Source organism: Limnohabitans sp., from assembly GCF_034680285.1.
Lineage (GTDB): Bacteria > Pseudomonadota > Gammaproteobacteria > Burkholderiales > Burkholderiaceae_C > Limnohabitans_A.
Window position 1 is genome coordinate 57,672 of sequence record NZ_JAXITC010000011.1, and the last position, 56,472, is coordinate 114,143.

At 57.9% G+C, this 56,472-nt stretch carries 60 protein-coding genes (2 of these 60 running past the window's edge); 47 read left to right on the plus strand and 13 right to left on the minus strand.

Annotation, left to right across the window (positions count from 1 at the left end; genetic code table 11):
• On the minus strand, window positions 1-720 hold the 5' portion of the coding sequence (locus tag SWE17_RS10365) for an FRG domain-containing protein (RefSeq protein WP_322993023.1). It extends 588 nt beyond the left edge of the window; 720 of the gene's 1,308 nt are visible here — the first part of the coding sequence; it begins with the start codon at window positions 718-720; its stop codon lies beyond the left edge, outside the window.
• A gap of 300 nt (window positions 721-1,020) precedes the next feature.
• On the opposite strand from SWE17_RS10365, the gene SWE17_RS10370 reads away from it, so the two are divergent.
• Window positions 1,021-1,944 carry a DUF2971 domain-containing protein gene (locus SWE17_RS10370; RefSeq protein ID WP_322993024.1) on the plus strand — a complete coding sequence of 308 codons (924 nt, stop codon included), beginning with the start codon at window positions 1,021-1,023 and terminating at the stop codon, window positions 1,942-1,944.
• Window positions 1,945-1,983: 39 nt separating this feature from the next.
• Here the strand turns inward: SWE17_RS10370 and SWE17_RS10375 are convergent, their stop codons facing one another.
• From SWE17_RS10375 to SWE17_RS10390, 4 genes are read right to left on the minus strand one after another with little or no spacing between them, the layout of a single operon-like run.
• Complete coding sequence (locus SWE17_RS10375) at window positions 1,984-2,424, minus strand: hypothetical protein (RefSeq protein WP_322993025.1); 441 nt, start codon at window positions 2,422-2,424, stop codon at window positions 1,984-1,986.
• Window positions 2,421-3,770 (minus strand): recombinase family protein, encoded by a 1,350-nt coding sequence (locus SWE17_RS10380; protein WP_322993026.1) that lies wholly within the window; start codon window positions 3,768-3,770, stop codon window positions 2,421-2,423. Before SWE17_RS10380 ends, SWE17_RS10375 begins: the two co-directional genes overlap by 4 nt.
• Complete coding sequence (locus SWE17_RS10385; RefSeq protein ID WP_322993088.1) at window positions 3,767-4,204, minus strand: DUF2924 domain-containing protein; 438 nt, start codon at window positions 4,202-4,204, stop codon at window positions 3,767-3,769. The genes SWE17_RS10380 and SWE17_RS10385 overlap by 4 nt, the downstream gene beginning before the upstream one ends.
• 29 nt (window positions 4,205-4,233) lie before the next feature.
• Complete coding sequence (locus SWE17_RS10390; protein ID WP_322993027.1) at window positions 4,234-4,473, minus strand: hypothetical protein; 240 nt, start codon at window positions 4,471-4,473, stop codon at window positions 4,234-4,236.
• Window positions 4,474-4,762: 289 nt separating this feature from the next.
• On the opposite strand from SWE17_RS10390, the gene SWE17_RS10395 reads away from it, so the two are divergent.
• Complete coding sequence (locus SWE17_RS10395) at window positions 4,763-6,004, plus strand: hypothetical protein (protein WP_322993028.1); 1,242 nt, start codon at window positions 4,763-4,765, stop codon at window positions 6,002-6,004.
• 7 nt (window positions 6,005-6,011) lie between these two features.
• Window positions 6,012-6,980 (plus strand): hypothetical protein, encoded by a 969-nt coding sequence (locus SWE17_RS10400; protein WP_322993029.1) that lies wholly within the window; start codon window positions 6,012-6,014, stop codon window positions 6,978-6,980.
• Between the two features lie 103 nt (window positions 6,981-7,083).
• Here SWE17_RS10400 and SWE17_RS10405 read toward each other — a convergent pair whose 3' ends face one another.
• Window positions 7,084-8,376, minus strand: a complete 1,293-nt coding sequence (locus tag SWE17_RS10405; RefSeq protein ID WP_322993030.1) for a HipA domain-containing protein — start codon at window positions 8,374-8,376, stop codon at window positions 7,084-7,086.
• A complete protein-coding gene (locus SWE17_RS10410; protein WP_283224950.1) occupies window positions 8,376-8,711 on the minus strand; it encodes a helix-turn-helix domain-containing protein in 336 nt (111 codons plus the stop codon). The genes SWE17_RS10405 and SWE17_RS10410 overlap by 1 nt, the downstream gene beginning before the upstream one ends.
• 268 nt (window positions 8,712-8,979) lie before the next feature.
• On the opposite strand from SWE17_RS10410, the gene SWE17_RS10415 reads away from it, so the two are divergent.
• The 11 genes from SWE17_RS10415 (at window position 8,980) to SWE17_RS10465 (ending at window position 16,814) form a co-directional block, all read left to right on the plus strand.
• On the plus strand, window positions 8,980-9,249 hold the full coding sequence (locus SWE17_RS10415) for a helix-turn-helix domain-containing protein (RefSeq protein WP_322993031.1): 270 nt from the start codon (window positions 8,980-8,982) through the stop codon (window positions 9,247-9,249).
• 11 nt (window positions 9,250-9,260) lie between these two features.
• On the plus strand, window positions 9,261-9,746 hold the full coding sequence (locus SWE17_RS10420; RefSeq protein WP_322993032.1) for a hypothetical protein: 486 nt from the start codon (window positions 9,261-9,263) through the stop codon (window positions 9,744-9,746).
• 54 nt (window positions 9,747-9,800) lie between these two features.
• A complete protein-coding gene (locus SWE17_RS10425) occupies window positions 9,801-10,478 on the plus strand; it encodes a hypothetical protein (RefSeq protein WP_322993033.1) in 678 nt (225 codons plus the stop codon).
• A gap of 12 nt (window positions 10,479-10,490) precedes the next feature.
• Window positions 10,491-10,919, plus strand: a complete 429-nt coding sequence (locus SWE17_RS10430) for a DUF6511 domain-containing protein (RefSeq protein WP_322993034.1) — start codon at window positions 10,491-10,493, stop codon at window positions 10,917-10,919.
• A 74-nt stretch (window positions 10,920-10,993) separates the two neighbouring features.
• Window positions 10,994-11,281, plus strand: a complete 288-nt coding sequence (locus SWE17_RS10435) for a hypothetical protein (RefSeq protein ID WP_322993035.1) — start codon at window positions 10,994-10,996, stop codon at window positions 11,279-11,281.
• Complete coding sequence (locus tag SWE17_RS10440) at window positions 11,274-13,592, plus strand: phage/plasmid primase, P4 family (RefSeq protein WP_322993036.1); 2,319 nt, start codon at window positions 11,274-11,276, stop codon at window positions 13,590-13,592. The genes SWE17_RS10435 and SWE17_RS10440 overlap by 8 nt, the downstream gene beginning before the upstream one ends.
• 12 nt (window positions 13,593-13,604) lie before the next feature.
• Complete coding sequence (locus tag SWE17_RS10445; RefSeq protein WP_298596264.1) at window positions 13,605-13,805, plus strand: hypothetical protein; 201 nt, start codon at window positions 13,605-13,607, stop codon at window positions 13,803-13,805.
• A complete protein-coding gene (locus tag SWE17_RS10450; RefSeq protein ID WP_322993037.1) occupies window positions 13,802-14,041 on the plus strand; it encodes a hypothetical protein in 240 nt (79 codons plus the stop codon). The genes SWE17_RS10445 and SWE17_RS10450 overlap by 4 nt, the downstream gene beginning before the upstream one ends.
• Entirely contained in the window at window positions 14,034-14,429 is a 396-nt protein-coding gene (locus SWE17_RS10455) for a DUF6362 family protein (RefSeq protein WP_322993038.1), read from the plus strand. Before SWE17_RS10450 ends, SWE17_RS10455 begins: the two co-directional genes overlap by 8 nt.
• Before the next feature lie 547 nt (window positions 14,430-14,976).
• A complete protein-coding gene (locus SWE17_RS10460; protein ID WP_322993039.1) occupies window positions 14,977-16,236 on the plus strand; it encodes a site-specific DNA-methyltransferase in 1,260 nt (419 codons plus the stop codon).
• An 80-nt stretch (window positions 16,237-16,316) separates the two neighbouring features.
• Window positions 16,317-16,814 (plus strand): DUF6933 domain-containing protein, encoded by a 498-nt coding sequence (locus tag SWE17_RS10465; RefSeq protein ID WP_416235007.1) that lies wholly within the window; start codon window positions 16,317-16,319, stop codon window positions 16,812-16,814.
• A 26-nt stretch (window positions 16,815-16,840) separates the two neighbouring features.
• Here SWE17_RS10465 and SWE17_RS10470 read toward each other — a convergent pair whose 3' ends face one another.
• Genes SWE17_RS10470 through SWE17_RS10480 form a run of 3 tightly spaced genes read right to left on the minus strand, consistent with a single transcriptional unit; the run spans window position 16,841 to window position 17,866 of the window.
• On the minus strand, window positions 16,841-17,200 hold the full coding sequence (locus SWE17_RS10470; RefSeq protein ID WP_322993041.1) for a hypothetical protein: 360 nt from the start codon (window positions 17,198-17,200) through the stop codon (window positions 16,841-16,843).
• Between the two features lie 7 nt (window positions 17,201-17,207).
• On the minus strand, window positions 17,208-17,651 hold the full coding sequence (locus tag SWE17_RS10475) for a DUF3489 domain-containing protein (RefSeq protein WP_322993042.1): 444 nt from the start codon (window positions 17,649-17,651) through the stop codon (window positions 17,208-17,210).
• Window positions 17,648-17,866, minus strand: a complete 219-nt coding sequence (locus SWE17_RS10480) for a DUF6900 domain-containing protein (protein WP_322993043.1) — start codon at window positions 17,864-17,866, stop codon at window positions 17,648-17,650. Before SWE17_RS10480 ends, SWE17_RS10475 begins: the two co-directional genes overlap by 4 nt.
• A gap of 154 nt (window positions 17,867-18,020) precedes the next feature.
• On the opposite strand from SWE17_RS10480, the gene SWE17_RS10485 reads away from it, so the two are divergent.
• From SWE17_RS10485 to SWE17_RS10625, 29 genes are all read left to right on the plus strand, one after another.
• Window positions 18,021-18,353, plus strand: a complete 333-nt coding sequence (locus SWE17_RS10485; RefSeq protein WP_322993044.1) for an HNH endonuclease — start codon at window positions 18,021-18,023, stop codon at window positions 18,351-18,353.
• 380 nt (window positions 18,354-18,733) lie between these two features.
• Entirely contained in the window at window positions 18,734-19,195 is a 462-nt protein-coding gene (locus SWE17_RS10490) for a phage terminase small subunit P27 family (RefSeq protein WP_322993045.1), read from the plus strand.
• Between the two features lie 5 nt (window positions 19,196-19,200).
• Complete coding sequence (locus SWE17_RS10495) at window positions 19,201-20,907, plus strand: terminase large subunit (RefSeq protein ID WP_322993046.1); 1,707 nt, start codon at window positions 19,201-19,203, stop codon at window positions 20,905-20,907.
• Between the two features lie 32 nt (window positions 20,908-20,939).
• Complete coding sequence (locus SWE17_RS10500; protein WP_322993047.1) at window positions 20,940-22,424, plus strand: phage portal protein; 1,485 nt, start codon at window positions 20,940-20,942, stop codon at window positions 22,422-22,424.
• On the plus strand, window positions 22,421-23,359 hold the full coding sequence (gene sppA, locus SWE17_RS10505; RefSeq protein WP_322993048.1) for a signal peptide peptidase SppA: 939 nt from the start codon (window positions 22,421-22,423) through the stop codon (window positions 23,357-23,359). The genes SWE17_RS10500 and sppA overlap by 4 nt, the downstream gene beginning before the upstream one ends.
• 138 nt (window positions 23,360-23,497) lie before the next feature.
• On the plus strand, window positions 23,498-24,829 hold the full coding sequence (locus tag SWE17_RS10510; protein WP_322993049.1) for a phage major capsid protein: 1,332 nt from the start codon (window positions 23,498-23,500) through the stop codon (window positions 24,827-24,829).
• A 29-nt stretch (window positions 24,830-24,858) separates the two neighbouring features.
• Window positions 24,859-25,308 (plus strand): hypothetical protein, encoded by a 450-nt coding sequence (locus tag SWE17_RS10515; protein ID WP_322993050.1) that lies wholly within the window; start codon window positions 24,859-24,861, stop codon window positions 25,306-25,308.
• A 20-nt stretch (window positions 25,309-25,328) separates the two neighbouring features.
• Entirely contained in the window at window positions 25,329-25,952 is a 624-nt protein-coding gene (locus SWE17_RS10520) for a head-tail connector protein (RefSeq protein WP_322993051.1), read from the plus strand.
• A gap of 7 nt (window positions 25,953-25,959) precedes the next feature.
• Window positions 25,960-26,310, plus strand: a complete 351-nt coding sequence (locus SWE17_RS10525) for a phage head closure protein (protein WP_322993052.1) — start codon at window positions 25,960-25,962, stop codon at window positions 26,308-26,310.
• Entirely contained in the window at window positions 26,303-26,821 is a 519-nt protein-coding gene (locus SWE17_RS10530; protein WP_322993053.1) for an HK97-gp10 family putative phage morphogenesis protein, read from the plus strand. Before SWE17_RS10525 ends, SWE17_RS10530 begins: the two co-directional genes overlap by 8 nt.
• Window positions 26,805-27,149: a tail completion protein gp17 gene (gene gp17 / locus SWE17_RS10535; protein WP_322993054.1), complete on the plus strand. Its 345-nt coding sequence runs from the start codon at window positions 26,805-26,807 to the stop codon at window positions 27,147-27,149. Before SWE17_RS10530 ends, gp17 begins: the two co-directional genes overlap by 17 nt.
• A 47-nt stretch (window positions 27,150-27,196) precedes the next feature.
• Window positions 27,197-27,607 carry a phage tail tube protein gene (locus SWE17_RS10540; protein WP_322993055.1) on the plus strand — a complete coding sequence of 137 codons (411 nt, stop codon included), beginning with the start codon at window positions 27,197-27,199 and terminating at the stop codon, window positions 27,605-27,607.
• A 4-nt stretch (window positions 27,608-27,611) separates the two neighbouring features.
• The gene (locus SWE17_RS10545; RefSeq protein ID WP_108311740.1) at window positions 27,612-27,977 is read left to right on the plus strand and encodes a hypothetical protein; all 366 of its coding nucleotides are present in this window, start codon (window positions 27,612-27,614) and stop codon (window positions 27,975-27,977) included.
• Between the two features lie 44 nt (window positions 27,978-28,021).
• Window positions 28,022-28,345 carry a DUF4035 domain-containing protein gene (locus SWE17_RS10550; protein ID WP_322993056.1) on the plus strand — a complete coding sequence of 108 codons (324 nt, stop codon included), beginning with the start codon at window positions 28,022-28,024 and terminating at the stop codon, window positions 28,343-28,345.
• A 10-nt stretch (window positions 28,346-28,355) separates the two neighbouring features.
• Complete coding sequence (locus SWE17_RS10555) at window positions 28,356-30,830, plus strand: phage tail tape measure C-terminal domain-containing protein (RefSeq protein WP_322993057.1); 2,475 nt, start codon at window positions 28,356-28,358, stop codon at window positions 30,828-30,830.
• Entirely contained in the window at window positions 30,831-31,166 is a 336-nt protein-coding gene (locus SWE17_RS10560; RefSeq protein WP_322993058.1) for a phage tail protein, read from the plus strand.
• Window positions 31,166-31,885, plus strand: coding sequence for a phage minor tail protein L (locus SWE17_RS10565; RefSeq protein WP_322993059.1), 720 nt, complete (start codon window positions 31,166-31,168; stop codon window positions 31,883-31,885). The genes SWE17_RS10560 and SWE17_RS10565 overlap by 1 nt, the downstream gene beginning before the upstream one ends.
• 33 nt (window positions 31,886-31,918) lie before the next feature.
• Complete coding sequence (locus SWE17_RS10570) at window positions 31,919-32,644, plus strand: C40 family peptidase (protein WP_322993060.1); 726 nt, start codon at window positions 31,919-31,921, stop codon at window positions 32,642-32,644.
• Window positions 32,645-32,688: 44 nt separating this feature from the next.
• Window positions 32,689-33,285 carry a tail assembly protein gene (locus SWE17_RS10575; protein ID WP_322993061.1) on the plus strand — a complete coding sequence of 199 codons (597 nt, stop codon included), beginning with the start codon at window positions 32,689-32,691 and terminating at the stop codon, window positions 33,283-33,285.
• A gap of 23 nt (window positions 33,286-33,308) precedes the next feature.
• Window positions 33,309-36,854 carry a host specificity protein J gene (locus tag SWE17_RS10580; RefSeq protein WP_322993062.1) on the plus strand — a complete coding sequence of 1,182 codons (3,546 nt, stop codon included), beginning with the start codon at window positions 33,309-33,311 and terminating at the stop codon, window positions 36,852-36,854.
• Window positions 36,855-36,896: 42 nt separating this feature from the next.
• Window positions 36,897-37,343: a hypothetical protein gene (locus SWE17_RS10585; RefSeq protein ID WP_283225070.1), complete on the plus strand. Its 447-nt coding sequence runs from the start codon at window positions 36,897-36,899 to the stop codon at window positions 37,341-37,343.
• A gap of 5 nt (window positions 37,344-37,348) precedes the next feature.
• Window positions 37,349-38,701 (plus strand): hypothetical protein, encoded by a 1,353-nt coding sequence (locus SWE17_RS10590; RefSeq protein WP_322993063.1) that lies wholly within the window; start codon window positions 37,349-37,351, stop codon window positions 38,699-38,701.
• A 53-nt stretch (window positions 38,702-38,754) separates the two neighbouring features.
• The gene (locus SWE17_RS10595) at window positions 38,755-39,735 is read left to right on the plus strand and encodes a hypothetical protein (RefSeq protein WP_322993064.1); all 981 of its coding nucleotides are present in this window, start codon (window positions 38,755-38,757) and stop codon (window positions 39,733-39,735) included.
• Window positions 39,736-39,744: 9 nt separating this feature from the next.
• Window positions 39,745-40,668 (plus strand): hypothetical protein, encoded by a 924-nt coding sequence (locus SWE17_RS10600; RefSeq protein WP_322993065.1) that lies wholly within the window; start codon window positions 39,745-39,747, stop codon window positions 40,666-40,668.
• Window positions 40,665-41,351: a putative 2OG-Fe(II) oxygenase gene (locus SWE17_RS10605; protein ID WP_322993066.1), complete on the plus strand. Its 687-nt coding sequence runs from the start codon at window positions 40,665-40,667 to the stop codon at window positions 41,349-41,351. Before SWE17_RS10600 ends, SWE17_RS10605 begins: the two co-directional genes overlap by 4 nt.
• A gap of 5 nt (window positions 41,352-41,356) precedes the next feature.
• Window positions 41,357-42,712 carry a radical SAM/SPASM domain-containing protein gene (locus tag SWE17_RS10610; protein ID WP_322993067.1) on the plus strand — a complete coding sequence of 452 codons (1,356 nt, stop codon included), beginning with the start codon at window positions 41,357-41,359 and terminating at the stop codon, window positions 42,710-42,712.
• Between the two features lie 109 nt (window positions 42,713-42,821).
• On the plus strand, window positions 42,822-43,205 hold the full coding sequence (locus tag SWE17_RS10615) for a hypothetical protein (RefSeq protein ID WP_322993068.1): 384 nt from the start codon (window positions 42,822-42,824) through the stop codon (window positions 43,203-43,205).
• Window positions 43,202-43,672 carry a glycoside hydrolase family 73 protein gene (locus SWE17_RS10620; protein WP_322993069.1) on the plus strand — a complete coding sequence of 157 codons (471 nt, stop codon included), beginning with the start codon at window positions 43,202-43,204 and terminating at the stop codon, window positions 43,670-43,672. Before SWE17_RS10615 ends, SWE17_RS10620 begins: the two co-directional genes overlap by 4 nt.
• Window positions 43,669-44,247 (plus strand): hypothetical protein, encoded by a 579-nt coding sequence (locus tag SWE17_RS10625; RefSeq protein WP_322993070.1) that lies wholly within the window; start codon window positions 43,669-43,671, stop codon window positions 44,245-44,247. The genes SWE17_RS10620 and SWE17_RS10625 overlap by 4 nt, the downstream gene beginning before the upstream one ends.
• A 91-nt stretch (window positions 44,248-44,338) precedes the next feature.
• Here the strand turns inward: SWE17_RS10625 and SWE17_RS10630 are convergent, their stop codons facing one another.
• The 3 genes from SWE17_RS10630 to SWE17_RS10640 form a co-directional block, all read right to left on the minus strand.
• Complete coding sequence (locus tag SWE17_RS10630) at window positions 44,339-45,457, minus strand: FAD-dependent monooxygenase (protein ID WP_322993071.1); 1,119 nt, start codon at window positions 45,455-45,457, stop codon at window positions 44,339-44,341.
• Between the two features lie 6 nt (window positions 45,458-45,463).
• Entirely contained in the window at window positions 45,464-48,406 is a 2,943-nt protein-coding gene (locus tag SWE17_RS10635; protein WP_322993072.1) for a LodA/GoxA family CTQ-dependent oxidase, read from the minus strand.
• A gap of 123 nt (window positions 48,407-48,529) precedes the next feature.
• On the minus strand, window positions 48,530-48,949 hold the full coding sequence (locus tag SWE17_RS10640) for a hypothetical protein (RefSeq protein WP_322993073.1): 420 nt from the start codon (window positions 48,947-48,949) through the stop codon (window positions 48,530-48,532).
• Between the two features lie 717 nt (window positions 48,950-49,666).
• Here SWE17_RS10640 and SWE17_RS10645 point away from each other — a divergent pair.
• From SWE17_RS10645 to SWE17_RS10660, 4 genes are all read left to right on the plus strand, one after another.
• Window positions 49,667-50,944, plus strand: coding sequence for a dsDNA nuclease domain-containing protein (locus tag SWE17_RS10645; protein ID WP_322993074.1), 1,278 nt, complete (start codon window positions 49,667-49,669; stop codon window positions 50,942-50,944).
• Window positions 50,941-52,737, plus strand: coding sequence for a hypothetical protein (locus SWE17_RS10650; protein ID WP_322993075.1), 1,797 nt, complete (start codon window positions 50,941-50,943; stop codon window positions 52,735-52,737). Before SWE17_RS10645 ends, SWE17_RS10650 begins: the two co-directional genes overlap by 4 nt.
• A 346-nt stretch (window positions 52,738-53,083) precedes the next feature.
• Window positions 53,084-54,064, plus strand: coding sequence for a phage exclusion protein Lit family protein (locus SWE17_RS10655; protein ID WP_322993076.1), 981 nt, complete (start codon window positions 53,084-53,086; stop codon window positions 54,062-54,064).
• A 756-nt stretch (window positions 54,065-54,820) separates the two neighbouring features.
• Window positions 54,821-56,472: the 5' portion of a hypothetical protein gene (locus tag SWE17_RS10660; RefSeq protein ID WP_322993077.1), read on the plus strand. The gene runs 2,326 nt beyond the window's last position; 1,652 of the gene's 3,978 nt are visible here — the first part of the coding sequence; its start codon is at window positions 54,821-54,823; its stop codon lies beyond the right edge, outside the window.

The following is a 56,472-nucleotide window of genomic DNA, read 5'->3' on the forward strand; positions in this document are numbered from 1 at the left end:
TTGCATTCGCACAAGCCGATCGAGCGTATAAACGTCACCTTGGAAGTCAACGGAATTCGATACCAAAAGCTCCTTGTATAGCTGGTCTTCTGCATCGCGGTAGACATAATTGCCTTTCTCGTCCTTGCGGAAAATGGAAGGCTCAAGACGATACTTCGTTCGATTCGAATGGCCTCGATAGAACACTTCCCTTCCTCTATGATTCAGAGCCAAAACGTGCTCAACGAAAGCGCCTACTGAGGCTGTCTGGAAGGGGGCATTTGCTGGACGCGGTAAGTTAGCTTTGGAGACCTTTGATGCTGGGACAGTATTCAAGTCGATGCCAGCTTCAGCCAGTACCTGAAGGAGATCCTCATCCTTGAGAGCCCAATGGGTTCGACTCAGCTCCCAGCTTCGTATGTCCAGCAGTGCCTGCAGCGGTTCAATAGCTTTGAATGGGATAGGTTGAATCGCAGGATTAATCTCTGGAACGACAAGCAATGACCGGCCGTTATCCCGGAGTTTGACACTTTTAAGTCTACCTATCCGCATCGGCTTATCGGTTCCCTCGTAAGCGAAAAGGCAGGGCATCTCTGTCAAGGCAGCAAGCTGCGCATCCTTTAACTCACGAAAACTTTCTGCAATTTCGTCGCTGGTGTACTCGAGAAACCGAACCCGAGCATACTCATACCCAGGCTGATCCCAAGCATCCTTGGTGGCTGTCACTAAAAAGTTAAACATTTGCTCGGCAGGTATTGGTTACCCTTTAACTGTAGCGCAGGGAGAAATCGCACTCCAGAATCGGAGTCCTTTGAATGTCGGGTCTATGGGAGGTACCGGAAGTTGATGTCACCAGATTATGCGTTTGATGGTCTGACCGACAGCTGCGGTCGACATTGGTCATTCAAGAATATGCAACTCGCACGACCGCTTCCACCGATATCACCCAGAAATTCCTTGCGAGTGAATGACCGCTGCCTCCAGCACTAGTCACTGCGTTGGATCAGACAGCTCTCGGTAAGATTAAAGAGAGGAGAAACCATGCTTTTATATAAATATCGGGCCCCGATGGGACCGAAAGCTGATGACAACACTCGCCGAACCTTTACTTCGTCGAGCTTGTATTACGCCAAGGCTTCGACCTTCAATGATCCCTTCGATGCACAAGTGAACATTGAAGCGACATCCACGCACGAGGAGGCCATTGACCGGCACTGGTTGACACTTCGCGAGCGGGCCCGAGGAAGGGGCGACATGCCCCAGCCCGTTCAAGCTACCTATACAAACGCGAAATTCAACATCGACCGCATCTATGAAAAGGTGAAGTCTGGAACGCACATTGATCATGATCGGTACTACAAGGACATGATCGACTCGCTCGGAATAGTGTCATTGGCCGAAGATCGTGACAATCTTTTGATGTGGGCTCACTACGGTTCTAACCACTACGGAATGTGCTTGGGGTTCGACTGGGACGAGACGGGCTTACCGCCTGCCAAGGAGGTCATTTACCAAAATCTCTATCGCACGCTCGAATACTATTCTCACACTGAAGATCAGCTTGCCGCGATTTCTCTTTTGCAGAAATCGGCAGATTGGGCATATGAGCACGAGTGGCGTTCGGTGGCCAAACCCAAGGTGGAGTACATCAGAAGCTTCTTGCCCGACGAACACTACGAGCAAGAACTCTCGAAGTTGCAGTTGATGCCGGAACACTCGCGCGAGTACCTCAAGGAGAAGCTCAAAGAGGATTTCACATTTCTGGTGCGGAAGGTTTTGGTTGAAGGCTCTGGACCTAAGCAGTTCAAACAGAGCTCTCTAAAGGAAATCGTGTTTGGCATGCGTATGAGTCGATCTGACGTTGAGAGCCAGATAAAGATGATTGAGGCCCAGGGGTTTAAGCCAAAATTCTTTGTGGCTCGCAAGAATCCGAAGCGGTACCAGTTGGATATTCAGGAACTCTAGCGTGTCGGCACTCAGTTGTCTTGTCACGCTGCTGCGGTATCAACTCGATGTGCCTTGGATTTTTTTATGCTGTTTGTTCCATTCCCAAGGTATAGGGTTTGTGTTCAACCAATTCATCGTAAGCCCCTCGGGCTGACGAGCACGAAGGATGCTTTCAATGATTCTTGGATCGAGCAACGTCAGTCGCAGGATCTCATTGACGGTGGCCAGGTCCATGTTCTCTTTGCGGGCGATCTCGGTACCACTGTGAACGATCCCTCGATCAAGCAAGCGTTGCCAGTGAAACGCTTTCGCAAGAGCGTTCATCAAAGTCGTGTCAGGCAGAGGGCCATGTAGTTCTGCTGTTTTCATTGCGTCTTCTGCAGTTTTGACAACACAGCGCCCTGATCGCTTGGCGAACTTCAGCGGAATGAACGTGCTGATTTGTTTTTCGGAATTAGAGGTCGTGACCGGCGTGCCGGTCAGATAGAAATAGTTCACGCAGCCTCCAGTTCGAGCAGTTCATGCCCGAGGGTATTTGGGGAGGGAGTACCCATGAGTGCTCCCCAGGCTTCATACCGCCATTGCAAATCGAGACCATCCGGTGTCACAGTGACGCGCTTGATCAGAGTCCGAACAATGTCTTGCTTGGCCTGCGTGGCCAACTTGTTCCAAATCGTGGCGGTGTTCTTAAAGAACAGGACCATGGCTTCAGGTTCGGAGAGTTCAGGGTTGATCACGGAGATCTGTTTCCAGTACTGATGCACCATCTGGCCAGACCGCAAGATTTCCAGAACCTGTTCCATCACGGCCTTCTCCATCTGACCGGCGGGCAGATTGCTGAAAGCCACTGTGCCTGCGCCCATGTTCTGGTTCTTGTTGACCACGTAGTAGCGATACACCTTGCCGCTGGGCTTTCGGGTGGCCATCGGCAGGTAAAGGTCGCCGTCAATTGTGAAGACCATGCCCCGTAGCAAAAAACCGTATTGGCACTTTTCTCCCCAAGTGTCACGGGCTCGCTCTCGGCTGCTTTCGGTCATGATGGCTTGCACCCGATCCCAGGTGGCTTGATCGATCAGCGCTTCTTGTTGCCCACGGAAATACTCACCCTTGTGGCCAAGTTCGCCCAGGTACATCCGGTTGTGCAGGATCTTGTAAATGGTTTGCTTGCTCAAGGCCTTCCCGTTTTTGCTTTTGGCACCCTGTTCGGCAAGTTGCTTGACCATCTTGGTGGTCGAACGCGATGAAATGAAAGACGCAAAAATCCCCCTGACCAACTGCGCCTCCTCCGGCACCACCACGAGTTGCCGAGATTCCACCCGATAGCCCAGCGGCACTGGCCCGCCCATCCACATGCCTTTGCGTTTGGATGCGGCGATTTTGTCGCGGATGCGCTCCCCAGTGACTTCTCGCTCGAATTGGGCAAATGACAACAGGACGTTGAGCATAAGCCTGCCCATGGATGTTGCTGAGTTGATTTGTTGCGTGACGGAGCTGAAGCTGACCTTGTGCTGATCAAAGATCTCGACCATCTTGGCAAAGTCTGCCAATGACCGAGAGAGGCGGTCGATCTTGTAGACCACCACGATGTCGATCTTGCCGTCTTGAATGTCTCGCATCAAGCGCTTGAGACCTGGGCGCACCATATTGCCGCCAGAAAACCCAGGATCCTCGTAGCTGTCGTCCACCCGCGTCCAGCCCTCGGCACGTTGGCTGGCAATGAATGCTGAACCGGCTTCGCGTTGAGCATCGATGGAGTTGAAGGTTTGGTCCAGGCGTTCATCCGAGGAAACGCGGCAGTAAACGGCGCAGCGCTTCAGGATAGGTTGTTCAATGACGACGCTCATGACTTCTTGCCTTTCAGCCCAAAAAAGGCAGGCCCTGACCATTGAGTGCCAGTGATCAATTTGGCGATTGCAGACAGGCTCTTGTAGTTTTTGCCATCGAACTCATACAGACCATCCGGCAGGACGGTGACTTTGTACTGCTGACCCGCAAAATCGCGCAGCAGCGTTGTGCCGGGCAACACGGCATGCGTGGGTGCGGAGCCGGATTTGATGGCAGAAAGTCTTTCGCCGTAGTCGGCCAACATGGCGCGAGTGGTTGCTGGCAAAGCGCCATAGGTCATCTCTTGCAGTTTGTAGGCCAGCCTTGACTCGATGAACTTGCGGTTCGGATGCGACGGACGGTGCGGGAAATACCGGTCCCAAAGTGCCCACAGTTCGGACATTTTTTGGGTAGAGAGTTCGGCGATTTGTTCTGTTATTCGACCAGCACGCATGCTGTCTTGGATCGGTGGAGCAGTGGTTTTCAAGGCTGTTTTCCTAAGTTGATAGACCGGTTCGTATTCACGCTCTGGTTGGCATGTAAGTCGAGAAACTCGTCTCTATCTGTCGCGTAAACCTGACTGCGGTGCGCCATAGCGAGCTCCTGGTGCTGACTGACCATGGCTTGCGCAATCAGATGAGCAATCTCGGGAAGAGTGAGGTAGCCGCTTTTTTCGGTCGGCTTGTTTGCAGTTCTTGCAGTGACGGTTTGGAGGTGGTTCATTCAGGTGGTTTGGGTGACTAGAACTATCCTGAAATCGTAAAAAACAACCCCTCCAGAGGTAACGGGTTTTAGCGGGCCAAAGAGGTACATGAGCTGGGATGTCTTGGCCGTAGTGCGTGCAACAGCCGAAATCAACAGCTCAAAAAACTACTATTTTTGGGAGTTAATAAAACTGCCAATAACTGTATATTTATCCAGCAATCAGGCAAAACTCATCCCAAGCCCAAGGTCTTCAGATCAGGGGGTTGAGACGCCTCATTGCTAAAACAAACAACAAAGGAGACAACGAATGAGCCGCCCTCAGACCTATGCCGACATCTTGCTGAACCTGCCTGTCGACGACACCCTCAAAACCTTCACGGAACGCCACACACTGCCTATGCCCGAAGGTTGGATCTGGCATGACTCAATCCAAGCCTCCAAGAGCCTGATTGGCTTGATTCAGCTGCATCCGAATGTCGCCATGCGTGACCGCATCGTGGCCGGGTTGCATGCCAGCACGCTGCTGGCCCACTCCTTGGGCAAGCAGGCCATGTTTCAGGCCGCGCATGACCGGCCGATGGAGTTGATGGGGCTCATTGCCTGCAAGAACGACCTGCACCGAGCCTTCTGGCTGTACGTCCATCACCCGGCATTGTTCGAGGCAGCGGCAGAAATCGAATACTTGGATCACCATGGACAACAAGCCCAGCAGCATGACCTGGGGCTCAAGGGGGCCATCAAGCGTGACGAGGCGTCGATCGCTGCATTCGGTGATGCCATCAAATGCTTCTACCAGCGGGAGTTGGGGTGCGGTGAGGTGTGCGTGGTCAATGTGCTGGACCGGGCGCGCGGTACGCAGCTGGTCTCCATCCACGCCAAGGACCTGGCCACGGCCAAGCTGGAGTTTGAGGGCAGTCAGTTGCGGCGTAGGGTAGGCAGTCCGAACATCCACATGGTGCTGGAATATGCTCAAACCACAGGTGTGGCTCGCACCATCATCCGGGGTGGGGCCAAGTACCACGCCATGCTGTGTGAGGCCTTCGCTAGACACCTGCTCGGTGTAGATGCCGATGCACAGCGGATCCAGACGCCGCGCCTGAACCTGTCCACGTTGCGCTTAGGGTTGAACATTCCGCAGGCGATTGATGACGGATTCGTCGGATTGCAGGTCAAGAGTGTGACCGTGGTCAGTGGATGTGGACGACTCAAGATGGAATGCACGGCCAGTGCGTCCAGCGATCAACGCTGCGTGACGGAACTGCTGCAGGACTACTTCGTTGCTGAGAATCCGCTCGCACGTGGCTGGACGATTCAGGCTGCTGTTCTCAACTTCTATCTGGCACCGATCCGGGGCAAAAGCCGCTGCCAGGTGGTCAGTGTGGAGATCACCAGCAACGGGCGACTGAACCTGCACAAGTTCGATGAGAAGCTGCGTGCCCAACTTGAGGACTATCTGGTCCAGTTAGGCATCTTGAAGGCGCAGCAGGTCCTCAAGACAGGACGGGAGCAGGAGGAGCCTGCGACCATGGACGGTAACTTGTTCGAGTGAGGTGTGAATGAAGTTGACCCTCAATCAGCAAGCCATCAGCTTGGCTGCTTTGATGTTCGTGCGAGGCAATGCATCCTTTGAGAGCAGCCTGCACGATGAAGAAATTGCGGCACTACAGGTTCTCAAACAGGTGAAGGCCGTTGTACCCGGTGTGCTCAACAGCCAGGATGCCCTTTGCGCTTTCTGCGGCCTGTACCGTGGACCGATCTTCAGAACGGAAGATGGGCTCATGGTGCAGTGCCCGGACTGTGGTCCGTTTGCCCTGGATCCAGCCAGTCAGCGCAATTGGCGCCTGGACGATGAATGGCTGATCCGAAAGTTGCGTGGCGCTCTGGACATCTCGCCACAAGCAACCACCGCCCACATCGTCGATGGCGTGTGGGACATTGGTCGGTACAAGAAGCGGCCGGTGGTGCTGGCTCGCCGCATCGATCTGGTCGAGCGCCACGGGCTACGAATTTTTCATGGGCCTGAGCCACGCCACCAAAGCTGGGTGATCACACCCAGACCACTGGGTCGGTTGACCCTGGACCCGTTGGAGGGGACTGCAACCTGGTGGCATTTGGAAGATCGATTCGCGCTGCATGGTATGGCACTACGGTTGCAGGGAGACGATCCAGACGTGCTGGTCGATTCCAGCGGGAGGGTCATCCCGGTGGCCGTCCATGGACCTTTCAGTAGCGACTTCGCCTGGGTACATCTTGCAGATTGGCCGCATGGGCCCATCCGTTTGACGGAGGCTCAATCCAGATTTTTTACAGTTCTTTGGGAGCATCGGCATCAGGCTGAATCTGCTGAATTTCTGATGGGGCACGCCGGACTGGCCAGTGATAAACCGATGGATGTTTTCAAGGTCAAGGTCGCAAATCGTGGTGATCCCCTGTATGAGGGACCGATTCATGCCTATGAAAAACTGGTCAGCCGACAGCGCCGTTTGGGTTTGTATCAGCTGGCCTTGGTTCAAAGTAATGCCTGAGAGGATTTAATCTAACAAATAATGTGACTTCTAACATTGGCGATGTTAGATGGCAGTATTTCCGTGCAGTTTTTCAGCTCCTACGCAGGAAGTTGGTGACTGCTCATTTGATGTGACTCTCAAACGCAGGCTTGAAGTCATTGAGCTCGTGCGGCTGCAGTCCAACTTCTGCTGAGGTTGCCACATCTTTCCAGCGCTTGACCGCTGTGGTCACTTCTTCAAGGATGGATTGCGCTTGTGGATGCGACAACTCAAAGCGGGCGGCTTGATCCAGCAGTTGTTGGATCGAGGTGATCGGACCGCTGTCTTCACTGAGCCAGGTTTTGGATTCCCGATCCTTGTCTGGGAAAGGATTCAAATCAAACGCCGGAGCCATGCGCCACTGATTGTTGCCGCTGTATAGAAAACCGATGTTCTGCAGATGATCGTCCACGTTCGTGATCAGGTGGTTGAACACCAACCGTCGCCACAATTGCCTGGCGTCTTCGATGAAGTTTTCACACTTGGAACGCATCACATCGATGATCTCCGTGTACGAATGCTCATCGTCGCGGTTGGCTTGTAACAGTGTTGCTCCTGAGATGTAGGGGATACGGTTTTGTTCAGGTGTGCGGTCAAAGCGACGAATCATGGCAACCGGCTGGTCCTGAACCATCACGACTCGTGCTTGCGCGGTATCAATGCCAGCCAGTTGGGCCAGTCGCAGTGCCAGCACCTCGCCGCGCGTGACGGAGCGTTCATCGTTCACGCTGGGAAATTTGCCCAGTGACAAAGCGCCATCTGAATCCAAGATGGTGCATTTGGGGCGCATACCGCCAAGGGATGTTCCTTTGCCCTGAAGGTAGGCCAAGTCTTCGGCCGTTTCTTGGCTGACTTCCACCGCACGGGATGCAAGGAGAATCTTTTCCAACTCCAGGAACGCAGGTGTTGACCGAGCACCATCGGGCACGCTGCGCAGGTAGTGCCCGCTTTCATTTCGCAGTCGCAGTGCGCCCACCCGGCTGAAATCATCTACACAAGCCAGGAAGTCTGCTTCGGTCAGCGGTCCCAGCGAAGCATCTTTGGCGCGGGCCTTGGCATGTGCGCGTGCGATCACCCGCCGTCCCCATGCATCTGGCTCGGTATCTGCAAGGGCCAAGAAGAAGCACGTGTCGTTCTTGGTGGGGGGCTTGCGAAGTTGGTAGCCGCTTTGGCGGTTGAGGTCGGGTGAGACATCAAAGAACTGAGCATCTGCCAGCCATTCGTCGCTGTAGGCGAATTGAGAAAACTCCCGGTGACCGTCCTTGACGAAAATGAGCCGCCCCAGTGGCTTTTCTGCCTTGCCCAGAAAGACATCCATCTGGGTGCGCGTTGGAGCCGGTCTGGCGGTGGGTTTGGCAGCAGGTTTTGTGGCCATCAGAACGCTCCAGATTCGGGTGATTTGCGGGACTTGCGCACCCGCTGGGGCAATTTTTCATCCATCAGCGTCAGGCCGATGGTGTCTTGAGGCGTGTCGAGTAACTGATTGAGCTTGTCCAGCTCCCCGAACACCTGCAAGGCCCTGGCAAGGTGAACCATGGCGGTGCCTGGGTGGCCAGCTTCCATTCGCCGCACGGTATGGGCAGACGCGCCGATCCGTTCAGCAAGATCTTCCTGTGTCAGGTGTCTGCGCCGACGTGCAAGCGAAATTGCCTGACCGAGTCGGGTCAGGCTGCGTGCAACTGGCAAAGGAGGTGGGGATAGAGATTTCATTTAAGGCGCATTTTATGGCGCTTTAAAAATTTTAGCAACGCATATATGAGTGTTTATTTTCGTGAATGCAGAAATTTACTTTGGTATTGGTCGGAAATTTACTTTGCTATTGCAGGTGCTCCAAGCAAAGCGCCAAGCTCATCAGACACCAGGTCAGGATTAAGGAACTGGAGATATCGCCAAAGTTCCTTGATCAGTTCCTTATCAGTTCCCTATTGATTTCCTGAAATAGCAGCGTTGTCCCTCAACTCTCTGAAAGGAGTGACCCATGCTGCTAGCAACACCAGCGCTTTCAACGCTCAACCCCCTGAGCGTCATGGCCCCAGAGCCACACATACCCCCAAGGCAAGTCCTGAGCGAAGCCGATTTGGCCTCGCGATGGGGCATGAGCCCCAAGACCCTCCAACGTTGGCGAATGGAGGGGCGTGGCCCCCATTACTTGAAGCTGGGCAAGCGGGTGAACTATCCCCTCAATGCCGTGATTGCCTTTGAGAACTGCGTCCAGCACGTCTCCACCTCACAACGAGCAACTGCCTAAGGAGCCACCCCATGAATCACCTTCAATTGCAACAGGCGGCCCTGCCTGACCTCTCCGAAAGCCAGATCAGCCGACTGCCCAAAGACCAGCTGGCTCATTTCAGCAACGCGGTGCAGCAGCTCAATGACTGGACGCAGCAGATGCGCGGCCGAATTAATAGAGGCATGGAAATCCGCTACGCCGAGCAGATTCGCCATGCCGACAGCCTTGGTCAAGACGAAGCTGCCAGATTCCGCATCGATGACGGTGACCTGCAGATTGATGTCTCGCAGCCCAAAGAAATCGTCTGGGACCAGAAGCACCTGTCTGAAATCGCAGAACGAATGGTCGTTGCCGGTGACCGCGTACAGGACTTCATGCAGGTCCAGTTCTCGGTGGCCGAGCAGGACTACGCCCGCTGGCATCCACTGCTGCGCGCGGCATTTCAGCCAGCCCGCAAGGAACTCATCACCGAGCCCACCTTCCAGATCCGATGGGTAGGCGATGTCCAGCTCTGAGCGCCCAAAGCCTTCATCTTCACCCCAACACCACCAAACAAAGGAGATTTCTCAATGAACCACGACAACCACCACCAGGCTGCATGGTCTGATTTCAATGACGCCGATGCCCAGCAAGGCGAGTTCAACCTGATCCCCAAAGGCACCCAGGCCCTGGTGCGCATGGCCTTCAAACCCGGCGGCCATGACGACGCCAGCAAGGGCTGGACGGGTGGCTATGCCACGGCATCGGATGAAACGGGGGCAGTGTTCCTGTCCTGCGAATTCGTGCTCCTCACGGGACCATTTGCCAAGCGCAAGATCTGGAGCAATGTGGGCCTGCACTCCAACAAGGGGCCAACCTGGGCGCAGATGGGTCGCAGCTTCATCAAGGCGGTACTCAACAGTTCGCGCAACATTCACCCCGATGACAACTCACCCGAAGCACAGCGCGCTCGCCAGATCCGCAGCTTTGGTGACCTCGATGGTGCTGAATTTGCCGCGCGCATCGGTATTGAAAAAGATGGCCAAGGCGAGTACCGCAACATCATCCGGTTGGTGATCGAGCCCGATCACAAAGAGTATGCCGACCTGATGCAGGCCAAGCTGCAACGTGATGGAGGTATGGGCGGGGGCACTGGCGGAGCCCCAGCGACTGACGTACCCACATCAGCGGCGCAAGCCCCCAAGTCGGGGGCCAGCTACACCCCCCGTCCCGGCAACGTGCAGGGCCGACCTTCGTGGGCGCAGTGATGGCGAGGCTGCATGAAGTGCTGGGTGTGCTCGCGTCAGGCCAGAGGATTTGGCCATGTGGATCTGCGCTTCAAGGTGGGGCATCCCAAGCGATATCCCATCGACTGGATCTTCTGCTCAAGGCGTTGCCAAGATTGTTTCCATCGGCTTTACGCAGCCGGTGTGCGCTTTCTCGAACGAGAGGGCGCATTGCCGACGGGAGTGGGCGTGATCGATCCGACTGAAGCAGAACTCGCCGCCATGCAGCAGTGCCTCAAACCTTTGGGCGAAGCCGCCATCGAGATCGGAATGGATCGCCCGCTGTCGAGCTACACCCAGCAAGAAGCTCTGCAGCTGATCAACGCCGTGGTCACGACCTATGTCGAGGCAATGGTTCAAGAACACGAACGCAGCAAGTACCCCAGCGTTCGTATGCAACTGGATGCCCAGCCAATCAACTGAGCTGAGCGTCAATCCAACCTTTACAAACCAACTAATGCAGACGGCGAAAGCCGTCTGCAGGGACAACTGTTTTCATGAGAAAAACCAAACCAATGTTTTCTCCGCAGAGGCAGGCAGGCCATATGGCGGCTGACTTCGCGGAAGACCATCTCGTCACGGCTGACCAGGCCTCGGCTGCACTGAACTTGCCGCTGTACTACTTCATTGACGCCCGCAAGCGCGCTGAGCTGGGAATCCCGTACTACTCGATCAATCGCATGGTGCGTTATCGGATCCGGGAACTTCACAAATGGCAAGTGAGGTACGCCGCCGAGCAGGTCAAGCAGCCAGATGCATCTGAAACAGGAGGTGCGCATGCTTGATTTCAATGATGTCCCAAGCGGCCAAGAGCGCAAGGCAGCTGAGGGCGGCACTGACACGGCGCGTGAGAAAGATGAAATCCGATCAGCCCTCAACGAACAACTGGGTCTACTGGCACTGGATATCTGGCCTTCGGGCAAACGTCGCCAGAACAAGTACCTGGTCGGCGATGTGATGGGTGGTCCCGGCGACAGCCTGGAGCTCCTGCTTTCGGGCCCCAAGACTGGCTTGTGGACCGACCGCGCCACAGGTGAAGGCGGTGACATCCTCGACCTCATCGCCCGTTACTACAGCCTCGATGTGCAGGCCCAATTCCCCCAGGTGCTTGAACGGGCTAAAGGTTGGCTCGGACGCGTATCAGCCATGCCCGCCAGCGCGGTGGCCGCGAGCAAAGCCAAAACCCCTGCCGTGGATGAGCTGGGACCTGCAACAGCCAAGTGGGATTACCAGGATGCCAGCGGAAAACTCATCGCAGTGGTGTACCGCTACGACCCAGAGCCGGGCCGCAAGGAATTCAGGCCATGGGATGTGCGCCGCCGCAAGATGGCTCCACCTGAGCCGCGTCCGCTGTACAACCAACCGTGCATGCTCAAGGCCGAGCAAGTCGTGATGGTGGAGGGTGAGAAGTGCGCACAAGCATTGATTGATCTGGGTGTATGCGCCACCACGGCCATGCACGGCGCCAACGCACCGGTTGAGAAAACTGACTGGTCCCCCCTGTCTGGCAAGCACGTCCTGATCTGGCCAGATCGCGACAAACCTGGCTGGCAATATGCCGACCATGCTTCGCAGGCCATCATGCAGGCTGGGGCCAAGTCCTGCGTCATCTTGCAGCCCCCGGCAGAAAAGCCCGAGGGCTGGGATGTGGCCGATGCGGTGCAAGACGGCTTTGACATAGCTGGCTTTCTTGCCGTGGGCGAGCGCGTGCCGGTGGTGCATCAGATCGACGCACACACGCCCATGCAGCTGGTCGATGGGATCGACTACACGAACGAGGATGGGCTGGCCATGGCCTTTTCTCACCAGTTCGCCGAGGAATGGCGCTACTGCGCACCATGGAGCAAATGGCTTGTGTGGAACGGCGTGCGCTGGAACATCGACAAGGCCTTGTATGTCATGCACCTGTGTCGCCTGATTTGCCGGGCAGCTTCAGTGCATGCCGATGGCACCAAGCTCAAAGGTCGCTTGGCCAGCTCTGGAACGATCTCGGCGATTGAGCGCATCGTGCGCTCCGAGCCGCGCCACAGCGCCTCGGTCGATGAGTGGGACTCAAGCGTCTGGCTACTCAACACGCCTGGTGGCATCGTAGATCTGCGCACTGGTGCACGTGGTCCGCATGACCGCGAGCGCCGCATGACCAAGGTGACCACGGCCACCCCGCAAGGGGATTGCCCGGTTTGGCGAAATTTCCTGGTCAACGTCACAGGGGGTGATGACGAGTTGCAGGACTACCTGCAGCGTGTGGTGGGTTACTGCCTGACCGGTGACATCAGCACTCACGCACTGTTTTTCCTGTACGGCACCGGTGCAAATGGCAAGTCGGTATTCGTGAACGTGATCTCCACGGTGCTTGGCGACTATGCCGCCAACGCTCCCATGGACACCTTCATGGAATCGCGCTCGGACCGGCACCCCACCGATCTGGCAGGACTGCGTGGTGCACGCTTTGTATCGGCAACTGAGACAGAGCAAGGCAGGCGCTGGAACGAATCCAAGATCAAGGCGATCACGGGTGGGGATGACATCACGGCGCGCCTGATGCACCAAGATTTTTTCACCTACAGACCTCAGTTCAAGCTCTTGATTGCCGGTAACCACAAGCCTGCGATCCGCAACATCGATGAGGCCATGCGTCGCCGCATGCACCTGATCCCTTTCACGATCACGGTTCCTCCAGAAAAGCGCGATCCGCTCCTGACCGAAAAGCTGCTGGCTGAGCGCGACGGAATCATGGCCTGGGCCGTCCAGGGCTGCCTGCTCTGGCAAAGCCAAGGTCTGAGCCAGCCCAAGTCTGTGGTGAGCGCGACCGAGGAGTATTTCGAGGCCGAGGACGCCATGGGCAGATGGATGACAGAGCGCTGCAACCTGGGCGTCAACCACAAGGCGCTGACGGCCACGCTCTTCAACGACTGGAAGCAGTGGGCCGAACTCAGTGGTGAGTACATAGGCACGCAGCGCCGGTTCTCAGACGCCTTATTGGCCAGACGCTTTGACAAGTGGCGCAACTCCATGGGTGTGCGTGGCTATCAGGGGATCGACCTCAAACAGCCCACCTCTTTGCCTGCCCGGTCCTATCCGTACAACGATGATTGAGAGGAAATTTCAATGAAAAAGATTTCAGATATCGGCTCTTTGACGCAACTGACGAGTCATTACATTGGTTCTTTACGCGGGCGCGTAGACGCGCATAAAGAGAAGGAGTGTTTTGTACCGTCAAAAGCGTCAGACCCATTGTCAAAACCGGACAAGTCCGTTTTTGACTTCCCAGCGGCGCATCGGAATATTTCGTTTGGAGGGCAGGTATGAAGATCCCTCCAGCACGTTACCCATCGCCCCTTGGGCGCATGCAGGCCACTCCCATGGACGTCGAGGCGGCCAAGCGCCAAGGGTGGCGCGAGCAGCACATCCTGGTCGTCTCGGAAGAAGACGAGCGGCTTGACTTCCTGGAGCGCCAGCTCATCCGTTCCATTGGCGAGCGACTATATGGCGATCGGCTTTCTGGCCAGCACCCTGTGCAGACCAGAGGAGGTGGCCATGGTTGAAGCCTGGACAGTCGAGACGGTGGCAGACCGATTTGTCGATGCGGCCAGAACGGCCAGGCGCCTGCCACGCGTGATGGTGCAGGGCTACGCCAGCACCTGGCCCATAGTGATCCTGCCAAGTGATGCCTACCCGGATCCGCACAAGGTGTACCGTTTACCGCCCCCGTCCCCTCAGGACGTGGAACGCATGCTCGAAGTGATGCGCTGGGTGCAGTTGCTCGAGCTCGATGAGCGGCACCTGGTGTGGATGCGGGCCAAGCGCTTTGACTGGGTGGAGATCAGCAAACGCTTTGCCTGTGACCGAACGACGGCGTGGAGACGCTGGAAGCGGGACATGCAGGTGGTGGCGGATCTGCTCAACAGGCAGTCAGCGCAACTCAAACGGTGAAGATTCGAACCAGAGAGGAAATTAGCGTGTTTTGGCGTGCATGCGCGGCGCAATTCAATCTCAAAAGTGAATGCGCGGTTTTTGAGGCCAAAACACGCTGCAACATTTCGGCGATTTGCAGCTACATTTTCATTTACGGTGGACAAACGAGTGCAAAGACAGTGATGACAGTCACACACAGTCGATGACACCTCGAAACTTCCCCGTAACAGTCGAAAAATAGTCGAGAAAGAGTCAAAGACAGTCGATGACATCGACGTCTACTGACTGTTATCCGACTCCTATCGATGAACTTCGATTTCACCTGCTGCCTCGTACTCCGCCAGCTTTTCAAGCGGCAGGTACACAGTCGGTTTTCCCTCGCGGAGAACTTCCAGACGGCCATGAATTTCTGATCCCACTTCGTAGGTCCCAGCAATCAGCGGCGTAAAGCCTGCTCCGGATGCTGTGGCCTCAGTCGGGCTTTTGCGGGCCAGAACCCCGCGAACTACTTTGATTTGCACTGCTGAACATTCTCGTTTTGCAGTCGATTTTACTGGTCACCCCTATGAATCATCCTGAGATCCGAATGGTCCCAGTGGACGCGCTTGTCCCGTATGCACGCAACGCCCGTACCCACAGCGATGCCCAGGTTGCCCAGATTGCAGCTTCCATCACCGAGTTCGGCTGGACCAACCCGATCCTTACGGACGGGGCCAAGGGCCTGATTGCTGGCCACGGTCGCTTGATGGCAGCGCGCAAGCTCGGTCTCAAGGAGGTGCCGGTCATCGAGCTGGGGCACCTGACCCCCGAGCAGAAGAAGGCCTACATCCTGGCCGACAACCGGTTGGCCGAGAACGCTGGCTGGGATGACGAGCTCTTGAAACTGGAGTTGGCCGAGCTCAAAACGGCCGACTTCGATCTGGACCTGGTGGGTTTCACCGACAAAGAGCTCGAGGAGCTGCTGAACGGTGACGAGTCAGGCGGTGGTTTGTCTGAAGATGATGCAATCCCAGAAGCGCCAGTAGATCCTGTTTCCAGACCTGGGGACTTGTGGATTCTCGGCAACCACCGCCTCCTTTGTGGCGACTCAACTATCCTGTCGGATGTGGAGCGCCTCATGGGTGGCCAACTGGCCGACATGGCCTTTACCGATCCACCCTACAACGTTGACTACGGCAACAGTGCCAAGGACAAGATGCGCGGCAAAGACCGGCGCATCATGAACGACGATCTGGGGGAGGGGTTCTTCCAGTTCCTCTACGACGCCTGCCTGAACCTACTCCTAGTCACCAAAGGCGCCTGCTACGTGTGCATGAGCTCGTCCGAGCTGCACACCCTGCAAAAGGCCTGGATCAAGGCAGGTGGCAAGTGGTCCACGTTCATCATCTGGTCCAAGAACACCTTCACGCTCGGGCGCGCGGATTACCAGCGCCAGTACGAGCCCATCCTGTATGGGTGGAAGCAGGGCTCGGACCACTTCTGGTGCGGAGATCGCGACCAATCGGACATCTGGAACTACAACAAACCCCGGGTCAATGACCTGCATCCGACCATGAAGCCTGTCGAGTTGGTTGAGCGGGCCATCAAGAATTCATCCAAGAGCCGGGACATCGTTCTGGACCTGTTTGGAGGTTCGGGCACCACCCTGATCGCCAGCGAAAAGACTGGGCGTCAGGCTCGACTCATTGAACTTGACCCCAAGTTCGTGGATGTGATCATCAAACGCTGGGAGGACTACACCGGCCAGCAGGCGGTACGTGAGGACGATGGCTTGAAGTTTTCTGAGGCAAGCGAAAAGGCTCTTCCTGATTCAGCTGCCCAATGACGGTGATTCACATCTGCTTGCGTCAAAATCATGGGTAAGTCCAAGCCATGGGCTTTTTCAAACCATGAACTCAGACCGGCATGTTCAATCTTCACTGCACCAAGAAGCTTCTCGATCGCATCAAGCCAGAGCTTGAAAACCCTCGGAACGGGTCAACGCTTCTTGGTAATTGGTATGCTACTGCGCTGTTTTGGAAACCTCAAATGGCACTTGTGGTCAATGAGCGAACGCTTTTGCCTGTGCTGTTGCCCTTGGCGCCAGCGGCAACGCTTGCGCAGCGATTCCCGATAGCGCTGCGTGATGTGCTGCGAGCGCTGGATATGCCAGCCCAATTCATTGACTCAGAAATCAGTGGCATGAGTGAGGTGGTCTATGCCAAGACTGCCAACCGAAGCGTGCTTGGCGTGATGAATGAGTTTGTGTTTTTGGCAGAGGGTTACCGTGACCAAGATGGATCAGTCAACCCGGTTGCGTTGTCCCTCAAATTGGCAGGCACACCCTGTGGCCCTCTCTACAAAGGCGCTGTCTTTCCGGACAAGGCCCTGCGTGAGTTGGTCTATGGTGGTCCGATTCATTGACTGATCATTCGCTCGTTTCTAACAAATCAACCCAATCGAGCAACGTACCTTGCGTAGTCGCCACCAGACGGATCAATAAAAAGGTACGGGCGGCCAGGGGCGTGAACCTCGACACACAAGCGGCCATTGCCGATATAGCCGCCTTTGCCCTTTAACCAGTCACGTGACTTGTAGAGGTTCATCGCAAAGCCATCGAACTCTTCAGGAGTCATTTCCCTGGTATCGGAGACGTAGACCGTGTAATCGCCGCAAGCGGCAATGTCTGTGATGTCAGCGGGCTTGCGGCCAAAGGGAAGTCGGATGCTGAGTTCTTCGACTTCGATGCTGTTGCCATCAAAGTTGACAGTCATTGGCTTGCGTTCGATCGTGATGGTCATGGTTTTCATGTGAGCCTTAAATGGTTGTGGTGGTGATTCGGTAGACGCGGTCTGTGCCGGTCTGCTTCTCTGAGGTGATCTCCAGCCTCAGCTTCTTCTTGAGTGCGCCTGCCATCGCGCCGCGCACGGTGTGAACCTGCCAGCCTGTGGCCTCGGTCATCTGCGGCAACGTAGCGCCATCGGCACGGCTGAGCAGCTCGATCAGTACAGCTTGCTTGGTGCCTTCTCGTGTTGTGCGTGGTGGCTGAGTGGTGATGCCGATCTCTTGCAACCCTGTGGCTGTGGCCACGTACACCTCGGGCTCTGACGCGCTGGCCTCAATCAGCTGTGCGTTGCGCATGGCTGTCAGCACCTTGATGCGTGCACCACCCTTGAGGGTGTCGGGGAAGTTGGTCAGTTTCTTTTGAGGATGCTGTGCAGCGGCTTCGAGCAGCACGCGTTGTGTGTCCGTGAGTTTCATTGTTTGCCTTTCGATGTTGTTGATGTGTTTTGTACTGCTGCAGTGGCGGCAGCGTGGCCTGCGGCGTAAGCGGCCTCCAGTGCGCTCTTGACGGCCCAGACCGAGACGTCGTGGAAGTCCAGTCGGTCGCTGTGTTGTGTCTCCAGCGTTTCGATAAAGAAATGCTTCAGAGCGATCTGCTCCAGCAGCTTGTTCAGGTCCTTGTTTTGTTTCATGGGTTGATTCCTTTCGTTAATCCAATGTGATGGATTGACGCTCTGAATCAAGATGAAGCCAAGTCAATTTTTGAAGCTGTCGCTTAATTCTTGAAAGCCGATTGAGATGCCGCGAAGTGCGCCCACTCCATGCAGATATCCGGGTTGCGCGCAGGTGCTGAACGTGCCCGGCTACTGCAGCAATCACCAGCCCCAAGTGCACCGTGAGTACGGGCGTGCGCGGCGTGGGTTCGACACAGAGATCGGCTTCTATCAATCGGCCAGATGGCGCAACACACGTGCAGCGGTGCTGCGGGATAACCCGCTTTGCTGCAGGTGCCAGTCCAAGGGCGTGCTGCAGCCCGCCAAGGTGGTCGATCACATCGTTCCGGTCAAGCAAGGCGGTGAGCGCTTTGAGCGAGCGAACCTGCAGAGCCTGTGCGTGCCCTGTCACAACGCCAAGACCGCCTCAGAGACGGCATCCCTGCGCAACCAGGCCCCGTCCTGAAGGGGGAGGGGGGCTGAATCTCTACAGACTGGCGCCCTAGATGCGTGGGCTTGCGCAAATTTTTGTGCGTGCAAATTGAACAAGGGGGGGTATCAGGACTCCCAAGTGCCTACAGGGCTCCCATCGCTATCCCACTCAACAATTAATTTGGCGGGAAATTTAAGGTGGGTTTCTTTCAATATTTCTATTACACGTAGGCACTCAATCCATCGCCTGACCTCGGCAGAAGGCTCAAAAGTGATGTCGAAAGAATTTCCATTCAATGTGGTCAGAACGTATTTTTGTCGGCTAAGTCGATGCCCGGCTTCATCTTTAACTGTGTCGACGAGATATGTACCGGGCGGCAATCGTTTCAACTTAATCATAGAAATCTCCGAGCTATGGCTGGCCGCAAACCTGTACCTACAAGCATAAAGCAGCTCAAAGGCACGTTGCAGCCATGCCGGACCAACTACCACGAGCCCGTCCCAGAGGGCTTGCTGGTCGAGCCTCCGGACTACATGCCTGAGGGTGCCAAGGCTGCCTGGCGCTACGCGCTTGAATGTGCGCCGCCCACCCTGATTCGCAAGCTGGACATGTCTGTTTTGGAAATCTGGGCCTGCGCGGCAGACCTGTACCGACAGGCCCAGGCAGGCATCGGCAAAACGGGACTCTTGGTGAAGGCGCCCCATAGCGGTGTGCCCATGCAGTCGCCGTACTTGGCCATTGCCAACAAGCAGGCCCAGATCATGACCAAGGCTGCGATCGAGATGGGGTTCACCCCTGCGTCTCGCTCGCGTATCTCCATTCCAAACGAGCGACCGGGCGAAGAGCTGGATCTCTGGGAGGACATTGTTGGGTAGGACCGATGAGCACATACGCCGCGAGCGCCAAACAATATGCACAGCGCGTCGTATCAGGAGAGATCCTGACCTGCGAGTGGGTTCAGAAAGCCTGCAAACGCCAGCTCGATGACCTGATCCGCTTCAAACGCAAGAGCAGCATCTACCAGTTCAACCCGGAGCTACTTGACCGGCACGGTAGGCCTTACAGACCAGCCGACAACCTGTGCGCTTTCATTGAGCGCCTGCCCCACGTCAAAGGCCCACTGGCCAGCCGGATGATTGTTCTGGAGCCATGGCAGGTGTTCATCCTGTCCACGGTATTCGGATGGGTCAAATCGGACGGCAAGCGCCGTTTCAGGCGGTCGTACATCGAGGTGCCAAGGGGCAATGCCAAGTCCACCCTGTCATCGGCGGTGGGTCTGTACATGCTGGCGGCTGACCGCGAGGGCGGCGCTGAGGTGTACTCGCTGGCCACCACCCGCGATCAGGCTCGCATCGTCTTTGGCGATGCCCAGACCATGGCGCGCCTGAGTCCGGGATTTAGGAACCGGTTCGCGGTGAACGTCGGTGCGCACAACATGCATGTCTTGCAAACCGGCTCCAAGTTCGAAGCGCTCTCGGCTGAGGGCTCGACGCTGGACGGCCTGAACATCCACTTCGGTTGTATTGACGAGCTGCACGCCCACAAGACCCGAACGGTCTATGACGTTGTGGAAACCGGCACCGGCAAGAGGGACAACTCCCTGCTGTGGGTGATCACCACGGCTGGCAGCAACCGCTCAGGGATTTGTTACGAGGTCAGGAGCTTTGTCACCAAGCTGCTCAACCGAGTGTTCGAAGACGACTCTCAGTTCGGGATCATTTACGGCCTCGATGAAGGGGACGACTGGACGATCAAGGACTCCCTCATCAAGGCCAACCCCAACTGGGGCATCTCGGTGCGCGAAGAGATCCTGGTGCCCCTGCAGGCCAAGGCCATGCAGTTGCCCAGCGCGGTCAACAACTTCAAGACCAAGCACCTCAATGAATGGGTGAGCGCGGACAAGGCCTGGATGGACATGCGGGCCTGGGACGCGGGCACCAACCCCGATCTGGAGTTGGACCAGTTTCTCGGGCAACCCTGTTGGGTGGGCCTGGACCTGGCCAGCAAGACGGACATTGCGGCACTGGTCATGGTGTTCCAGCACCCTGACACACCAGACGCATATGCGGTGTTTGGCAAGTACTACCTGCCCGAGGACACTGTCCAGGCTGCGGGCAACAGCCAGTACGAGGGGTGGGCCCATACCGGACGCCTGTCGGTGACGCCGGGCAACGTGATCGACTTCAGCTGGATCGAGGCTGATCTGCTGGACATCGCATCCCGGTTTTCCGTCGAGGCCGTGGCCTTCGACCCGTTCCAGGCCACGCAGCTCTCAACTCGCATGCTGGCCGAGGGCCTGCCCATGATCGAGGTGCGTCCCACGGTGCTGAATTTCAGCGAACCGATGAAGACGCTTGAAGCCCTGGTCCTGCAAAAGAAGCTCGTCCATGACGGCGACCCGGTATTGGCCTGGATGGCCAGCAACGTGGTGGCCCACACGGACGTCAAAGACAACATTTACCCGCGCAAGGAGCGAGCAGAAAACAAGATCGACGGCATCGTGGCACTGATCATGGCCCTCTCACGGGCGATCAAACCGGGGGGCTCGGTGGTGCTGGGATCCGACTACGAGCTGATGCTGCTCTAACGAGACGGCAGGCGCGTTTTCTGACACTACCGATGGGAATCTTCAACCTCTTTGACCGATTCAGAGCTTCCACAAGTGATCGCTCCCCATGGGGCGATTTCTTTTTTGAGCCTGTGTCGGTGCGCAGCGTCTCGGGCATGCGCGTCTCGGCCGATTCGGCCATGCGCCTGGCAGCCGTCTATGCCTGCGTGCGCATCCTGTCTGAAACCATGGCCTCGCTGCCTCTGGTGGTCTATCGCGCTCGGGCAGATGGCGGCAAGGACAGGGTGACGGACCACTGGCTCTACCGGTTGCTGGGCAAGAAGCCCAATCGGTACCAGAACCCGTTCGAGTGGCGCGAGATGCTGCAGGGGCACCTGGCCCTGCGTGGCAATGCCTTCTGCCAGATCCTGGCCAACGGCCGAGGCGAGATCACCGAGCTGATCCCTATCCATCCGGACCGGGTGCGAATGGAACTGCTCACTGAAGGTGACTACCTATATCGGATTCAGAACCAGGCAGGCCACGAAATGATCCTGCCTCGCGGCGAGGTCTGGCACCTGCGGGGTTTGTCCTCGGACGGTCTGCTGGGCTTGAGTCCCATCGAGCTTTCCCGTGAGAGCCTGGGCATGGCATTGGCCGCGCAGGACTATGGCGCCCGGTTTTTCAACAACGATGCCAAACCCACGGGCGGCTGGATCGAGTTCCCGGGCAACTTCAAGGACGCCGAAGCCAAGAAGGTATTTCGTGAGTCCTACCAGCAGGCGCAGTCCGGAGCGAACCGGGGCAAGGTGCTGGTGCTGGAAAACGGCATGAAGTTCCACGAGGTGGGCGTCACCAACAAGGACGCCCAGTTCCTGGAGCTGCGCAAGTTCCAGATCACGGACATCGCTCGCCTGTTTCGGGTGCCGCCACACATGATCGCGGACCTGGATCGGGCCACCTTCTCGAACATCGAGCAGCAAAGCCTGGAGTTCGTCATGCACACCATGACGCCCTGGGCCGAGCGCTGGGAGGCTTCGATCGAAGCGGACCTGATGCTGGAAGGCGATGAGCTCGAAATCGAGTTTGACTTCGCCAACCTGATGCGTGGTGATGCGGCCAGCCGCTCGGCTTACTACCAAAGCGGCATCCAAAACGGCTGGCTCACCCGCAATGAGGCCCGTATCGCCGAGAACCTCAACCCGATTTCTGGACTGGATCAGCCCCTTCGCCCGCTCAACATGGTCGAAGAGGACGCGGCCGAGGCATTGGAGTCACAGACTGCAGCGGCAGACGGAACGCCCTCACCTGACGCAGACCCCGGGTCTGATCAGGCCATTCACCAGAGGCTGCGGGGTTTGGTTCATGTCAACGCACAGCGTCTGGCCCGTCGCATCAGCAGGACCGGTGCGATCGGACCCAAAGAAGTGAATTTGATCTCTGAGACCTTCGGCTTGACTCCATCACGGGTTGAGCAGTGGGCCACCCACATTGAAACACCTACCGATGAGCATGCACTGGCGCAAGCGCTCATCGAACTTGGAACGCATGAATGAACAAGCAACTTCTGATCTCTGAATTTTTGACCACGCCCTGGGCGCTGATGCCCGAGCGTCTGCAGGCCATGACTGCCGTCCTCACCCGTTGGTCTTCTGACGTGTCCCCCAGCGACGAGACGCTGTTTCAGATCAATACGGACCGGGTGCTGCGGGATACGCGCAAACAGTTCGCAACAGACCGTGCCTCTTCCAATGCCGGAGCTGGCATCGCGGTCCTGCCCCTGTATGGGGTGGTCACGCAGCGCGGCAACATGGTCGATGACATCTCAGGGCCGGGCAGTACCAGCACCCAGAAATTCACAAGCGCATTGCGCAATGTCTTGGCGGATGACACTGTGGGCCAAATCCTGATCGACATCGATAGCCCAGGCGGCAGCGTCTACGGCGTTGCCGAGCTGGCCGCCGAGATTGTCAAAGCCCGGGCCCAAAAGCCCGTGGTGGCCGTGGCCAATAGCCTGGCCGCCTCGGCCGCCTATTGGATCGGTTGCTCGGCCGGTGAGTTCTATGTCACCCCGGGTGGCGAAGTGGGCTCCATCGGTGTCTGGCAGGCCCACTTTGATTACTCAAAGGCGCTGGAAGAGGAGGGGGTCAAACCCACCCTGATTTCGGCAGGCAAGTTCAAGGTCGAGGGCAACCCGTATGTGCCGCTGGATCCTGAGGCCCAGGCCTTTATGCAGTCCCGCGTGGACGACTATTACAACGCCTTCATCAAAGCCGTGGCCAAGGGCCGAGGCGTCTCGATTGGCGATGTGCGTGATGGCATGGGCGAAGGCCGGGTGTTGGGCGCCGATGCGGCGCTTGCCGCCAAGATGGTGGACGGCATTGCCACCTTTGACGATGTGCTGGCCAAGATGCAAAAGTCGGCCGTCCCTCAAAAGCCACCGGGTGCATCCCGGCTTGGTCAGGCACGTGCAGCCCTTGCGCTGATCTGACCACGTACAGATTCCATTTCCCCAATTCAGCAGTCCTACGTTGAGGGCTGCCGACCACCTGCGACCCGTTGGTCGCGCCTCAAACCGCCGCCCCGTGCTTACTGCCTGGGCGGCATTTTTATTTCTGGAGCAACACCAATGAGTAAGCAATTGCGCGAGCTTCAAGCTCGCAAAGCCACCCTGGTCAAGGACGCACGTGCCCTGACCGATATCGCCGCATCTGAAGAGCGCGACATGACCGATGAGGAGTTGAATGCGTTCAACGCCCTCAAGGCCAAGATCGAGGCCGCGTCAGCCGCCATCGACCGCGAGGCTGCCCTGATCGCCAAAGAGGCGCATATGGCCAATGTAGCCCACTCGACAGTCTCCCATGGCCACACAGCTACGGTGATTTCCGTCACCGACAACCTGGAAGCCGACCCCAAGCACGGCTTCAAAACCGTGGGCGACTTCCTCAAAACCGTGCGTCAGGCGCAAAACCCCGGCAGCGCCATCGACGAGCGCCTCCTGATTGGCTCCGGTCGGGGTGCCGTCGCCCCTGCCTCTTTTGGCAGCGAAGGCTCGGCGCAAGACGGGGGCTTTCTGGTGCCGCCTCAATTCGCTCAAGAAATCTTCCAGCTCTCCTTGGGTGAAGACTCCTTGCTGCCGCTGACCGACAATGTCGAGATCACGGGCAACACCATGGCCTTCCCCAAGGATGAGACCACGCCCTGGGGCACCAACGGGATCCGAGCCTACTGGCAAGGCGAAGCCAATCCGGCCGGTGCCACCAAACCGGTGCTGGGCCTGTCCACCTTGCGCCTCAAAAAGCTCATGGCCCTGGTGCCGGTGACGGATGAGTTGCTGGACGACACCAATGCGCTGTCGACCTACCTACCCGACAAGATCGCCACTTCCATTCGCTGGAAGACCAACGAGTCGATCCTGTTTGGCGCAGGCACCGGCCTGCCGGTGGGCTGCATGACCAATGCGACCACGGTGACGGTGGCCAAGGAGTCGGGCCAGGCCACCCAGACCCTTCAGGCCCAGAACCTGGCCAAGATGATTTCTCGCCTGCCGCCAGGCTCATTTGGCAAGGCCGTGTGGATCGTCAACAACGACGTGTTGCCAGCGCTTTTCACGCTCATGCTGGGCAACTACCCGATTTACCTGCCCACGGGATTGCCCGTCGGCGGCATCCAGGTCTCGCCCTACGGCACTTTGCTGGGTCGCCCGGTGTTCGTCTCCCAGCACGCCAACAGCTTTTCTGCGGCGGGCGATGTGTTGCTGGCCGACCTGTCGTACTACCAGACCATCACCAAGGCCGGGGGCATGCAAACGGCCACCTCCATGCACCTGTACTTCGACTCGGACCTCACGGCGTTTCGGACCACGTTCCGCATGGATGGCCAGTCCAAGATCGCAGCGCCCATTGCACCGGCCAAGGGCAACGCCACCTTGTCGCCCTTTGTCCAACTGGGTGCACGTTGATCGTCGCCCTACTCTGAAGGAGAACCCTCATGTTTCCCAATGCAAAAGCCAGCGAGCAGCTGTCTATTTTGGCCACGCTCGACCCGGGCAATCAGGCGCCGGGTGTCGCCAACACTGGCTGGGTGCCGCTCAGCACCCACCATGGCCTGCTGGCGCTGGTTCAAACCGGCGCTCTGGCTACAGGTGCCACTGTTGACGCCAAGCTGCAGCAGGCCCAGGACACCAACGGCACGGGTGCCAAGGACGTGGCAGGCAAATCCATCGCGCAACTCACCCAGGCGAGCAACGGTGCCAACCGTCAGGCGCTCATCAACTTGCGCCCTGAAGAGCTCGATGTGAACAATGGCTTTGCCTTCGTCCGCCTCGTGGTCACGGTGGCTGCCGCTGCAGCCAACACCTCGGCGCAGCTGCTGGGCGTCAACCCGCGACTGGCTTCAGCCGAAACAGCCAACCAAGCTGCTGTGGCTCAGATCGTTTGATCTGAAGGGGAGAGCGGTGCATGCCCATGCAGTTGATCACCCCGCCAGCGGCCGAGCCCATCTCGCTGGCCGAGGCCAAGCTCCACCTGCGTGTGGACTTTGGCGAGGACGATGCCCTGATTCAGGCGCTGATCTCGGCAGCCCGCCAGGCCGCCGAGATGCTGACCCAGAGGCAGCTGGTCACGGCCCGCTGGCGCATGGTGCTCGACAGCTTTCCCGGACCCAGCCTGATGGGTGTGCCCGTAGGGCAGACCTTCACGCTGCCCGGACATGCCGTTCTGCTGCCCAAGTCGCCTGTGGCGTCGGTGGTGGAAATTCGCTATCTGGACATGGCGGGTGTTTCGCAAGTCATGCCCTGCGCCCATTACACGGTGGACAAGGCCTGTGAGCCTGCCCGCATCACCCCGGTGTTTGGTCAGATCTGGCCTGTGGCTTTGCCACAAATCGGTGCCGTCTCGGTGATTTTTGATGCCGGGTATGGCAGCGCAGCGGATGTGCCCGAAGGCCTCAAAAGCTGGATCAAGCTGCGTCTGGGCAGTCTGTACGCCCACCGCGAGGAAGTTGCTTCGATGGCCCGAGGTCGCATTGACCCCTTGCCCTTTGTCGATGGCCTGCTCGATCCCTACAAAGTACCCCTGATATGAGGCCTTTATGAACCCGATCGGAGCAGGCGCATTGACGCGCCGCATCAGGATTCAGCGCCCCAGCACGACCAAAGACCGCCTGGGTGGCCCCTGCCGCACTTGGCTCGATGTGGCGACCGTCTGGGCTGATATCCAGCCGCTGTCCGGGCGTGAAGCGGTGATCGCTGGGCGGATCTCGGCAGAACTCACCCACCAGATCACGGTGCGCCACCAGAGCCTTTTTGACAACCCCCACCAAGTGGCCCAGATGCGCGTTCTCTACAAAGCCCGTGTGTTCAACATCCACTCAGCTCTTGATGAAGACGAGCGCCGGGTCAAACTCATCTTGTTGGCTTCCGAAGGGCTTGACGATGGCTAAACGTGAAACCGTCAAGATCGAAGGCCTGGCAGAACTGGGCAAAGCCCTGCGCGAATTGCCAGATCGTGTTGCCAAGAACGGCCTGCGTGTGTCGGTGTACGCCGGGGCCAAGGTCGTTCGGGACGAAGCCCGCGCTCGGGCACCCAAGGCACAGCAGTCTCTGGGGCCGAACCAGCCCCCACCGGGCACCCTCAAGCGCTCGGTGATCATGAAGCACATCCCAGAGCTCTCCAGCCTCACGCGTCAGACTTTCTTCGTGACGGTGCGCCACGGCAAGAAGTACCGCAAGCAGGGCAAAAAAGGCAACCTGTCCCAGGACGCCTGGTATTGGCGCTTTGTGGAGTTTGGCACCCGAAAGATGGCTGCACGCCCATTTCTGCGTCCGGCGCTCGAGGCCAAACGGCGCGAAGCCGCTCAGGCCATGAAAGAGCGCTTGCAGCAGCGCGTGGCGATGGAAGCCAAAAAAATTCAGCACAAGACCTTAGGACACAGCGGTGCAGGACTTCTTTGACGCCATCCAAAACTTGGCTGGTGGTGAGGTGTACGCCCTGGTCGCTCCAGAAAGCACACAGTACCCAGCCATCGTTTACACACCCATCGCACAAGAGCACATCTTTGGCATCGATGGGCCAAATTTGTCACGTGGCTTGCAGCGCGTTCGAGTGCAGGTCGACACCTACGCCAGAACCTACCAGGAGGCCTTGCACCTGCAAGACCAGGTCCTGGCGGCGCTTTTGGCCGACATGAGCACCATCGCCGATGTGCGCATGGGGCTCAGTGAATTTGAAGCGCAAGCCCGGCTGTACCGGGTGAGCGTGGACTACACCTACCACCGCTGAACCCGTTTCAGCCCACAACAGTTTCACCGCACAACAGGAGCACGTGCATGAGCAGCACCGCCATCACCGCACAGGGCATTGCCATTGCCCGCTTTGGCACCACCACCTTTGAAACCATTCCCAACGTGGTCTCGTTTCAGGGCCCCGGAGGCCAGGCTTCGGTCATTGACGTGACCAATCTGGCCTCAACCTCCAAAGAAAAACGCGTGGGTTTGCGCGACGAAGGTCAGCTTTCACTGAGCCTTCACTACAACCCCGAAGACGCAGTGCACCAGGGCTTGCGCACCGACCGCGCCAACCGCGCCCATCGTCAGTTTCGGATCACCTTCACCGATGTGGCTGCAGCCACTTGGACGTTTTACGGCTATGTCACGCAGTTCAGCGTGCAAGGCGGGGTGGACGCGGTGGTTGAAGCCAGCGTGACCATTGAAATCGACGGCGACATCACAGAAAGCTAAACCCATGAACCTCCTGTCCAAAGAAGCCATCCTATCTGCCGACGACCTGCCGCGCGAAATCGTGAGCGTTCCCGAATGGGGCGGTCAGGTGTACGTGCGCACCATGACCGGCACCGACCGCGACGCCTTTGAAGCCAGCCTGATCACGAGGGATTCAAACACCTCGTCTAACGATCAACGCATGCACAACGTGCGCGCGCGCCTGGTCTCGCTCACCCTGTGCAGCGAGTCGGGCGAGCGCATGTTCCAAGATGGCGACATCGACGCCTTAGGCCGCAAAAGCGCCCGGGCGCTCGACCGGGTCTTTGCTGTGGCCCAGCGCCTCAACGGCATCGGTGCCGATGAGGCGCAAGCTGCAAAAAACGCCTGATTGCCAGCCCGGCCCGGCGCTTTGTGTTTCGGCTGGCGTTAGCTTTGGGTCTGCCGGTGCGCGAGTTGCTGGCGCGCATGGGCTCTGACGAGCTCACCGAGTGGATGGCGTTTTATCAGTTGGAGCCCTTTGGGGATTTTCGGGCGGACTTGCGCTCGGCCATCATCGCATCCACCTTGGCCAACGCCCACCGCAGCAAAGAGGGCAAGCCCTTCACGCCCGAAGACTTCATGCCCTTTGTGGACAAACACCACAAAGATCACCACAAGCCACACCGTTCAGATCAACCCAAGGCATCTGAAGCAGATGCGGCACGCCTGAACATCGCCCGCTTCAAAGCCATGTTCGCGCACCGCATCAAGAGATAAGGCAACCCCCATGGCTGATATCGGCTCCTTGGTCATCAAACTTGCAGCCGACACCGCCGAGTTTCAGGCCGACCTCGGGCGCAGTGCGCGCTTGCTGGACAAGCACGCCTCGGACATGAAAGCCTCGCTGCAGCAGGTCGCTGGCGTTGCCCGGACCGCTTTTGCGGTCGTCATCGGCACCACTTCGGTGGCCGCACTGCGTGACTTTGTGACCCAGACCTTGGAGACTTCGGCAGCGCTGCAAGGCCTGGCCGAGCAAACCGGGGCGAGCGCGATGGCGCTGTCAGGCTTTGCGCCCGTGGCCACCATCTCGGGCACCGCGATGGACGCCATCGGCGGGAGTCTGGCCAAACTCTCCAAAGGTCTGGCGGGTGTGGACGATGAGACGGCCGGTGCCACCAAGGCGCTGCAGTTTTTGGGCATACGGGCCAAGGATGCCAGCGGCAACCTGCGTGATCCTGCCGAGGTCATGAACGATGTGGCCTTAAAGCTCTCCGAATTTGAAGACGGCGCGGGCAAGACGGCCCTGGCCATGGAGCTCTTTGGCAAGTCGGGCGCGTCCATGCTGCCCTTCCTCAAAGACCTTGCAGAAAACCAGGACCTCAACATCCGGCTCACGGCCCAGCAGATCGAGGAAGCAGACAACGCCTCCAAGGCGCTGGCTCGCATGAAGGCCGAGACAGGCTTTGTCGCGCAGACCCTGGTCACGGCTGCGATCCCGTCAATGACAGTGCTCGCGCAGGAGCTCAAGCAGGTGCTCTTTGGCACCCAGGACGCGGTGGGCGGTATCCAGCGCCTGCGCACCGATGGTTCGCTCACCACCTGGGCGCAGAACACGGCGTACGCCATCGCCGTGGTCATCGACGCCCTGCGCGGCATTGGCCAGACCATCAAGTCGGTGATTGGCAGTTTCCAGGCGGTGTGGGCAGACATTGCGCTGGCGGGGACGTTTTTAGCGGGGGGCGAGGGGCTCAATCCATTTTCTGAAGAGAACCGCGCACGCCTCAAAGCGGCGCTAGACAAACGCAACGCCATCGTCGCGCAGGCCAACCAGAACTATGTCGAGTTGTGGGACATGCCGCTCTTGGCCGATGCGGTCACCAAACGCTTTGATGACATCCGCAAAGACACCGATGCGAGTAATTCAGAAACAACTGCACCTGCGCCCCGCAAGCGCCTGAACTACAGCACCGCCACCACGGCCGTCACAGCCTCGGCCATGGCGGGTATCGACAGCGAGCTCAAGCGTCTGCAAGGCCTGGTGGATACAGAGTCAGGCATCCTCAAGGACCGCCAACGCATCATCGACCTTTATGAAAACCAGGGCTACCTGAGTTTCAAGGAGGCCAGTGACGCCCGCTTGGCAGCGCAGCAAGATTTCACGCAAAAGCTCTCTGCCTTGTCCTCGGATGAAGAAGCTGTTTTGCGCAAAGGTCTCGACACGGTTGCTAAAACCAGTCAGGACAAACTCAAGCTCCAGGACAAGCTCCTGGAGATTGCCCTCAAACGCCAAAAGCTCGAGCGCGATGCCCAGCAATCCGACCTGGAGCGCCAGATCCGGCTGCCGGGCGAATCGCTCAAAGACCTGCAAGAGCAGGCCTCGCTTGGTCAGGCCCAGTTGCGTGCCAGCGAAGAGCAGATCAAAACCCTGCGCGAGACCGGCGCCATCAGCGAGCTGGACTCGCTGCGCCGCCTGGGCGAAGCCCGTCAGGAAAGCGCCAGTCAACTGGCCACTCTGGCCGAGCAGGCGCGTGCCTTGGCAGACGCCGCCCCCGGTAATGAAAAACTCGCCGAAGCCCTTCGCAAAATCGAGGAAGCCGCCCGCCAAGCGGCAGATGGCGCTCAACTGTTGACGCAACGGGCCAAGGAACTCTCGGATCCCGAAGCCGGATTTGCCAAAGGCATGCGCGCAGTGGCCGAAGAAGCTGAGCAAATCGGCAAGCAGATGGAAGCGGCAACTATCCGCGCCTTCAACGGCATGACCGATGCGCTGGTGGCCTTTGTGATGACGGGTAAGCTCGACTTCAGGTCGCTGGCCAACTCCATCATCTCGGACCTGATCCGCATCCAGATCCAGCGCGCCATCACGCTGCCCCTGGCCAAGGCCATGAGCAGTTTCTTTGGCTTTGCCGATGGCGGAGTCATGACGTCAGAGGGGCCATTACCTCTGCGGGGCTACGCCAGCGGCGGGATTGCCAATTCGCCGCAACTGGCGGTGTTTGGCGAAGGCTCGCGGCCAGAGGCCTATGTGCCGCTGCCCGATGGGCGGACCATTCCCGTGACCATGAGCGGTGGCGCTGCTAGCCCCATGGGCGCAGGCCATGTGTTCAATATTTCTGTGAGTGTCAGTGATGCTGGCGCAGCAGCGCGAGGCGACAACGCAGGCGGTCGTGACCTAGGTCAGGCGGTGGCCAATGCGGTGCGCCAGGAGCTGCTGGCGCAAAAACGGGCCGGTGGCTTGCTCGACAGCAGGAGGGCTTTGTAAATGGCGGTGTTCACATGGATTCCATCGCTGGGTGCCAGTCTGGCCATGCGGCCCAATGTGCGCCGGGTCGCATTTGGCGATGGGTATGAGCAGCGCCTGGCCTTTGGCATCCACACCCAAGCCGAGGTCTGGACGCTGGAGTTTCGTGGGCGGACCACACAGGACGCTGGAGCGATCGACGATTTCTTACGCGCTCGCGGGGGCGCGCAGGCTTTTGACTGGACCACCCCGGCAGGCACCGCTGCCAAGTTCACCTGCGAAGAGTGGAGCCGCTCGGTGGATGAGCCCAACGTCGAGACGGTGCGGGCGACTTTTAAACAGGTGTTTGATCTGTGATGACCGAACAAGCCACGACTTCCCAAGCGATCACCTCAGAAATCCAGAAACTCGCCCCCAGCGCCGTGATCGAGCTCTTTGTGCTGGACCTGTCGCTCTTTGGCCAGGGGCCGGTGCGCTTTCACGCGGGCACCAACGCCCTCATGCAACGCGTGGTCTGGCAAGGCCACGCCTATGAAGCGTTTCCGATCCAGGTTGAGGGCTTTGAGTTCAATGGCGGCGGTCAGGTGCCCCGTCCCCGGCTGCGGGTGGCCAACGTCACGGGCTCGATCACGGCGCTGGTGCTGAGCTACCAGGACTTGGTGGGTGCAAGGATCACCCGCAAACGGACCCTGGCCAAGTACCTCGATGCGGTCAATTTTGCGGGCGGCGCGAACCCTACAGCAGACCCCTTGGCCGAATTCGCCGACGACGTTTACTGCGTTGACCGCAAGTTGCGTGAAACGCGCGAGGTGGTCGAGTTCGAGTTGGCCGCGTCCTTTGATCTCGAAGGCGTCAGCTTGCCGCGCCGTCAGATTGTGCAAAACGTCTGCCCTTGGTCCTACCGGGGTGCCGAGTGCGGCTACACGGGCAGTGCGTATTTCAATGCGAATGACGAGGTGGTGAGCAGCAAAGCGCAAGACGCTTGTGGCAAACGACTGGCCTCTTGCCAGCGGCGCTTTGGTGCACATGCCGAATTGCCTTTCGGGGGCTTTCCGGCGGCGGGCTTGTTCCGGTGATGAATGAAATCAAGACATGAATGAAATCACTGCATGAATGAAATCAATCAATCTCTGGCCTTGGCCCACGCCGCCAAAGAGTTTCCCCGTGAAGCCTGTGGGCTGTTGGTCATTCAAAAGGGCCGCGAAGTCTATTGCCCTTGCCGCAACATCGGTGTGGGCACTGACCAGTTCGTGATCCACCCCGAAGACTATGTGGCAGCCGACCGCCAGGGGGAAATCGTAGAGGTGTTCCATTCCCACCCGAACATGCCCCCTGAGCCCAGTCAGGCCGACCGTGTGGCTTGCGAAGCCACAGGGCTGCCGTGGTCCATCGTGTCGTTCCCCGCTGGTCAGTGGGCACAAATCAAGCCCGTGGGCTATGTCGCGCCCTTGGTGGGCCGTCAATGGGCGCATGGGGTGCTTGACTGCTACGCCCTGGTGCGCGACTGGTACGCGCAGGAGCGTGGCATTGAATTGCCCGATTTTGAGCGCTTTGACGAGTGGTGGAAGCGGGGCATGAACCTGTACCTGGACAACTTTGGATCCGCCGGGTTTGGGGTTACGGATCTGACGGATCGGACGAGTCTGAAAGTGGGGGATGTGCTCTTGATGCAAGTCGCTGCCTCTGTGCCCAACCATGCGGCGGTGTATCTGGGTGATGGGCTGATCTTGCATCACTTGCAAGGCAGGCTATCGAGTCGCGATGTGTACGGCGGTTACTGGCAAAAGGTCACCACCCACGCGCTGCGGCATCCAGACCTGCATCCGCATCTTTAACCATTTCCTTTACCTCTCTTACAGCTTGCAGCACGAGTCTCGCGATGGCCACAATCCTTCTTCTCGGTGAACTGGGCAGGCGCTTTGGGCGGCGCCATCATATGGCAGTGGCTTCGGCCGCCGAGGCGGTGCGCGCTCTGTGCGCCAACTTCCCGCAGTTTGAGCGCGAGTTGGTGTCCTCTGGCGAGCGGGGTGTGGGCTACAGGGTACTGGTCGGGCGGGACGCCCTGGCACTGGAGCGCTTGCATGAGCCCACCGGCCAGCAGCGCATCACCATCGCGCCTGTGGTCTCGGGAGCGGGCGGCAACGGTCTAGGCCAGATCCTGTTGGGCGCAGCTTTGATTGCTGTGTCCTGGTGGAACCCGATGGGCTGGGCAGCCGCTGGCTCATTCTTGTCGCAAGCCACCCTGTATTCGGTGGGCACTTCCATGATCCTGGGCGGTGTGGCCCAGATGATTGCGCCCACCGCCAAAGCATCAGATCCGTCCGAGCGCCCAGAAAACCGCCCCAGTTATGTGTTCAACGGAGCCGTGAACACCACTGCTCAAGGCCATCCCGTGCCCGTGGGCTACGGCCGCATGATCGTGGGCTCGGCCGTGATCAGTGCGGGCATCGATGTCGATGAAATACCTGTTCTTTAAATACCTGTCGATGAGATCACTGCATGAATCTGATGCCAGCTTCAAATCCTTTGATCATCGGCGCAGGTGGCGGTGGCAAGTCAGGTGGCGGTAGCGCCCGTGTGGCCCAAGAAGCCGCTGACAGCCTGCGCTCCAAAGCCTACGCCCGTGTGGTCGATTTGGTGTGCGAAGGAGAAATCGAAGGCCTGGTCCAGGGCCTGCAGTCGGTCTTTCTGGACGACACGCCGATTCAGAATGCCGATGGCAGCTACAACTTTTCTGGGGTGACGCTTGAAAGCCGCCCTGGCACCCAACAGCAGGGCTACATCCCGGGCTTTGCTTCGGTAGAAAACGAGGTCTCGGTCGGCGTGGAATGCAAGTTTGCCCTGCCGGTGGTGCGATCCATCACCGACCCCGACGTGGACGCTGTGCGCCTCAAAGTGAGCATTCCCGCGCTCACCTTGCAGGACACGACCAACGGCGACTTGAACGGCACATTGGTCAGCTATGCGATCGACTTGCAGTCAGCAGGCGCTGGTTTTGTGCAGGTGCTCACCGACACGGTCTCTGGCAAGACCACTTCGCGTTACCAACGCAGCTACTACGTGCCACTGTCCGGCACAGGTCCTTGGGATGTCCGCCTTCGCAGGCTGACCGAGGACGCGACCCAAAGCAGCCTGCAAAACAAGACCTTTCTGGACTCGTACACCGAGGTCATCGAGAGCAAGCTGCGCTACCCCAACAGCGCCTTGATGGCCTTGCGGGTGGACGCCTCGCAGTTCAACGCCATCCCCCGGCGCAGCTATGAGCTCAAACTCCTGCGTGTGCGGGTGCCGTCCAATTACGACCCCGAGTCCCGTTCGTACGCGGGTGTCTGGGACGGCACCTTCAAGGTGGCCTGGACCGACAACCCGGCTTGGTGTTTTTACGATCTGGTCACCAACACCCGCTATGGCTTGGGGTATTTCATCCCTGAGTCTCAGGTTGACAAGTGGGCGCTGTACCGGGTGGCCCGTTACTGTGACGAATTCGTGCCCGATGGCTTGGGTGGGCGCGAGCCCCGCTTCACCTGCAACCTGTACCTGCAAACCCGCGAGCAGGCCTACAAGGTGGTGCAGGACATGGCTTCGGTCTTCCGGGGCATGGCCTATTGGTCGGGTGGGGCCATCACCGTCACGCAGGACGCACCCCAAGACCCGGTCTACCAGTTCACCGCTGCCAACGTCATCGACGGTGAGTTCGCCTACCAGGGCTCGTCCGCCAAAGCCCGGCACACCGTGGCCCTGGTCAGCTGGGTGGATCCGGAGGATTTTTACAGACAGAAGGTGGAATACGTTGAGGACGTCGCGGGCATCGCGCGCTACGGCGTGGTGCAAGCCGATGTGGTGGCCATGGGCTGCACTTCGCGCGGGCAGGCCAACCGGGTGGGCAAGTGGCTGCTGTACTCTGAGCAGTCCGAATCAGAAATCATCACTTTCCGCACGGGTTTGGAAGGTGCGGTGGTGCGCCCGGGCGATGTCATCCAGGTGGCCGATCCAAGTCGGGGCGGCATGCGCCTTGGGGGGCGCGTCGCAGCAGCTACCACCACCAGCGTTACCCTGGACCAGGATTTGCCAGCCGATTTGCCCTGGCGGCTTTCGGTGATCTTGCCGAGCGGAGCCGTAGAAGAGCGCCTGGTCGGAGCGACATTCGCTGCGCCCAGCGGTGATGCACACGCTCGGCGAACGCTCATGGTGACCATTCCCTTCAGCATGGCCCCGCAAACCGATGCCATCTGGGTACTGGCTTCTTCCATCATCGAGCCGCAACTGTTTCGGGTGGTGTCAGTGGCCGAGCGCGAGCCCGGTGTGCATGAAGTCACGGCTCTGGCCCACAACCCGGGCAAGTACGCGGCCATTGAAGAGGGCCTGGCGCTGCAGCCGCGCGCCATCACGGTGCTGTCGGACATGCCTGCCGCCCCCACAGCCCTCAGCATGCAAGAGAGCCTGTACCGAGTCAAAGACCGAGCGCAGGTGCTGGTGCAACTGTCCTGGGCTGAGGTGCCTAGTGCCATTGCTTACCGGCTTGCTTACCGGGTGGGCGGTGGCAATTTCGTGAGCCTGCCGCTGGTGAGCGCCAATTACGCAGAAATCCGCGATGCCCAGGAGGGTGAGTACGAGTTCAGCTTAAGGGCCATCGGCATTACCCGCAAAGAGAGTGCGCCCACCACACTCAGCGCTACGGTGCTGGGCAAGACACTGCCTCCGTCGGATGTGACCGGCTTTACCGTGCAGCGGCGCATGTCCGATCTGCTGCTGAGCTGGGACGAACTGCCCGATGCCGACCTGGCGGGCTATGAGGTGAGAGTGGGTTCCGGCTGGGACGACGCCAGATTGGTCGCCAAGACCTCGGGAACCCAGATGGTCCACGACCAGGATGCTGCAGCGCAGTACCCGTACCACATCCGCGCTTACGACACCTCGGGCCACTACAGTGCGCATGTCACCACCTTTGTGCTGACCTTGCTGGCCCCGGCCACGGTGCGACAGTTCGATGTCGTGCAGTCGGCCAACCGGCTGGAGTTTCGTTGGCAACCCAACCCAGAGCCCGAGGTGGTGGGCTACGAGCTGCGAGAAGGTGCGGCATGGGACGCATCGCTCTTTGTGGCCGAGGTCAAGTCCACCAGCTATACGCTGCCCTCAGGATTTGATGGCGAGCGTAAGTTCTGGATCAAGGCGATTGCCTCGCCCGGCATCTACAGCGACACGCCCACTTTCGTCTCGACTGTGGTGGCCCAGCCGCAAAACGCCAATCTGATCCTCGAGCGTGACGAGCAAGCAGGGGGCTTTGCTGGCACCAAGCATTTCGCCTCGGTGGTCACGGTCAATGGCAAAAACGTGCTGCGCATGAATACCGGCGCGCAAGTGGCCGAATACCTGTTTGAGCTGGATCTGGTCTCTCCCATCCGGGCGCAGAACACCTTGCTCAGCAGCCTGGGCGCTTCGGTCGATGACCGTACCACCTGGCAGGAAGCCAACTTTGTCTGGAGCGGTGACGCCGCCCGGCGGCAGTGGACCTACGACGGCGCCATCGCCAACGTGGACGCGCGGTTTCAGATGGCGCGAGAGGATGTGCTGCACCCGGGCGAGCTCTACGGATGGCGGCTCAGCGGCTCGGTGATGGGCATTGGCAATGCAGTGACGAGCCAGTCGGCGGGCGTGAGTTACGGCGATGGCCGCTACGGCAAGGGGCTGATGGTCAAGGACACCACCCAGGTGGCCTGGACTGTGAACATGCCGCAGGTGTTCCACACCTCGTTCTGGTTCATCCCCCAAGAGGTCACGACCTGCGTGATCTGGAAAGCAACGGGACCGAGCAGCGCTTTGCTGCTGGGCTATGACGAAAAAACGCAAGGCTTCTTCTTGGAAGACCATTTGTCCAAGCGCGTCACGCTGGCGTTTGGACTGGAAGCATCCGATCGGATCTGCCTGGGGGTGTGCCAGACCAGCGCAGAACGCCGCCTCTTTGCCGCCAGGATGGGCGGCGGTGTCCAGTCGGCCAGCGCACGGCTTGAGCCCGTGGGTGCGTTCAGCAGTTTGCGGCTGTATTGAGCAGGCGCTGATTTTTTTAGCAATTCAGTTTTAAGGCACCACATGATTGACGAAACCATGCAACTGCAGGGGGCGATGACCCTCATTGTTCGCCGCGCCAGTGGCGACATCGAAACCGTTCACAAAGACAACATCATCGTGAACGTGGGCTTTGATTTCATCGCCGACGCCATCGGCAAATCCGCCAGTCGTCCCTCGGTCATGGGCTTCATCGCCTTGGGCACAGGCACCACGGCGGCTGCGGCCAGCCAGTCGGCCCTGGTCTCCGAGCTCGACCGAAATGCCGCCACCTATGCCCACACTACTGGCACCAAAGCCTTCAGCTTCACGGCGGACTTCCCAGCAGGCGACGGCACGGGGGCAATCACGGAAGCCGGAGTGTTCAATGCCGCATCGGGCGGCATCATGCTCGACAGGGTGGTGTTCCCGGTGGTGAATAAGGGGGCGGACGACAGCCTGACGGCAGTGTTCACCTTCACCATGAGCTGATCGCCATGGCCGAGACGGTCACCGTAGGCGAGTCCCAAGGGCCGCGCTACACCTGGGCCAATGCCAGTTTCACTTGGGCCAGTGCCAGTGCACGTAAATCCTGGCTCACGGCTTACCCCGCTGTCTATGTGGTGGCGGTGGCGGCCACGCTGGCTTGGACGCAGGCCTCAGGTCGTCAGCATGGCAAACGCCTGACTGAAGCCCTGTCCCTTGCGGAAACCCGGCGTCATCAAGCCGCGCTGCAAAAGACGGAGTCGCTGGCGTTTGCCGACACCTACTACGACCTGATCGCCTATGTCTTGCGCTGGGTTGAGTCGCTGGGGGTGACTGAGGGCGTTGCCAAATCGAGCCGCAAGTCTGTTCAAGAAAACCTCCAAACGCTGGACGGCTTGGCCCGCTCGGCGGCCAAAGCCCTGCAAGAGAGCTTGCCTGTGAGCGAAGGCTTGTTGTGGCAGATGCGCCAAAAGCATGCAGAGAGCCTGCCAGTGGCATCGGTATCCGCGCGGGTCGCCACCAAAACAGTCGCTGAAAGGGTGGATTTGACCGATGGCCTGGATCAAGGTTTCAGCAAACGGGTCACCGAAGCGCTGAACTTTGCCGAAACCTATTACGACCTGATCGCCTTCATCCTGCGCATTGGCGAAGGTTTGGCTGTGAGCGATCAGTCCGCCAGGCGGCTTCAAAAGCCAGTCTCTGAGGCATTTACCACGAGCGATCAGTTCAGTCGTCAATCCGTCAAGCAGGTGGTTGAGGCACTGGCGTTTGCCGAAACCTTGGGCCGCACAGTGGCGTACAGGCGGCACTTGCAAGAAGGGCTGGGTGTATCGGATGCCCTGCGCCGGGCGATGCGTCTCAAGGTTCATGAAGCCCTGGAGCTTGCTGAGCAGTACCGCCGCCACGCCAACGGCGTGATCAGCGACATGATCGTGGCCAGCACCGCGATCACCGAGGCCGACTTTGCAAGCATCGTCGAAGCGGGCCATCCCCCGGGCTACACGGATTTCAGGGATTTTATTCAGGGCGATTACACCTACCAGCGCGCCTTGTTCCGCGCCATCTTGAAGTCTAGAAATTCCGACCGGGGGTTCATTGATGCGCTGCGCGTGACGGTGGATGTGCCCGATGTCTTTGATCGGGGCACTGTGCAGATCACCGATGCGCAGGCAGGTGCTGTGATTGGCTTTGCCCGAATTTTTAGGGTGCCGCCCGAGGTGACCATGACCCACAAGGGTGGCACGGTGGTCGCCATCCCGCGCCTGTCCAGTGCAGTCACCCGAACAGGCTTCACGGCAGTTTTAGAAAACACCGCTGGCGCTCGCGTGACCGGCACTTTCACCTGGATTGCGCAGGGGTACTGAGCTGCAGCCCCAAAAGTCGACAGTCCAGCAAGTCATTTGTCCACCCATTCACCATGCAAAACTTCACCGACATCCCGTCGTCGCGCACGCTGTCTGATTCGCTCATCGAGATCCTGAACAACGACAAGACGGCGATATCTTGCAACAGTGGCACCACATTTCCGACGACTAACCAGCAAGTGGGCATGTTGTGCTACCGCACTGATCAGCTCAAGCTCTACCAGCTGATCGGCACCAATCCCGACAACTGGCGCTTCATCATGGACCTGGCCAGTGGGATCGACACCCAGTTTGGAGCCAAGCTCAACGCCGCTGCGTACACCGCTGCCGATGTGCTGGCCAAGCTGCTCACTTTGGATGGCGCGGGCTCCGGACTCGATGCCGACCTGCTCGACGGTCAGCATGCCAGCGCTTTTGCATCAGCCTCACACAACCACAACGCAGCCTATCTGGGCATCAGCGCCAAAGCGACGGACGCGGACCGACTGGACGGCTACGACGCCTCGGCCTTTGTCCGCTCGGTCAATGGCGGCGGCCCTGACGCGAACGGCAACGCCACCGTCAACATCGATTTGTCGGGGCGGGTAGCGCGCAGCGGCGACAGCATGAGTGGGCGCCTGACACTGCCCAGCCAGACCGTACAGAGCACCTCGCCCACGATCGACTTTTACGACACAGATCAAGGCAGTACCCGTTATCTGCACGTCAACAGCAACCTGATGGGGTTCCTCAAGACAGACGGCAACTGGGACATGTACATGAACAACGGCGGCTCCATGTGGACCGCCAACTACGGCTGGCTGCATGACTACTTCTTTGCATCGGTAGGCAATTGCGTGCGTCCAATCAGCTCCAAGGTGACCTCAGGAAGTCCCACGGCCTTTCAGTTGGGCGAAGAAAACGTCATCAACTGCTATGGCAGCGGTCCGCACTACCTCATCAACCATGAGCTCATGGACAACGGCGGCCAGATTTCTCATCGCATGGTCCGGTATTACACAAACTGCAACTGCAACTGTCAGTGCAATTGCTAGGAGGCATCTATGTTCCGCAAAGCTGTATCCAGCATGTCGTATCCAGTTTTCCTGGAGCTGGTGGTCACCGAACGGATTGTCTGCCTGACCGCCTACACAGAAATTGAGAAGCACATCTTTGAGGCCGATGCTGATCCGGGTGACGATCAATCCGAAAGTATCCGGTCACTGCGCTTTGAAGGGCATTTTTTGCCTGGTCAATTGCCACCCAAGGCTACAGGGGTTTATCACGACCGCCTGCCATGCGTGCAGTTGGGTAAACCGTTGGTTCTGGGTGAATCGCTTTCACAGGGCATGGCAGGGCGCTATTTCAAAGCAGCTTCGTATTCATTGCTTGATCTTGACGATCCATCCATCCGCAGCGGAGAAAAGTCTGATGCTGCAGTCTGGGTGTGTGGTGTGGACTATGAAGGCAACCTGCGCCCGTTTTACAACGCGATTGCTTTTGAAACGTCCACCAAGATGCACCCGATGCGCTCGGTCAGAAACCTGGGGACACCCAGCAATCTGTTCATCTACCAACCCTTTGCGAGCACACCGTTGACCCAGTGCAGCATGACGCTCAAATACAACCTTTCGCTGGGCTACAGAAGCAGCGTGCAAGGTTTCGTCGAGGCTCAGGATTACAACTACTTGCCAGATATGGACGAGGCCTTCCCTCGGTTGGAGTTGATTTCTGGCGGTGGAGAGATTGGAGCGGGTGGGCAGCAGCAGGTCACTGTCCAAGTGGTCAGCGCCGAGGGCAGGGACGCCACTTTGTACCTGGAGGAAACAGGGGGTTATTTGCCCATGCGCCGGGTGCGAAGTATCAACGGTAAAGCCTCATTCAAGGTCCATGCCCTGGGATTGGTTGCAGGTGACGCCTTCAAGATCAAGTTGGGTTTCAGAAACTACTCCGGGCTGCTGGACGTTCCCTTTGAGGTGGTTGCATGAAGATCACCAACCACTGGGTTACGCCCATTGCCGAGTTTGATCTGGCACTGCCACAGCCGATGCGTCAGCAGCTGATGGCGCTCCTGCAACGCAAAGAGGCAGATCGGGACAAGTTATCCGAGTCTTCACCAGACTTTTTCAGATTCATGCAGTCCAAGCAGTTTTACGCTTCGACACATTACAACCTGTTCTCAGAGGCTAACCAGCACCCCGAAAAGAACGCCATCCTTTCCTTCGAGCTATTGGCCTGTAATGCTTATCGGCAATACCTGAGACAAGCCTTGAACATCGAGCAAGCAGATGAGTTGAAGCTTGTGGGCAGGTGCTTTGGCAATGTACAAATAACAGGTGGCAGGACCTTTCCGCACTATCACCAGTCTGTCGATCACGTCCTGATCCATTACCTGGACATTCCTGACCACAACGACCCCGAGCTGGGTAAGTCACACCGCCACGGCACGCATGCCTTGCTGCTGCAAGACCCGCGTGGTGCTGTGAACTATCCCTATTGGGAAAAAGTGCTCTCCATTGCCCCTTGCACCGGCAAAACCATTATTCACCCCGCCTACGTCTGGCATGAAACCAACCCCTACAGAGGGCAGGGCACGCGCATGTGCCTGGTGGTGAATTTTCAGATAGCCAGTCACAGCTACATCGAGCTGCACAAAGAATTGAGGTTTTGATGACCATGTTCACCATTCACGCCTTACGCCAAGACGGCCAGAAAGTCTTGCTGCACTACGACAACCAGTTGTCCACGCTGACATGGCAGGACGGCACACCCGTGGTGCCTGTTCAGCCCGGCAATTTCCGGGATGCCACGGTGGTGTCGGTCAACCAACCCGGCCGCAAGGGCAATGTCCGTATTCTCAAGATCAGCCTGGGTCTGTCCTGCAACTACGAATGCAGATACTGCAACCAGCGCTTTGTGCCGCGTGCGGATGCGAGCAACCCGGATGACATCGAGTCGTTCATCGCTCAACTGACTGATGCGCTGATTGAGCCACCCGAGCGCATCCAATTCTGGGGTGGCGAGCCCCTGGTGTACTGGAAGACGCTCAAGCCGCTGGCTGAACGTTTGCGTGGTTTGTATCTGGATGCTCAGTTCAGCGTCATCACCAATGGCAGCTTGCTCGATACGGACAAAAACGAGTGGCTCGACCGCATGGGATTTTCTGTGGGCTTGTCGCACGACGGTCCAGGCCAGTCGACCCGTGGCCCCGATCCGCTGAACGATCCCGAAAAATATGCCGCCATCATGGACCTGTATGCCCGCTTGCATCCTCAGGGGCGTATCAGCATCAACGCCATGGTCCATGCCAGCAACCAAAGTCGGGCGCAGATTCAGGCATGGATTCAGCAGCGCTTTGGCCAGGATGTGAACATCGGGGAGGGCGCTTTTATTGATCCCTACGACGAAGGCGGCTTGGCAGCAACCTTGCAAACCCAGCAGGACCATGTGCGTTTCAGGGCCTTGGCCTACAAAGAACTGCGCCAGGGCCTGGCTTCGCGCATGTCGGTGGCGCAGCAGCGCATCATGGACTTTGTGCAGTCTATCCGCACCGCACGCCCGGCATCCTCGCTGGGCCAAAAGTGCGGCATGGACAAACCGGACAACCTGGCGGTGGACCTGCACGGCAAGGTGCTCACCTGCCAGAACGTCAGCGCAGCAGCCACTGCGCCCAATGGGCAGCCCCACCACATTGGCTATTTGTCCAATTTGCAGGCAGTCAAGATGCGCAGCGCCACGCACTGGAGCCACCGGCCCGATTGCCCCAGTTGCCCGGTGCTGCAACTGTGCAAGGGCTCATGCATGTTTTTGCAAGGACCGCTCTGGGATGCGGGTTGCGACGCAGCCTACTCGGACAACGTGCCGTTTCTGGCTGCAGCCATCGAGTACCTGACGGGTTGCATTCCGTACTACATCGACGGCGACTTTCGTGAAGACCGCAAAGACATCTTCGGGCAGGTCCATGGAGTCCCCGAACAAAGTGCCAAACGCGTGATTCCAATCCTGGCTTACGACCGAACTGTCGCAGCCTGAGTCCAAAAACAATTCGTTCGACAGTCAATTCAACAGTCTATTCAACAGTCAACCCAACACACACCCGCCTAGCTTCGGTCAGCGCGGGTTTTTTAATTTGGAGAAACGTATGCCCGAACCGACAAGCTCAGGCGTGGCAGGGGCGGCCGTCGCCTACAAGGCCTTTGGCGGCACCGCTGCGGCGGTAGCCAGTGGGGCAACTTTGGCCGCCGTGGTGGTCATGCTCATGACGCCGCCACGTGACAAACGCGAGTGGGCCGTAGGGCTCATCAGCACAGTGGTCTCCAGCATTGGGGGTGGGGCCATCACGGTGGAGCATTTTCATTTGCACCACTGGGCGTTTTCTACGGTGGGCCTGTGCGCCCTGGGTGGGCTCATGTTCGCCTGTGGCTTGCCCGGCTGGGCCTTGGTGCGCTGGGTGTTCAACTTCATCGGCCAGCGCCGCGATGCCTCCATTGATGAGGTAGCCAAGGACGTGAAGGAGCTGTTGTGACACCGCAAGACTTCATCGCGCTCATTGGTCCAGCTGCCCAAGCCAGCCGCCTGCAGACAGGCATCCCCGCCAGCTTCGTGGTGGCCCAAGCCGCTCTGGAATCCGGCTGGGGTGAGTCGGGCCTGGCCAAGCGGGCCAAGAACCTCTTTGGCATCAAGGCTGACCGCAGCTGGACGGGCCCGCGCATCACCCTCAACACCCGAGAGTTTCTGAACCAGCAGTGGGTGGTCATCCCGGCGGACTGGCGTGCCTACCCCGATTGGCAGGCCTGCTTGGTGGACCACGGGCAATTTCTGCGCCGCAACAAACGCTACGCCGCCTGTTTCGCCTGCACCACAGGCAAAACCTTTGCCCAAGCCGTGGCCAAGGCGGGCTATGCCACCGACCCGCGTTATGCAGACAAGTTGATCGCCATGATCGAAAAATACCAGCTCGAAGCGCTGGACCTGCCGCCGGAGGCCACATGAGTGCATGGTTACTCCAACGGCTCAGCGCCTTACCCCTGCGATGGATCGTCTCAAGCCTGCTGGCTGCGGGCTTGTTTTGGGCTGGCTACCGGCAGGGGCAGCAAGGGGTTCAGCAAGCGTGGGATGCTGAGCGATTGCAGCGACAAACCGCCGCCTTGCAGCAATCCCTGCAGGTGGCCCAGGTTCAAAACCGGCAAGAACAGATCAACCAGCGCATCACCACCGACCATGACACCCGCAAAACCCAACTTCAGCGACTGTGGCAGCCGCAACAAAAATCCAGCTCGCCTGTGTTTTTATCGTCTGTGCCTGTTGGCGAGTTCACTGTCTCTGACAGCTTGTGCCAGCCCACATGCAGTTCCGATAGTCCGTGCCCCGTGCCCTTCCATGCCCAGCCTGCCACCGGTGTTGATGCAGCCGCCGCCCACGCTGTACCTGATCCCGCCATCGCTCAGATCCCCGTGAGCTGCGAACAATTGGCCAGTGACGCCGCACAGGCCACGCTCATGGTCTTGTCATTTCAGCGGTGGTATGCCGAACAGGTCAAGGTCAAAGTCAAAGAGGCTCCCCCTTAGCTGAACAAAAAATATTGCTGCTGAATTTGCAAGTGGCTGTGATCAACCGTGATGTGCAGAGATGTCACTCCGCTCAATTAAAAATTTGGAATCAAAAAACGCCACCTTTTTGTCTTCGAAGCCAAAACGGTGATTGTGGCCAGCGTTTTTGGTCTGTATACCAGCTAGATTGATTGTTTGTATAGGTATTCCATATTTCTACCAAAGCATTGTTGTATTCGTTGACTTGATATCTAGGTTGGTTTCTTTTGAGTTCTTCAAATACAAACGTGGATGCGGCAAGTCCGGTATAAAGTGAATTGAAGATGCCTTGAGATGAAAGGGGGTCGAAGCTCATGGCTGCGTCCCCAACGGCTAGCCAGCGATGTCCCGCGTATTGTGGCAATGTGGCGCTGTTTGCTGCACAAAAGCCATGCTTTAAGTCTGATTTTGTAAAAGATGTTTGGCCCAGGGTTTGCGCTAGGCCTGACAATTGTTGCGCACGCTTGAGTAATGCGATGTGGCAATGAGCGTCTTTAGCAGAAGTGAGATCCGCATCGGTGTAAAAAGCCAGGAGCCTTTGCTGTTTGGGTAGCACAGAGGTGTACCACCAACCTTCACTTTCTGCGTAGATTTCACTTTCCTGCTCGGCTGATTCGCTGAGTTTGCCAATCATCCATCCACAAGCGAGCTTGTCCATGGTTTTGGGAGAATAACCAAGCCGTTTGGCAACGAATGATTTACGTCCAGTGGCATCAACAAGCCAATTGGCGTTGATTTGAACTCGCCTGCCATCAACTTCGATTTCGACAGACCACATCTCGCGGTAGGATTGAAAATTGATGTCATTCAAAGCAGAGCATTTCAAAAATCCAGCCCCACGAACGCGTGCTTGCTGCAACATCCATTCATCAAATCGATGTCGATCCAAATGCCAACCATGTCCATCCAAGTTCCGTATTGAATCGTTGAAATGGGCTTCGGAACTTCCCCAGTGCGACTTACTTAATCGGTGAGGCTGATGCTCTTCATTCAGGAAAGATGACCATAAGCCCATGTCCTGCATGAGTCTTGATGCGGCTGCAGGTAAAGACTCACCTACAGCCTTTGTCGTGGGTTTTTGGTGCGTCACGACCAGCACCTTGTAAAAAGGTGCCAGATTCAGTGCAACCGTACAGCCTGCAGGACCAGCCCCTACCACTAACACATCAACACGGATCTGGTCCTGCATCCGGACTCACAAGCCGCGCGGGAAGCGGCGAACCTTCTCAATGGTCATTAGATCTACTGAGTCAGGGTGAACTTCTCCAGCAGCGCCATGTACAGCTTCAGCATGGTGTTTGGCAGGTGCATGTTCGCCACTCACGATTGGCCTGTGCTCATCCTCTACTTGAATCACAGCCGGAAAATTTAAGCGGTCTTCCGGTCCTTCTCTTACTTCCACAACGCCCATGTGATCAAAGTGAAGGATCATGTTGTTGATCTGGTCCGTGTATGAGCTATCGCCAAGTGGGGCCGTCCAAGCTGCACGGTTGGCAAATGCCTTCATGCGTTCACCTAAAGATTTGGTTGTGTCCATCACGATGTCGTAGTTCTGCTTGGTCAGCACCTGGTTGGGGACACGCGCAGGCCAAAAACTTGGTACATACGGGTCGTACGCCTTGTCATATCCAGATCGGCAACTTGCAGTGTCTGTTTGCCACGGGACGGCCATCCAACGGGTAATACCGCCCGCTTGCTGCCCGCTGAAAGGACCGTTTGGAATAGTAATCCAGTCGCTGCTCAACACCTCGCCTATAGCCGGAGCTATCCAATTTTTGGGGGCATGGGCAAATCTGAATGGGCCCATGTACATGGTCTTGATACGCACAGGCCATGTCATTTCACATCCTGGGTGAAACGCATCAGCCAGGCAAAAATCCAATGCGGCACGCGTCAAAGTGTCCCCCTGTGCTTCGAGTGGCACGTCTTCTATACGCCGAGGTGTGGGCTGCTCTGGATCGTAGTCCTCAACGAAATCGCCATTCGCCCATTGCTGCAGAAATGCAAGTTGTGTTGCTGTCAGCGACGAATTTTGCAGCGGGGTGTGTGCTGCTGGTACAGACATGGCGTCACCATACAACCAGGGCCACGGCTTGGGTGACCATGCGTCGACGTTATTGTTGCGGAACTGATTGGCAATGGTTTTGCGCAGCTCTCTGAATGCCGGCGATGCACTCGACAATCTGGCCACCACATCTGGGCTGGTCAAGTCATTAGCGCCCTTCCAGCCGAATCCTGCTGCAAAACCATTGTTGACCCATTGCAAGCCACTGAGTCGTTGGAACAGCGGGTAAATGTCAAGCGTAAAGCTGGGGCGAGAGGGCATGGGCAGCATGCCGTTGGTGATGGCCACATCACGCATCAGGTCCCACATCGTGCGAACGGTTTTAAGCTCTGGACCATAGTTGGGTGGAGCTACCACTACCCACGCCGGGTCAACCATCAAAGTCAAGCCCTGATAGTTCACGGTCGCGGTCACGGGCCCGTCGGACACATCGTCATGCCAGCCTTCGTTGTTCCCGAACGTGATCGCCTTGCTATTGTTGTAAGACGATGAGTGACCATATCCCCCAAGCACAATCAAGCGGCCATCATCATCAGTTTGGATTTCACCCAGATAGACAGGTTTACCCATGAACTGGCCATCGTCAAACCGCTTGGCCTTTGCACCCTTGCCCTTCACCTTCTGAGGTTTGGGGCTGATGGTCAACAAGTCTCTGTCTGGCACACCTGGATTGCGCAAAGTCGTGGGTGGTGCAGAAGCCGCTTCGGGGATATCCAGAGCAAGTTGAAAACCGTACCAGGCAGCTTTTTGATTGGCCAGTTGCACATCCCATTCAATGTCTGCGTTATCTGCGGTCAGCTCGCGCACTATCTGACCTTTGGCATTTAATCCGTAAATGCGGAATCTGGCTGCCTGGCGCTTGAGGCGATGGTGTGAATCACGGTAAGAGCCAGGCGGCAAGGGCGCTGGATCGGGGACCTCCGGCCCAAGGAACCATTCATCCGGACTGTTTCCCACGCGTGCTACGCCTATGGAAGGGTAAATCGCGGCTTTCACAATACAGGTGTCTGCTGGACCAAGCATTTGAATAGCGGGTTCGGCTGTCGCCTCATTCACTTGGTGAAAAGGACATGCCGATGATGCTGGCCTGGGTTCGGTAGGATCTTGAAGCGGCTGACCATTTGCTTCGTGTCGCAGGCGGGCACCTTCGCGATAAACCATTTTTCGAGCCTCAGCAATCGAACCTACAGGGGCTTGATCGGGCGGCACCCGCCAGATGTTGAAACTCAGCCCCTGGCCGTATTCAGACTGACCGCGCAGAGTAATGTCCTGCTTGGGCAGCGTGATCGTTGCCACATGTACAAAGGGACTTTCTGACTCTGGCCATTCCACCGTGGCTTGATCCAATGGCATCGATTCTGGGTTGGTCCGCAGTTGAACCATGAATTTGAACTCGTAGGTGTCATGCGACAGACGATTACACATGTCCACGGCCAAGTAATCGGCTTGATCATTGGGTACGTTTTCTGGCGGCGTGACGGGGTCTAATCGGTATTTCACATATCGATCTTTTCCCGCCATGAAAGGCAAAATTGCCCAATAAGTTGTCGTCAGTACGCTACCTTCCACTTTGCCCATCCGATTCAGAATGGTCGCTGTCTTAGGGTGTTTATGGAGGTAATCGGGGTATTCTTTTTGCACAACTCCCGCATAGGTGAACTCCGTCATTTCCTGTGCGTTGTCCACAAAAAAGACTGGGAAGTTTTGCATGATGAAGTCGGCCGTATCGCCCTCATCTCCGAGCGCTTTAGGTCCAGGGACGCCGAAAAGCTTGATGCCAACCCCTAGTGTCGACTTCAAATCTGGCGATGTGGGTGTTGCATCGCTCGAAAAGCGAACCCAGGCCTGGAGGCGTTCGTGGTTAAAGATGCCGACCTTCAATTTGTCTGGAATATTCGGTTGCAAAACCCACTCTGCACTGGCTACCCCATGTAGCTTTCGAAATACGGCCCGCTCAGCAGGCCGTTGTCCAAGTTGAATGCGTCGGTCTTGCGCAATGCCGACGAACATTTCTGTCAATCGTTCGGGTGCTTCCGCTGGATTGTCAAAGCAAGGAGAGATAGGGTATTGCATGCATGAACCTCTTGAGAAATGGGTACATACATTCGATCCGAAACGCTATAAAAATACACCTACCAAATCCAATAGGTTACCAACAGTTTTGAGTCTGCATTGTTGACCAATAGTTGAAGCCTGTTACGCGTGACGTTCTTCCTTCCGAAGATGCGCATTGATCAACACAGGCTGGATATCAGAAAGACTTAGGGCCTTAGAAAATTTTCGAACGTTGCAACTGAATTCCATGTGCCCTGTCAACCAGGCCTTCAGAGGAATATGATGATTTTCGATGATGGCAGATGAAGACCCCTCGTGGACCGACGTGCACAAGCGCAGTTGAGCAGCCATGCCAGAAGGGATAGTTACACATGGAGATACGTGCACAAAATCAATCTTTGCACCACTGCATTGCATGGCCATCTGAGCGCTGTTCAGCTCGATGGGAACTGGCGAAAGATTAATGAGCTGCAAAAATATTTGTGCCGAAGCTACTGGTCCAAGATCTAATTGCACGGATTCACCACGAGGCAATACATCACAGTAGACTAAGTCGGCCATACGCTGAGGGGTGTAGTAGTGCCGATACATGAATCCGGGCAGGTATCGAACCAACACCTTGGCTACGCTGTAAATTGGAAATGAGGTCACCAAAATTATCTTTTCTTTAGCGGTTTAAAGCTTGTTTGACTGAGTATCTAGGTTAGACGTGAATGTGAGTGACCATAAAAGCTAATAAAAATGGTAGGTAAAACTGGGTTGTAAATCTTGCGGAGAAAAATAGAATCAGCAAAGATAATGTGCCGTCGAAAATTCGAAATCTGTTCATTTATGTGTGAAAGACAGATTGGAATCCCAATGAATACCTGCATTAGGCTGGCTGCAGTCTTTCAATTCAGGCCGGCCAATGTCGGCGGTCCCCAAAACCTGCCTCTCAAAAGCGCTAGCTGGGCGAAGCGAGCAGGTCGCCTCATAAGACTGTCAGCCATCCACACTTTTTTGGATGTGCTGTCCCGTCAAATTGCTGCACCAGCCAGCGACCGCGGCCATGGATCTCGAACTGGTGCTGCCGACCCACAGGAGGCAGTCCAGGCTCGAAACGAGCAACACAAGACCAGACAATCAGCACGAGGTCATGCAGTCGACACGTCCCGCCGCATAGTTGTTTGCGCACGGCACCCCTAGTGGGCCAAGTATGAATCCCGTAGCCGCGTAAACATTTGCAGTTAGCTACTCCGCACCACCGATTGCGTTACCCAATTGTTGTAAGCTCTATCCATGAAAAACGCGAGCTCAGGCGGGGAACCGAGCCTTCACGACGTCCTCACCTTGTTCAAAGACAGGAGCGAAGACGAGACTGGAGGACAGCATGCTGTCCGTGGGTTCAGCTTTCAGGTGTGGCAAGCCGTGCTTGAGACACTGAAGGCACATGCGACCGGCGAGGACTACGCCGTCGTACTTGAATGGCAGGAGGACATCGCTGTTCTCAACTCATCCACGCAGCCCACGCGCGTTACGTTTATCCAGCTCAAAAAAAACGAGTCGACGCACCACTGGACCTTGAATGGGCTGCTGGCTCCACCATCGGCACCTCCGGCAAAACTAGTGCAGGCCACCATAGACGAGACAGACTCTCCAGCCGCACCAAAGCGTCGGCCAGCCCTTCGTCTGCGTAAGTCGGGACAGTCCACGCTGGCCAAGCTGTACTTCCACCGACAGCGCTTTTCCACGCTCACGCCGCCTCCGGAACTCGTCTTCGCTTCGAACGCACCGTTCTACGTTGGCGTCGGGGACGATGACCAAAACGAAACGGTGACCGCAATTGAGCTATGCGACTTGCCGGCCGCATCGGTTGCCAAGGTCCAGGAAGCTTTTCGCAAGCAGCTCGAAGTGCCTGAGAACGAAGCGATTGCCCTTGATTGCTTCCGCCTGACAGTGACCAACTGCCCCACTGAGGAAGCCCACAAGTTTGCCATTGGCGAGTTGGTGGAGCTGTGTCAGCTCAAGAAAATTGAGCCGCAGGTCAATGCCCCGTTCATTGCCATATGTCTCGTGGCGTCGTACGTGCAGCAGCGAGCCGGCAAACGAGCCTATGCCAAGGACTTCCCCGGCTTGCTTGAGCGCGCAGTTACGAGGGCTGATGTGACGCAGTACTTCGCTGCGGCCAACGACACCCACGTCCGGACGCAAGACCTGGTCGCGCAGGTCATCGCCCGGCTGAACGCCGAGGCGGCTGATTACGAGATAGTCCAGGAGATGGAGGCTGCAGTGAACACCGCTTGCGCGGAAGTCACCAATCGCGCTAGCGTGGTCTGGCTCACTGCCAGAGCGCTGGTCGACCTGTACGTCAAGAACCACCAATACAAGGCGAACGGAAACCTCAAGACTCGACTGCCGGCGTGGCTGGCGGACCTCCGCGCGATGAAGGTTCGGCACTCACACCTTTATTCCAATGGCTTCCTCTACTGCCTAATGGCGATGACTCTCAAAAATGCACAACCACTCCGACACCTTTCAACTGCTGCGCCTGGTTCGCAACCTGAGGCAACATCATGAGCCCCATCGTGGTATTCAACGAGCTTTGGCTGCTGTCCGAAAGAGACGCGAGCGCGAGGCAGCTGAAGTTTCACCCTCGACGCAACCTGCTGTCGGGAAGTAACGGCACAGGCAAGTCGCGTGTACTGAAGCACCTGGTCTGGGCGCTCGGCTGTGACCCGGCAAGACGTGCCGCCGGCGAGTTCGACTCAAACGTGGTTGCCGCCCTTGAGCTGTCTGTTGGCTCGTCGGGAAAGTTCACTCTCCTGAGACAAGGCCGCAAGCGCGCCGCATTCGACGGGCTGGGCCTCCTTATTTTTGCGACCGAGTCCAGCTCGAAGTGGAGTGAGTTCTTCTCTGAGACCTTCGGCTTCAAACTGATGCTTCAGCGTAAGGAGGAAGGTGAGTTCGGATTGGCTGGGCCCGACTACTCCATGCTTCCGTTCTATATCGACCAAGACAGCGGATGGGGCCCGAAATGGGCGACCTTTCCGTACCTGGGCCAGTTCGTTAAATGGCAGGTGCCGCTCTTCTCGTCATTCACTGGCTTGAAGACCGCGTCCTACCTCGAGGCTCAGGCGCATCGAGACCGGTCGGCCGCTCAGATTAAGACCGCCAAGGTGCACTTAAAGCTACAGGAGACCTCCTACAAGCGAGTAGTAGAGATGCTGCCAGCGGAGACGACCACCATTGACGAAAGCCAGTTCGCGCGCGAGTTGCGCGAGGTGTCGGAGTTGACGAAAAAGTTGCGCGACGAACAAGACGAGGTGCGCGCGGACCTGTTCAAGCTTGCTCAAAGGCGGCAACAGCTTACGGCCGAGTTGAACATGGCCCTTGCCAGCGAACGCGAACTTGTCGAGGACCAAGCATTCCTCGCCGACTATTCAGATGACGAGCCGTTGGTCTGCCCTACTTGCTCACACGTCCATACAGCGACGTTCCACGCACGACAGGCGCTTGCCACCGACGCGCACGATATCCACGAAGTTGTCATTCGGTTGCAAACAGCACGAGACAAGCTGCAAGGCGATGAGGCGGCACTCCAAACCAAGCTTAATGCTGTTGCCGAGCGACTACGCTCGTTAAACGAGGCTCTAAAGGTTCAGCGCGACGGACGCCCCGTGGCTGACGTCGTGGTCGCCAAGAGCCTGTCCGTACTCAAGGACGCCTACGACGTCACGCGCCGCGACCTCGCAGCGGAGCTCGACATCGCTACCGAGGAGCTCCAAGAGTACGACAGCAGACTAAAGGATCTGGCCGACAAGGAGCGAGAAAAGCGGATTCGCGCATCTTTCAAGGAAGACCTGATTTTCTACGCCGATATGCTCGACATCGCGAAGGTCGAAATCGCGTCGAAGGTGACGATTGGCACGCGCTCGCCGAACTCAAGCGGGAGCTACGCGCCACGCGCAGTATTGGCGAACCACCTCGCGCTGCTGTCGGCGCACTCGAAGTACGGCAACGGCCCCACGTTCCCGTTCATCGTCGATACACCGCAACAATCCGGTCAGGACCCTGTGAGCCTCGGGCGGATGCTCGACACTATTCTGAAACGAGCTCACTCGGGTCAAACCATGGTTGCGACTGAGTCGATTCCAGATAACTGGGTACCGCCTGAAGATTGCAGCATCCTGGAATTTGGCGCCAAGCGCCACGTCCTGCTGGAGGAAGCTTTTCGTCCAGGCGTCGAGGCGCTCAGCGGTATGGTCAAGGCAATGCTCGACGAACTACTGAAGCAAGCACCTGTTCGCGACGAGCATCTCCAGGACGGCGACATTCCTGTTCCTGACGCCGGAGACGATGAGGATGAATGACCCGTCGCCAGGGTTGCGATGCAGCGGGATCCGACGGTCATTCGGAGGCGGCGAAGTGCTCCGCGCACATATTCAGGCGGCCGGTAAGCCGATCCTTCCCACATTCCACTCCTGGCCGGGTCCAGGTCTTCGTCTGCGCACCCGACAGCAGTCGTTCGCCTGTGGGCTGAGCCGCGACGGATCTGTTCCGCTGGCGCCCACCCTAGATTTAAAGGAAGCTGTCAGGCACCGCTGTGGGAGGCTCGACCCGGCCATCCACAGTCGGTCGCGGCCGTCGGCTTTCGGTTAGCCTGGACAGGTCAACGCTGCTGTCTCCTCGCCCCCTCGTTCGCTCCACACCCGCTCCATGACCCCGAATCTCTCCGCAGGCGCAATCGTCGACTCGCCTGTGCTCGTCCTCGAAGGGAACATTCTCTGGCAGTTCGAGAACATGTCGGCGTTCGGCGCGCAAACTCTGAAACTGCAAGTCGAGCATGGCACCCTCTTGGGTGAGATCGCACTTGACATGTCAGCCGCGCCGCCAAAAGGCCCGAGAGTGGTTCGGCGGGAGGCAAGTGTCCCGGAGATACACGTCGACCTCTCGCACTTGGAGATGCTCTGGGCATACATCTACGGCTGGATGGTGGTGTATGAAGAGAGCGTGCAGAAGGTTCTGCTCGATCCAGCGAGGGTGATGGATGCTGAGACCGAGAAGTTGATCGACAGAGCTCACCAACTGTTGGCCTGGTCGTCAAGCTTACGAGAGACCTATAGGCCTTGGCCCGCGGATCTTCCGTCGCCGCAGCACTACGCGACGGCGCAGGAAGAGTGGTACGGACTAAAGGCGAACTTGGTCTTTCAAAAGGCGACCGCATTCCTGCTAAGTCATGAGCGAGCACACGCTGCGCTCGGTCACCTCGATGTCATCCAGAGCAACAGTATGACCGGACTGCGGCTCGAAATGGAGAAAGAGGCCGACGCTGTCGCGTATGACGATCTTCTTGGACAGAGTCTCGACGATCGCGAGAAGCTGGCTGATGCATGGGCCGTGATCAGCGTAATGCTGAGTACCCTATACCTGTACAGGGACCCGATAAGGGCCCTTCTTCCGGGTGGCCATCCGGCGCTTCATCACCGGGTGGCGTACATGATCGAACGGCTGGCGCTGACCGACCAGCACTACGACTACTACTTCTCGTTTTTGTGTCGACTGGTCCTGCAAGCGGTGTTTCCCGAAACATTGCACCCAGAGCGCCAGTTCGACGACTGGAAGGATGCTCTGACGGACGCGCTTGATCGACTTGATCAAGTTGCCCTCGCGCAAGCGCATGGCCGTCCGTTGAGTTGAACAACTCGTCGCGGTTCTTTGGCCTTGCCGCTTTGGTCGCTGGACGGACTCCGCTCGCGAGGTCCAATGACTGCTTGGTGGCAAACAGCGTGAGTTCACCGATTGAGCCCGACCGGCCGCTCCCGCTGCACACCTGACCGCTGCAATTGAATTGGCGCTGAGGCTGATTGCAGTCGCACGCTTCACGTTCGCGAATGTGTACTGTCACCAGGAGCAGACAGTGGCTCTTTGGAGAAACGGATAGCACCACCCCTGACATGCCTGATCTGATTCGACTGAAAGCCGACATCAGTTTTAGACCTAACCCACGAGCCAGAGATTTCGGGATGGCAGATAAGTATAGGTTGCGATCTGCAAATCATGCAAGCCGTGAATGCGCTGTTCAATCAGGTGGCTCAGGCGTCGATCCCGCAAAAGAACTTGACGTTGGCTGCTGTAGTTCGTCGTTGATGCCACGAGTGGCTTTACCGGCACCGGTCATTGATCGCGACGGCGCCGACCGGTCGTTATGCACGCATCACCTATCATTCGGGGACGTATGACAGGTTGGCGGTGCGTGGACGGCTGCTCTCGGCGGAGCCGACTTGCTCAGTTCGACGTACTGCGGACGCCCACGGCTAGGTAAATTGGCCGTCGCTCAAGCCGCATACCGTTGACCTACCAAAACCTCTTCTACTTTGCCGACCACTGGCAGTTTTAAGGGATTTGGCTGGGCGCTGGCGAGAATGACAGTTGATTCATAGGTAAGGATAAGACATGAGCAGCAAGAATGCCAAAGCGCCGAGCACGAAGAAGGCCGGCTCCGGCAGTCATTCAATGACCGGCTATGAGTATCAGATCGACGTCTCCGTGTGGTTGGCGCTCGACCTGGTGCTGTCAAGCGAGTTCGCAAATGAAGTGGTCCTCGAGCCGGCTACTGAGGAGGATATCGAAGCAGATCTTGCGGAGACCGAGCCTGGGCGCGTGGTGACGACCGCTAAGGTCGAGCAGTACCGACTGATTGTTCAGGCAAAGCTCCGCAGCGGCGACGCTTGGAATGTCGCTGGGGTGAAAGGGCTGCTCCAGCACGGAACAAGCCGTCCTTCCGCCGCGAGCCGGTTGGCGGATCCGCGGAATCGATACCTACTGGTTACCTCCGCCGCTGTGAATGGAGGGGCCCGAGGCTTGCAGGTTCGCAGCGCAGGGCTTTGGCCAAAGGCCGCCGATATGGCCGTCTCCATCAAGGATGCGATGCCCGCGGGTTCAGCGGGGCGGGTGGCGATCGTCGGGAACCAGGATTTCGAGCGGCTTGAGCGCGACATCAAGGCCTTGCTCTCGGAGAAGCTACGCGTGCCGAATTCGAAATTGGAAGAGTGCCGCCGAAGGCTACGGGACGAAGCCCGGGCCCGCATGGGTGGGGCCGGTGGCGGCCGTTGGACGCGCGCGGAGCTCGAGGAAGTCATTCGCGCTCACGACGGCTACATCGCCAGCTCTCCTGAGCTCGAGCACTACATAAAGCCAATCAACTGGGGAGAGATCAAGGCGGTAATGCACGAGCGCAATGCGGCGCTGATCATTGGTCAGTCTGGCACCGGAAAAACGATGGCCACGCTGAAGCTATACGACGAGCTTCGCAAGGACATTCCGGGGCTTACAAGGGTTCCCATCAAGTTCGGGCCCGAACAGATCAGGGATGACAGGACGCCGCCACCGGTTTTATATGACATTGAAGACCCGTGGGGGCGCTACGACTTCGATCCAAGAAGTCGCCCGTGGAACGATCAGCTCGCCCAGCACTTCGCGCATGCCCGACCCGATCGGCTGGTCGTTGCGACCTCGCGTTTGGACGTCGCAAGAAGCTCCGGCGCGCTACAGACGGTCAAGCGTTGGGAAGTGAGCCTTGAGGCCGAGCATTACGGCGTGCGCGAGCGTCAACACCTCTACCGTACCCGCATCGGCAATCTGCCCCGCAACGTTCAGACGCTGGCTAAGGAAAACGAGGCGGTCGTGCTGGCTGAGCTTGCAACGCCGCTCGAAATCCAGAAGTTCTTCGACGCAATGGCCACGCCTGCAGACAGGAAAAGGCGCTCAGACTCACAGTTGATAAGCGACGCGATTCAACGCGCCCATCAGGACTCCATTGAACGCACGGTGGTGGACCAGATTGAGGAGCGCAACGATGTACGCGCCGCAGCTGTGCTGTGGGGGCTGCTGAAGGCCAATGACAAGGTGGCGCTACAGCTGTTGCGCCAGATCGACGGTGCACTTGCCGACGCGCACGAAGCCTTTGAAAAGGGTGCGATGCTTCTGGTCAACTTCTTCGTTGCTGCGCGGAATCTGCGCCAGTCCGAGGGCACGGTGTCCTACTACCATCCGCGGGTTGAGGCCGGGATTGAACAGGCGTTGAAGCGGGCTGAGAACGTAACGGT

Coding starts and splice junctions, on each gene's coding strand:
- SWE17_RS10370 (WP_322993024.1), top strand. CDS start 1,021: ATGCTTTTATATAAATATCGGGCCCCGATGGGACCGAAAGCTGATGAC.
- SWE17_RS10380 (WP_322993026.1), bottom strand. CDS start 3,770: ATGAGCGTCGTCATTGAACAACCTATCCTGAAGCGCTGCGCCGTTTAC.
- SWE17_RS10385 (WP_322993088.1), bottom strand. CDS start 4,204: ATGCGTGCTGGTCGAATAACAGAACAAATCGCCGAACTCTCTACCCAA.
- SWE17_RS10390 (WP_322993027.1), bottom strand. CDS start 4,473: ATGAACCACCTCCAAACCGTCACTGCAAGAACTGCAAACAAGCCGACC.
- SWE17_RS10395 (WP_322993028.1), top strand. CDS start 4,763: ATGAGCCGCCCTCAGACCTATGCCGACATCTTGCTGAACCTGCCTGTC.
- SWE17_RS10400 (WP_322993029.1), top strand. CDS start 6,012: ATGAAGTTGACCCTCAATCAGCAAGCCATCAGCTTGGCTGCTTTGATG.
- SWE17_RS10405 (WP_322993030.1), bottom strand. CDS start 8,376: ATGGCCACAAAACCTGCTGCCAAACCCACCGCCAGACCGGCTCCAACG.
- SWE17_RS10410 (WP_283224950.1), bottom strand. CDS start 8,711: ATGAAATCTCTATCCCCACCTCCTTTGCCAGTTGCACGCAGCCTGACC.
- SWE17_RS10415 (WP_322993031.1), top strand. CDS start 8,980: ATGCTGCTAGCAACACCAGCGCTTTCAACGCTCAACCCCCTGAGCGTC.
- SWE17_RS10420 (WP_322993032.1), top strand. CDS start 9,261: ATGAATCACCTTCAATTGCAACAGGCGGCCCTGCCTGACCTCTCCGAA.
- SWE17_RS10425 (WP_322993033.1), top strand. CDS start 9,801: ATGAACCACGACAACCACCACCAGGCTGCATGGTCTGATTTCAATGAC.
- SWE17_RS10430 (WP_322993034.1), top strand. CDS start 10,491: ATGAAGTGCTGGGTGTGCTCGCGTCAGGCCAGAGGATTTGGCCATGTG.
- SWE17_RS10435 (WP_322993035.1), top strand. CDS start 10,994: ATGAGAAAAACCAAACCAATGTTTTCTCCGCAGAGGCAGGCAGGCCAT.
- SWE17_RS10440 (WP_322993036.1), top strand. CDS start 11,274: ATGCTTGATTTCAATGATGTCCCAAGCGGCCAAGAGCGCAAGGCAGCT.
- SWE17_RS10445 (WP_298596264.1), top strand. CDS start 13,605: ATGAAAAAGATTTCAGATATCGGCTCTTTGACGCAACTGACGAGTCAT.
- SWE17_RS10450 (WP_322993037.1), top strand. CDS start 13,802: ATGAAGATCCCTCCAGCACGTTACCCATCGCCCCTTGGGCGCATGCAG.
- SWE17_RS10455 (WP_322993038.1), top strand. CDS start 14,034: ATGGTTGAAGCCTGGACAGTCGAGACGGTGGCAGACCGATTTGTCGAT.
- SWE17_RS10460 (WP_322993039.1), top strand. CDS start 14,977: ATGAATCATCCTGAGATCCGAATGGTCCCAGTGGACGCGCTTGTCCCG.
- SWE17_RS10465 (WP_416235007.1), top strand. CDS start 16,317: ATGTTCAATCTTCACTGCACCAAGAAGCTTCTCGATCGCATCAAGCCA.
- SWE17_RS10470 (WP_322993041.1), bottom strand. CDS start 17,200: ATGAAAACCATGACCATCACGATCGAACGCAAGCCAATGACTGTCAAC.
- SWE17_RS10475 (WP_322993042.1), bottom strand. CDS start 17,651: ATGAAACTCACGGACACACAACGCGTGCTGCTCGAAGCCGCTGCACAG.
- SWE17_RS10480 (WP_322993043.1), bottom strand. CDS start 17,866: ATGAAACAAAACAAGGACCTGAACAAGCTGCTGGAGCAGATCGCTCTG.
- SWE17_RS10490 (WP_322993045.1), top strand. CDS start 18,734: ATGGCTGGCCGCAAACCTGTACCTACAAGCATAAAGCAGCTCAAAGGC.
- SWE17_RS10495 (WP_322993046.1), top strand. CDS start 19,201: ATGAGCACATACGCCGCGAGCGCCAAACAATATGCACAGCGCGTCGTA.
- SWE17_RS10500 (WP_322993047.1), top strand. CDS start 20,940: ATGGGAATCTTCAACCTCTTTGACCGATTCAGAGCTTCCACAAGTGAT.
- sppA (WP_322993048.1), top strand. CDS start 22,421: ATGAACAAGCAACTTCTGATCTCTGAATTTTTGACCACGCCCTGGGCG.
- SWE17_RS10510 (WP_322993049.1), top strand. CDS start 23,498: ATGAGTAAGCAATTGCGCGAGCTTCAAGCTCGCAAAGCCACCCTGGTC.
- SWE17_RS10515 (WP_322993050.1), top strand. CDS start 24,859: ATGTTTCCCAATGCAAAAGCCAGCGAGCAGCTGTCTATTTTGGCCACG.
- SWE17_RS10520 (WP_322993051.1), top strand. CDS start 25,329: ATGCCCATGCAGTTGATCACCCCGCCAGCGGCCGAGCCCATCTCGCTG.
- SWE17_RS10525 (WP_322993052.1), top strand. CDS start 25,960: ATGAACCCGATCGGAGCAGGCGCATTGACGCGCCGCATCAGGATTCAG.
- SWE17_RS10530 (WP_322993053.1), top strand. CDS start 26,303: ATGGCTAAACGTGAAACCGTCAAGATCGAAGGCCTGGCAGAACTGGGC.
- SWE17_RS10540 (WP_322993055.1), top strand. CDS start 27,197: ATGAGCAGCACCGCCATCACCGCACAGGGCATTGCCATTGCCCGCTTT.
- SWE17_RS10545 (WP_108311740.1), top strand. CDS start 27,612: ATGAACCTCCTGTCCAAAGAAGCCATCCTATCTGCCGACGACCTGCCG.
- SWE17_RS10555 (WP_322993057.1), top strand. CDS start 28,356: ATGGCTGATATCGGCTCCTTGGTCATCAAACTTGCAGCCGACACCGCC.
- SWE17_RS10560 (WP_322993058.1), top strand. CDS start 30,831: ATGGCGGTGTTCACATGGATTCCATCGCTGGGTGCCAGTCTGGCCATG.
- SWE17_RS10565 (WP_322993059.1), top strand. CDS start 31,166: ATGACCGAACAAGCCACGACTTCCCAAGCGATCACCTCAGAAATCCAG.
- SWE17_RS10570 (WP_322993060.1), top strand. CDS start 31,919: ATGAATGAAATCAATCAATCTCTGGCCTTGGCCCACGCCGCCAAAGAG.
- SWE17_RS10575 (WP_322993061.1), top strand. CDS start 32,689: ATGGCCACAATCCTTCTTCTCGGTGAACTGGGCAGGCGCTTTGGGCGG.
- SWE17_RS10580 (WP_322993062.1), top strand. CDS start 33,309: ATGAATCTGATGCCAGCTTCAAATCCTTTGATCATCGGCGCAGGTGGC.
- SWE17_RS10585 (WP_283225070.1), top strand. CDS start 36,897: ATGATTGACGAAACCATGCAACTGCAGGGGGCGATGACCCTCATTGTT.
- SWE17_RS10590 (WP_322993063.1), top strand. CDS start 37,349: ATGGCCGAGACGGTCACCGTAGGCGAGTCCCAAGGGCCGCGCTACACC.
- SWE17_RS10595 (WP_322993064.1), top strand. CDS start 38,755: ATGCAAAACTTCACCGACATCCCGTCGTCGCGCACGCTGTCTGATTCG.
- SWE17_RS10600 (WP_322993065.1), top strand. CDS start 39,745: ATGTTCCGCAAAGCTGTATCCAGCATGTCGTATCCAGTTTTCCTGGAG.
- SWE17_RS10605 (WP_322993066.1), top strand. CDS start 40,665: ATGAAGATCACCAACCACTGGGTTACGCCCATTGCCGAGTTTGATCTG.
- SWE17_RS10610 (WP_322993067.1), top strand. CDS start 41,357: ATGTTCACCATTCACGCCTTACGCCAAGACGGCCAGAAAGTCTTGCTG.
- SWE17_RS10615 (WP_322993068.1), top strand. CDS start 42,822: ATGCCCGAACCGACAAGCTCAGGCGTGGCAGGGGCGGCCGTCGCCTAC.
- SWE17_RS10625 (WP_322993070.1), top strand. CDS start 43,669: ATGAGTGCATGGTTACTCCAACGGCTCAGCGCCTTACCCCTGCGATGG.
- SWE17_RS10630 (WP_322993071.1), bottom strand. CDS start 45,457: ATGCAGGACCAGATCCGTGTTGATGTGTTAGTGGTAGGGGCTGGTCCT.
- SWE17_RS10635 (WP_322993072.1), bottom strand. CDS start 48,406: ATGCAATACCCTATCTCTCCTTGCTTTGACAATCCAGCGGAAGCACCC.
- SWE17_RS10640 (WP_322993073.1), bottom strand. CDS start 48,949: ATGGCCGACTTAGTCTACTGTGATGTATTGCCTCGTGGTGAATCCGTG.
- SWE17_RS10645 (WP_322993074.1), top strand. CDS start 49,667: ATGAAAAACGCGAGCTCAGGCGGGGAACCGAGCCTTCACGACGTCCTC.
- SWE17_RS10650 (WP_322993075.1), top strand. CDS start 50,941: ATGAGCCCCATCGTGGTATTCAACGAGCTTTGGCTGCTGTCCGAAAGA.
- SWE17_RS10655 (WP_322993076.1), top strand. CDS start 53,084: ATGACCCCGAATCTCTCCGCAGGCGCAATCGTCGACTCGCCTGTGCTC.